We start from the raw sequence: 55,859 nt of genomic DNA, 5'->3' as shown, positions 1-55,859 counted from the left end.
GTTCCGGTTCCCGCATGAGGTGGACGTAGACAGCATTGTCGCCGAAACGAGCGTCGAGGCGACCGAGGAACCAGGATAGCCGATTGTCGGACTCGATGTGTCCAGGAGGATAGTCAAGTCTATCAACCCCCAGCCGGTTAGTTCGCGTCTCATGGCCGGACGTATAATTCTCGATATGCTTACATGCGCGCGAGAACGTCATGGAGCCGCATCGACCCGTTGAAAGGACGAACACATTGGTTTGCTGCTTATCGTTCACGCTAACTCAGCCTTGTCGCTTCCATCTGCTCGCTTCTAAGAGGTTCGCCCTAGCCTAGATCTTTTGAAGGTTCAGGTCTGTTTGACGTAGTGCCGATCACGAACCTCATTAACCAATTTTACCCTTTAAGGCTAGAAGATATTATGCGCGATCTCTTCGGAGCGCCAGAACGGCGGGACCCGGATAGCGCGGATATAAAGGACGACTTTCGTGGGCACGCCTAATACTCAGCCAGATGATGTGCTCGCCCGTGAATCTCGCTCGCTTCATAGTTCTCCTCAAGGCGAGCGGCTCCAATCAAAATTAAAACAACCCGTGGGAAGGTCAAAAAATGTTCGTTTCCTCGAAAATTGTAGTGTCCGCAGCTTAAAAATTTGTGTATTGGAGCACAACAAAACGACGAGCGGTGGCCATGTGTGAGCTGCATCTGCAGGGCGATCCCGACCAATGGGAAATTCCACTACAAGTTATAGTGCAACCCAAATTATTCTGGTAAATCTTGATTGGAAATTAGAGAAATTATGAATTACTCACATGTTCTAGGGACCAAGCTTCAGTCCCGCAATGCGACTGTCGGCATTATCGGGCTCGGATATGTCGGCCTGCCGCTAGCGGTTAGTGCGGCGTCTGTGTTTCCGACAATTGGCTTTGATCTTGATCCGCGAAAGGTTGAAGCCATCTTGTCCTGTCAGTCCTACATCAATGCGGTTTCCGACGAACGGCTACGCGGCGTTGTGGATCAAGGCTGTTTTTCTGCGACGACTGATTTGGAGCGGTTATCGGAATGTGATGTCATCGTCATCTGCGTACCGACGCCGCTCAGCTCCCATCGAGAGCCCGATCTTAGTTTTGTGATCGCGACGACTGAGATGATCGCTGCGAGCCTACGCAAAGGACAGCTCATCGTCCTTGAATCGACTACCTATCCGGGCACGACAGAAGAGGTTATGAAGCCGATTCTCCAGGCTGGCGGCCTAATGAGTAGACAGGACTTTTTCCTCGCCTTCTCACCTGAGCGCGAGGACCCCGGCAACACCGTGCACGAGACCAAGACCATTCCAAAGATAGTCGCGGGGGAAGGGCGGGATGCGAATGATCTTGCCTCCGCCTTCTACGATGCCTTTATTGATCGAGTGGTTACCGTCTCTACGCCCGCGACGGCCGAAGCAGTTAAGATTACTGAAAACGTCTTCCGCTCGGTGAACATCGCGCTCGTCAACGAGCTTAAGATGATTTACGACGCAATGGGAATCGACATCTGGGAGGTGATTGAGGCCGCCGCGACCAAACCCTTCGGATACATGCCATTCTATCCGGGGCCGGGGCTCGGGGGACACTGCATTCCGATCGATCCATTCTATCTCAGCTGGAAGGCTCGAGAATATGGCCTCTCCACACGCTTCATCGAACTTGCAGGCGAGATTAACCTTAGTATGCCGCGCTACGTCGTGCGCCGCCTCGAAGAGGTACTCGATCGCGAATTGCGGAAGTCGGTGGGTTCGTCCCGCATTCTCGTCGCGGGGATCGCCTATAAAAAGAACGTTTCGGACATGCGAGAAAGTCCTTCGACGGTGATGATGGAGATGCTGGCAGCGCGAGGCGCAAATGTTGACTACACGGATCCACACGTTCCCGTTATCCCGGAACTCCGCGATCATCCGGAGCTGCATGGACGTCGCTCGGTCAATCCGAAATCTATTGAGGACCACGTTTATGACCTCGTGCTAATCGCGACTGATCATGATGCTTTCGATTATCCTGTTTTAGCATCCAAAGCGAGGCTCGTACTCGATACTCGGAACGCGATGGCGCGGCGGAAGCTCGATCAAACCAACGTCTTCTCAGCCTAGCCGACCAAACCGGCACCCAAGCTAGGCACCTTGAAATGGCGGTGACGTGCTTCCCATTTTTCGGACCGTTTTGAACTGGAATTTTCCAATTATGATCCCGTGGACGGGAGAAGGAGAGTTCCATGAAGAAGTCGAAGTTCTCGGAAGCGCAGATCGCTTTCATCCTGCGCCAGGCGGATGAGGGAACACCGGTTGCCGAGGTTTGCCGCAAGGCGGGAATCAGCGACGCGACGTTCTACAACTGGCGCAAGCGCTATGGCGGACTGACCCCGTCCGAAGTCAAACGCATGTGAGCTGCTGCCGGTTTTTCGGACACGCAGTTAAGCTAGCATAGCTTGCTCCTCGAACTCCACTGGGCTCAGATAGCCCAGTGTCGAGTGCCTTCGCCGAGGATTGTAGAAGCGCTCGATGTAATCGAACACATCCGCCCTGGCGTCGTCCCTCGTCCTGTAGACCTTGCGGGCTGTCCGCTCAGTTTTCAGCGATGAGAAGAAGCTTTCCATTGCTGCATTATCCCAGACGTTCCCCGACCGGCTCATCGAGCATGTGATGCCATGATCGGCCATCAGGCGTTGGAACTGCTCGGATGTATACTGGCTGCCCTGGTCGCTGTGATGCATGAGGCTGTCCGGCCTGCCTCTTCGCCAGATCGCCATGATGAGGGCGTCGGTCACGAGCTGGGCCGTCATCTCCGCTTTCATCGCCCAACCCACGACACGGCGAGAGAACAGATCGACGACGGCAGCAACGTAGAGCCATCCTTCAGCGGTCCAGATGTAGGTGAAGTCGGCCACCCACTTCTGGTTCGGTGCTGATGCCTCGAAGGCACGATCGAGGATATTTTCCGACACCGTGGCTCGCTCGCCAGTGTCCTTCGGCAGCCCACGGCGGCGCGGTCGGGCGCGCAGACCGTTCTTCCGCATCAGCCTCTCGACGCGATGCAGGCCGCAGGCGAGACCTTCCGCCAGAACATCATGCCAGACGCGGCGAGCACCATAGGTGCGGTCGCTGCTCTTGAAACTCCGGTCGATCACCGCCACCAGCACCTCGTCGTGCCGGGAGCGAGCGCTGGGGCTGCGGTTGAGCCAGGCATGGAAGCCTGATCGGGATACATCCAGCGCTTCGCAAAGCCATGCCACCGGCCAGATGCCCCGGTGCTTCGCAATGAAGGCGAACCTCATAGCGCTTCCCTCGCGAAGTAGGCTGCGGCCTTTTTTAGGATGTCGCGCTCCGCCTTCAGCTTCGCGACTTCCTTGCGCAGTCGATCGATCTCCACCTGCTCGGGCTTCATCTGACCGTGGCCCGGAAACGCGTGCTGAGGGTCAGCGCTCAGCTCGCGAACCCATTTGCGCAACACGTTCTCGTGCACGTCCAGATCACGAGCAGCCTGGGCGGCTGAAACGCCCCGCTCCCTGACCAACTTTACCGCCTCAAGCTTAAACTCGCGGCTGAACTTCCGTCTCTGCATTCCAACTCTCCAGTTCCAAAAAACACCTTATCTCGGTGTCCACGAAACCGGCAGCAGCTCAACCCCCGGAAGTTCCGGCTCGGGGCGGTCCAAAGACGGGGTGCACTTCACCTAATTGGAGAATTCCAGCTCAAAACGCTCCGAAAATCGGGAGCACGTCAAGCAGTCATCACTAATCCTTGGGTCGCCGGTCCGCTAGTGGGAACTGAGTGTGGGGTCGTAACGTCCATTCTCTCCAACCCCATCATCGTCTGCAGGGAACCCGTTCTCTTCGAATGGATCAATGGAAAGATCCTGCTTATCGTATAGCTCTCTAAACACACCCCTGCCTAATAGGAGCTCGGAGGGACTACCCGATTCAGCCACTTGGCCGTCCACAATAACCACGACTTTGTCTGCTTTCATGATGGTGGAAAGGCGGTGGGCCACCACGATGGTGGTCCGGTTGTGACTGAGTTCGTCGATCGCATTCTTGATAGCTTCTTCGGAGTAGGCATCGAGCGAACTGGTTGCTTCGTCCAGGATAAGAATGCGGGACTGCCGGATGATCGCGCGCGCGATCGCAAGCCTCTGGCGCTGACCGCCGGAGAGGTTTGAACCTTTGTCATGAAGAACAGTTTCGTAGCCATTTTTCATTTCCATGATGAAGCCATGTGCGTCCGCAGCTTTGGCGGCGTTGATCACCTGTTTTCGAGTGAAATCCTGGCGCCCCGCCGTAATGTTACGTTCGACCGTGTCGGCGAACAGGAACACGTCCTGACTTACGTAGGAAACCATTGCGCGGAGTGATGCGAAACTGGCTTCTCGCAGAGGCAAGTTATCGATTAGAACATTGCCCTTGGCAGGGTCGTATAGGCGCAGGATTAGATTAATAATGGTAGATTTTCCAGAGCCAGAGGGTCCGACTATCGCGGTGAACTTTCCCGACGGGAACACCAGACTGAGATCTTTCAGTGCCGCCTTCTTTGATTTTCCGTAGGTGAAGCGGACATTCTCGAATCTAACCTCCCCGGCACCATCGAGCGCAATGTTTTTCGGCTCTTCGGCCTCCTGAATACTCAAGGGCGTATCGATCACGTCGTAAAGGCGCCTCACCATATTAAGGCGCGAGTGCAGCTGCACCCGGGAGCGCGCAATGCGACGGGCCGGCGTATAGACCAAGAGAAGCGCTGTGATAAAGCTCACGAGTTGCCCTGCGCTCGCCGTGTCGCCTAGAGAAGACCGAAGGGATACAAACATAAACACCGACGCGATTGCTACACCCGTCAATGTCTCCACTATGGGCGATGTTGCGGCTTGGAGCCGTATGAGCGAATTTTGTTTGCTCTCAACGTCGGTGACGGCATCGTGCATATCACGCCGCATTTGGTTCTCGAGTGAGAACGCCTTGACAACGTTGATGCCAGCGGCAGTCTCTTGGATCAGCTCGACTATACGCGAGTAGCCCTGCAGCTCCTCTGAACTCAACGCATCAACTCTCTTTAGAATGCGTCGAATCGCAAACACAGTGATAGGACCAAGAGCGAGAATGAGGAGGCTGACCCAAGGCAGTTGGTAGATCATTACGGCAGTCAGACCGATGACCGAGGTGAGATCGCGGATGTAAGTGGTGATCAATGTGTCGATCACCCCGCGAATGGCGTCGGTGCCTCGGGAAACGCGAGCAACTAAATCTGAGGACTTCTTCCGGTCGTAAAAGGAAACCCCCTGCGCAAGCAGCGCGTCGTAAATCCGACGTCGTTGACTGGCGACGATCGCGAAACCTGCCTTTGACATCATAAATATCTGCATGTAGCCGGCAACGCCTTTTACGATGAAAATCGCACATACTACCCCGGCAATGGTAAGCATGCGTGTCGCGTCGTCAGTTGCTTCCAGTAGATTCTTTACGATGAGAGCGGTGGCCGCCGTCATTCCGCTCACAACGAGCATTGAGATCATGGCCAAAAAATAGTTGACGCGATGCTCCTTAAAATTCTCCTTAACGAGCCGCGCGACGATCGACTGATCCGCCTTCTTGCGAAGTTCGCGTATCAGTTTGGGTATCAGTGCAATACGCATTGCAGGTTATGCTTTTCCTTTAAATCTCGTTCTCTAAAGGGCAACCCTTCTAGGTCCACAGGTGCGCTTTCCGAGGTATGTCAATCCGTACTAGGCAGTAGCGGCGCCTCTTTCCGAAACTTGCCTAATCAATGCGGCCGTCTTTTACATGTTCGAGAATGCTTCCCAGATCCTAGAGTTGCGCAGATAGTCGTTTTCACTAATAGAGCAGGATAAAATTGTCTATGGCGGCGCCGACTGCTAGATGAGACGGGTGTATCTGGAGGCACAAAATGGGGAACGATAATGATCGATGCCGTTATCACATGGGTTGATGGAAGCGATCCAACTCACTTGGAGAAGCGTGCCGTCTTCCACGATCCGAGCGCCCATCCAGAAGCAACAAAAGAGACGCGCTTTTCAAATTCGGGAGAACTCCGGTTCTGCGTTTTGTCGCTATTGTGCTTCTGCCGTTCACTTCGGCACATCCATGTTGTTACAGACGGTCAGTACCCTTGGCCGATCTCCGACATTCTATCCTCATCAAGCTATGAGGGCCAAGTCAGGATCGTCGATCATAAGGAGATTTTTGGAGAGCATGCTGACCTGCTTCCGGTTTTTTCCTCGCGTTCGATCGAAACGATGATCCACCGGATACCCGGTCTCCACTCGAAATTTATCTATCTTAATGATGACATATTTATCGGCCGGCCCGTTTCGGAAACTGATTTTTTTGAAGGCGATCACCCAATTCTCCGAGGAACCTACACACGCATTCCTTCGGGCTTCAGCCGCTGGTTGAAGTCGTTACGGAAGCCGCGGCCGGGCTATCGTCTCGCTCAATGCGAGGCCGCTCGTACAGTAGGCAATGAGGCGAGATACTTTCTTTTGGAACATCAGCCGCAGCCTATGCGGCGCGAGACGCTTTCGAAATATTTCTCGAAACAGCCTTCCGAAGTACTTCGACAACAGGCTGCACCGCGATTTCGTACCATCGACCAAATATCACCGATCGGCCTTGCCTGCCACCTTGAGCTCGCAGCCGGCGCGCCGGTATGTGTTCCGACAGATGTCGGTTATATAAAGCCAGGTCGCCCGACCGGTTCCAAACTTACGCAGACGATGTCGGAACTTTGCAGCGGCGGGTTTTTCTCCTTCTGTGCGCAGAGCTTAGACGAGATGCCGGACGCGGACCGCGAGAAAGTCCTTGCGGCCCTCAATTCCTACTACAAGCTAGAGAGTATCGTCTGACGCCAGCGCGCAGCCGCTCCGTCTAGAACGGGTTTCTGATTTTGCGTGCGAGCGTCCAGGCGCAGAAGCAGGCTGGGAGAGCAGAAGAGATCTGTCGCAACCTCCTTTGCCCTTTGCAAGAAAACCATTCGTCCGGGATCATCCGCAGCGATTTTTCCGATGAGATTACGAACCTCCTGCGGAGCGCAATAAAAGGCGAGTTCTCCGAAGGTCGCCTCGAAACGGGACGGCAGGATGACCGGCAAACCCGAAAGAATTGCCTCGATGATCGTTCGGCCAAACGCTTCGTGTCGACTAGGGGACGGAAAATTCACAAAGATGTCTAATGTACTTAAATAGTCTTGGACACTATTTAGCCCGAATGGCGCGACCGACCAAGTACACGGTATGCCGCCAAGATCTCTATCAACTGTTTCTGCTCCCCCGAGTATAGAAACTCTTATCGATGGATCGTTGTCTGGATAAACTCTTAAAAGCTCCGCGCGTTCGTCGAGCCATTTGCCGGGATGGTCACGGGCGTGACGGCCGATGACGATTGGTTCTGAGAGCTGCGAGCGTGGCGTAAATTGAAATGCTGAGGCGTCGATGACCGGGGGCCAATCGCGATCGGAAAGATCGATTTCTTCTGCCGGCATCTCGCGCAGACACTCAGCGCGAATTATCGGCCCGGTAGGACAGATTTCGACGGCGGGCCATCCGAGCGCCCCGATCCGTTCATGAAGGTCTGCCCAAGAGAAGATTGCCGAGCCGTCTTCGTTGTAGGCGGAATTGTTGATCACGAAAATTGCTCGTTCCGGACACATCTTCTTCGCCAGTCGCTCGAAGTTCCGGGTCGTCACCATACGAGGGCCTCGAATGATCGCTGTTCGGCAGCTGATCCGCCGCAGGCGATGGCCGAGATACATCAGGTCGGAGACGGCGAGATACCGCTCTGATACCCAGCCCCATTTCCATCGACTTTTCTTAATGCTGCAGTTCACGATCGCAACATCATATCCGGCGTCTCTGAAGGTCTGCGCTTCAGTGATGGTGGTCACGGCATTGCCTCCAGGAAAACCGCAATAGGTTACAATGCAGATATCGGCCTCTAAAAGGCGTTCGGTCTTCGGCTCCTGAAATTCGACTATGCCATTTTTCGGAGCTCGGGCCCTAGATGCCAAGCGTCTCCAAAACCAATCATGAAGATCATCGAGATGTTGTGCCAACCTACTCCTCATAGTGCCTAGTCGCTCTTTCAACGAAAATTTCTGATCTCTGGTTCAGCAATCTCATGCCACTCAGATATCTAGATTGCAACAGTAATACATAACTCTGAAGGTCGATATGATTTTGAAATATTACACGAAAATGAACTCCTCTGGGAAATTCGACTGCGCTACACCCCCGCAAATCGGACACTAGACGACGTGGACAAATTCGGAGCGGGAGGGCCTGAGCTTATCCGGGCTGATCGCCTGTGACGAACTGCACGACGAAGAACAGCACTGCGCAGCCGCACCAGAAGATCGCCCACGCATTAAAGGCTCGGCGGAAAATCGTTGGGTATTCGGGTTTTTGGATGAACCACACAAAGACATAGGGACACCAGAAGGTCAGGAACCCCATCACCGCCAGCCTCAGCGTCGATGCTCGTGGTGTGGCTTCATCTATGGGGATGGCTGTCACAGGAGACTTATTCCGCAAAGCGACGGCCGGCGCAATCGCGGTGCTGACAGTCGCATGGGGCGATTGACGCAGTGCGACGAGGTTGATTCAAGGCTGCCTTTTGGAGGTAGGCTTGAGCCGGGGCGATCTCACCGAAGCGGAATGGCGCATCCTCAAGGGCCTGCTGCCGATCGAGCGCAAGAACCGGGGTCGGGGCAGGCCTCCCGAACAGAACCGTTCGATCGTCAACGGCATACTCTGGCGGCTTCGGTGCGGGGCGCCGTGGCGCGACGTGCCGCCAAAATACGGGAGCTGGAACACTATCTATCGACGGTTCCGGCGATGGAGCGAGGCTGGGATCTGGGAGATCGTCGCGGTGACGCTGGCCGAGATCATGGCCGACGCCGGCCACTACAGCATCGACAGCACCACCGTCCGCGCCCATGTCTCTGCAGCGGGCGGAAAAGGGGGGCTCATCGACGCGCTCTTGGCCGCTCGCGGGGCGGGTTCACCAGTAAGCTTCACTGCATGGCCGACGCCCTTGGGCGACCGCTCGCATTCCACCTGACGGGCGGCGAGGCGGCAGATTGCAAGGCGTACGATGCCCTGATCATCCTACCCGAACGCACCCCCAATGCCTTGCTTGCCGACAAGGGCTACGATGCCGATGCGATCCGTACCGACCTTGCGAAGCGAAACATTGAGCCCGTCATCCCCAGCCGCTCCAACCGCCGGGTGAAGATCGAGTATGACCGGGCCCTCTACAAGCAGCGCAACCGCATCGAGCGCATGTTCGGCCACCTCAAGATCAACCGCGCCATCGCTACCCGCTACGACCAACTCGCCAACAGCTTCCTCGGCATGGTCCACCTCGCTACCGCCAGATACTGGCTCAAATTTGTCCACGCGGCCTAGGGTCGAGACTCGTTCAGACCCGGAACGCCATGAGTGTTGCGAGGGCGACGGCGGACAGGAAGTTGTGGGCGAGCTTGTCGTAACGGGTTGCGCGCGGCGGAAGTCCTTGAGACGGCAGAAAGCGTTCTCGATAGCGCCGTTTGTCATAGACAATCGTCCGCGTGCGGTTGAGGCGGCCAGGAATGACCGGGACGGTCCCTTGCCTGCGCAAGACACATCGCATGGCACTGGCATCATAGCCCTTGTCGGCGAGGAGGTAGTGAGGACCATTCAACTGCGACAGCAGCACCGGGGCTGCCTTCATGTCAGAGACGTTTCCGGGCGTGAGGGCAAAGGCGAAAGGTCGTCCAAGTACGTCGGTCAGCGCATGAAGCTTGCTGGTTTGACCGCCGCGTGAGGGGCCGATAGCCTGCGCTTTCGCCCACCTTTGCCGCCATGCGCCGAGCGATGCGCCTTGATATAGGTAGAATCGATGGATGTGCTTTCCGTGATCGCGACGGTGCCAGCTAAAGCCTCGACCAGTTTCGCCCATAACTGGCGACGTGACCAGCGGTTAAAGCGGTTTTAGATGGTCGTTGAAGGGCCGTATTCCGGCGGGCAGTCGCACCAGCGGTACCTAGTCTTGAGGACACGAATGATGCTCGAGATGAGGCGCCGGTCATTGACACGCCGCGCGCCGGGCTGGTTCTTCGGCAGATGCAGCTCAATCACGGCCCACTGCGTATCGCTCAACCAGAAAAGCCTACTCATCATCACCTCCCAGAAAACCGTCTGGACGCTCTGAATCTGATTTGCGACGCTCATTCAATGTGCTGATTGGGTTTGAACTCTAATGTAAGCCAAGTTTTACTGTCTACCGGTCTTCGTTGAGGAGACCAGAGATGTTGGAATGCATGCAGCATTCGCCATAGTTCAAGACGAAGGTCGCTTTGGAAGCCAGGAATGGCGGGGATACGGTGTCGGAACTTCCAAGTCGGCCCGTGTTCGAGCGCGGCGGCCGGAAACGGGCTCTTGGCACACGCAGGCCAATGCTGGAGCCTGGACTTCGTCTCGGGCGCCTTCAACGACGGTCGTCGGTTCCGCGTGCTCGTCATCGTTCATGACTTCAGCCGAGGGTGCCTTGCCCTTGTCGCCGACACGTCGCTTTCCGGACTGCGCGTGACGCGGGAACTTTCGGCGATTAAAGCCCGGCGCGACAGGCCGAGAACCGTGGTCAGCGAGAATGGGAAGGAACTGTCCGGTATGGTCATGCTCAGATAATGCCAGGAAACACGGATTGACTGGCACTACATCGCGCCGGGAGAGCCAATTCAAAACGCATTCATTGAGTCGTCGACGGCAGCTTCCGGGACGATCTGTTGAACTAAACCCTGTTCTCATCGCTGGCCAAGGCCCGCCAGAAGATCACCGCCTGGAAGGAGGTACAACCGGATCAGACCCATTCATCCCTCGGCAATCTCACGCTGCAGGAATTTGCAATAAAATCGAGACTGGTAACCAGGGCCGCATGAGGCCAGTAATCAACCGGCGGATCCTCCCAAAGGCTGGAGGAAGTCGGCGCTCAGGTCACCTCCGCTGAGGACTTTACCGCAACTCGCTCCATAGATTGGAAGCTCACGTCTCTGTCGATTGCCTCCCCTTGGAGGGGAGATCGGCATAATAGAAACAGTCGAGGCTCTAATAGTCACCGGGTGTAAACCCCGTGGTAAGGGAGCTTGCCCCCTACATTGATGGACAGCCGCATAAGATCAACACTGCAAAGTGCCACTTTTAGGCCGCAAATCAGTGATCACATCAAGAAAGATTGATCGACGCCTCGGTCTTGTATCTAACCGGGTCAGCTCTGTGTGCGATTCACCAGCCGACAACCCGGCACTATCGACCATGCAGGACTAGATATGTCGATTGTATCACGATCTCAGAGGCTTATTCAGTACGTGAAACGCATTCGCATTTTATCCTTTCGAACTGTTTGGCCCAAGAAGAGTGAAAAACCTTCATCAACCCGGTTGCATGTGGACAGCGAGTGGGATCGTTTGCTCGACTCCAGCTTGTCAAATATTAGCCCGACATCAGATCGGTCGTCCGCTGAGAAGGTGATCATTCGATCAAAGTTAAATCGGTTCTCTGATTAAAAATCAGAGATGACCGTCTCTTAAAATCGAATAGCCATTGCGGATTCCTGGACTATTTTGTCCTGCCCTTTCCGGGGCTTGGCCATATGGATCGAGTGCCCGTTGCCAAGGCGATCTGACTGATCGTCCACTTCATCTCCGACAAGTTCGACCTTCGGATAAGCGTGCATTGCATCATAGCCAAGATGTTCGAATATCGGTGGCCAAATAGCCTGTACTGCTGTGTTGAGCGTTCGTTAACCAAAAAAAGCTGGACGGAATCAAAGAATCGTGGATGGTGTGTATCGGGTTAGAGGCAGAATATCACCTCGAACCCGATAGCAGCGAAGGCACCACATGAACAGGCACATGTCGCTCAATCAAAGACCGGAAAGTCCCGAGCAGAAGATCATGCGTCATGCTGGTCTCCTGTCCGGTCAGCTTCAGTCGATCCGGGAGCGCATGTATCCGCCAGAGGCTCAGAAATCACTTCGCCGTCTCATGACGCACGAGGTGTCGAAGCTTACAACGATACCAGAGCCGACGCTTCGTCTGTTGTCCAATGAGGGTAAAGGTCCCGTTCCTGATCGGTTGGAAAACAACTACCGTGTCTACACGCTAGATCAGGTCAATGAGTTACGCCGCCTTTTTGCGGAACAGAAGCCTTCAGACGCGCTGCGCTACCTGCCGCATCGCCGAAAGGGCGAGCATCTTCAGGTCCTCGGCATCATCAATTTTAAAGGCGGTAGCGCCAAAACGACGACTGCTGCGCATTTGGCTCACTACCTGGCGCTTCATGGCTACCGGGTGCTTGCGATCGACCTCGATCCCCAAGCGTCTTTGTCGGCAATGTTTGGCGCCCAGCCTGAACTCGACGTAGGAGAGAACGAGACGATTTACGCCGCGCTTCGTTATGGAGACGAAAAGCGGCCGATGCGCGAAATCGTTCGCAAAACATATTTCCCGGGCATCGACCTCGTTCCTGGAAATATTGAGGTCATGGAGTATGAGCACGAAACCCCTCATGTTCTGGCCAACAGGAAGGTATCTCGAGACAGCATATTTTTCGAGAGCCTGAGGCTGGCGATCGGCGAAGTCGAAGACGACTACGATATCGTCGTGCTCGACACGCCGCCCTCTCTCGGCTTCCTCACACTTGGGGCAATATACGCGGCGACCGGCATCATTGTCACCGTTCACCCCGCCATGCTTGACGTCATGTCCATGAGCCAATTCCTGCTCATGATGGATGGTTTGATCGGAACCATCCAAGCGGAAGGCGGAGAGCTCGCCCAGGACTTCTTCCACTATCTTATCACCCGCCACGATCCGAACGATCAGCCACAGGCGCAAGTCGTTTCGATGTTGCGCCATCTTTTCGCAGAGGATGTTTTGGCGCCGACGGCGGTGGAAAGCACGGCGATCGAGAGCGCAGGGCTAGCGAAACGCACTCTTTACGAGCTTGAGTCCGGTAACGTGGCTCGAGATACGCTGCGGCGGGCAAGAGACTCAATCGATTCCGTCAATGACAGAATCCTCGATCTGATTTTACAGAGCTGGGGGCGGAAATGAGTAAAAAGCCCAATGCGAAATCGATCGTCGCAAATTTTGGCGCACTTTCATCTGCAACTAACGAGGCGGAAAACTCCGGAACTGTTAGTGACACAGCGCCGTCACGAGCGGTGCCGCGAGCGGGAGTCATTGGCGCTGCTCAGCGTTCTTTGGGCGAAATACGTCAAGAGCGCGACAGGCTACTTGCCGTCGTAGAGAGTGGCGGGGCAATTCAGGAAATTGACCCCGAATTGATTGACCCCTCACCGTTCGCGGATCGTCTGGCTGATGATCGCAGTGCCGAATTCGAGGGCTTTAAGCGTCGCTTCGAGGCAGAAGGGCAGCAGGTGGCCGTTCATCTGCGTCCTCATCCCGCAAAGGATGACCGTTTTCAGGTTATATTCGGCCATCGCCGTTGCAGGGCAGCTCGCGAGTTGGGCGTGGCTGTCAAAGCTGTTGTATCACCAATGAGCGATACGGAACTCGTGCTTGCCCAGGGCATAGAAAATTCTGATCGGCAGGATCTGACTTGGATCGAACGCGCATTGTTTGCCTTTCGGATGGCCGAACAAAATGTCAGGCCACGCGATATCAAAGCGGCTCTTTCGCTCGATGACACTGAACTTGCGAAAATGAGGCGCGTATACACGATTATACCTGTCGAACTGATCGAGCTGATCGGGCGAGCGCCGAAGGTCGGCCGACCGCGATGGGTTGCTCTGGCGAAGGCGATCGAGGGCGATCGCTCCTCAGTGAAGCGTATTCTAAAAACCTTGGCAGCTGCCAAGGTCTCAACGTCGGATGAGAGATTTCAGATAGCCCGGCAAACAGCGTCGGAAAAGAACGAGAACGCCGATCAAACAGGCTTGCTCTCCCTCAAAGGTCCCTCTGGAGACGTGATCGCCAAAGCGGCCATCTCATCGCGCGAGATTCGTATGAAACTGTCTGATCAATATGGCCAGGCATTTTCCGACTTCATTCAAGCAGAATTGCCGCGCCTGGTTGAACGATTCAACCAGGAGGCTGGCTCCGAGGATCGGACGGAAACCTTGGCAGCTGCCAAGGTTTCGAGTTCGACAAAGCCGGTTTCCGGCACCAACAACACGTAGAAAGGATCAATCGGCAAAAGAAAAAGGCCCCCGAAAAACATCCGGAAGCCCTTCTCACTAGTTAGCACCTAGAGAATCGCATTTCCGGGAAAATCCGTCAAGGTTCAATCGAGCCAAATGCGTCATTTCGGCGAGCTCATTTCTGCTGCCTATCGATAGGTGAAATCATGCAGACACTGATCGCAGCGACGCCCTTCGGGCGGCGGTCGATGACGCTCGGCCAATTTTCTCGCTTGAATGAAGCCGCAGACTTGCCCGGCGGCTTGACTGTCGACAAGTGGACGGTGTTTCGGTCTGTTCGGATTGCAAAAGAGGCGATCGGCGCCACCGACCGCGCTCTGGCGATACTGAACGCGCTACTGAGCTTTTATCCGGATGCAGAACTTTCGAGCAAGAACAGGCCGATCGTCTGGCCTTCCAATAAAAGCCTGACGACACGTGCCAACGGTATGCCCCCTTCGACGTTGAGACGTCATTTGTCCGTGCTTGTCCAATGCGGTTTGATTGTCCGTCGAGACAGCCCGAACGGAAAGCGCTTTGCTAGAAAGAGTGCGTCCGGCGATGTCGAGCAGGTTTATGGATTTGACCTATCACCCCTGGTGGCCAGGGCCGATGAACTCCATGCGATGGCAGAAGACGTCGAGAGCGAAAAGAGAGCATTTAAGGTTTCGCGTGAACGCTTGACGCTTTTGCGACGCGATATTGTGAAGATGATCGATCTTGGCGTTCAAGAGCGCGCGCCGGCGAATTGGTCAGAGGTCTCCAAACACTACCAGGACATCATCGGACGATTGCCCCGCACACCCTCAAAGACCGTTGTCGATGCCGTATGCAAAGAGCTTGAGGAGCTTTGGACTGAAGTTCATGAGCTATTGGAAACATTCGTGAATACGCAGAATCCGGACGGCAATGAGTCCCATAATGAGCGTCATATACAAGATTCAAGTCCAGACCCTCATATTGAAATTGAACACGGCTCCGAAAATAAGAGAAGAGAGATTGATCCGGCGATGACCAATGGCAACCTGCTGAACTTGCCGGAACGGCAATTGCCATTAGGAATCGTGTTGGATGCATGCCCCGCATTGATCGATCTTATGCCTGCCGGGGCCGTACGCAGTTGGAAGGATTTTCTTGCTACAGCCCAGACGGCACGATCGATGCTGGATATCAGCCCCAGCGCTTGGCGAGACGCCGTCGATGTGATGGGCGATGTTCAGGCGGCGATAACAGTGAGCGCAATTCTCCAGCGGTCCCACTTGATCGTGAGTGCGGGCGGCTATCTTCGTACCCTGACAGAAAAAGCACGTCTTGGACAGTTTTCGACTTGGCCGATGATCATGGCGCTCCTCCGCGCCAAGCATGACCCGAACAAGGGCGACGGGCGGCCAGCGGCCGCTTCAACTTCAGATAACCCGGCAGGTGAATCAGACATTGAATTATCGCGTGAACTGATGCGTCAGCTCACACGATCGAGACATGAACCCCGGTAGTTAGTGCCTCGGTCTCATAGTGCCATTGACGACGAAGGTTTCAGGATTTCAAGACATTCCTGTCGGCGCGAGATTGGTCTGTCGTAAGCGCATAATTCACAAATCGCTGAACGAGTGAAGCCCATCGTTGTATGCGACCTTCTGTCACACGCAATGGTTCTGTCGGGCGGCTGTCTTCTACAGTGGATCTGCGTTGTCGCACAATTTTGGATGCCGCTGCCACCGGCAGAGATGTCAGAGCCATGTCGTAGATTGCCCGGCAGGATTCATAATCCGGAACGTCTTTTTCAATCTGATCAAAGCAGTGCTGCAGCTTCGCGATGTCATCGACAGCTACCGATTGAACGCATTTCGCCAAAGCGTAGCGATATTGCCTCACTGATGCAGCCCCTCTCTAGGAATGATGTCTGATTGGTCTTGCTAATCCGCTTTCAGCAAACTAACAAAACAGAGTTATGTTATGTAAGAGACATTCTGATAATTTTGTGAATAGAAAAATGATACGTAAAAATAAGGTATTAGTGATATCGCTTCCGATTCTCGTAGCGTCAGGACTGCCTGCACAATCATATCAAATTGACTGTGCGATTCTTCTCTGTCTGGCTGATGGGTGGCCGGGGGGATCTGTGTGTGATGCGGCTCGTGCAGAATTCATTCGTCGTATTACTCCTTGGCCTATCGAACCTCCGCTGCAAATCTGGCGCTGTCCAATGGGCATTTCCTATCGGGGACCCGAAATGCCCGCGCGAAACTTGTCGATTAAAAAAGCTTCGCCGCAATCTCCTGCACGCGAGAAAGAGGAAGTGAGCAGGCCTTTGTCTGCCGTTCGGCGCGAGGCTCGCAGCGAAACGTTCGACAAATCGGCTCTTCTGCATTGGGTTCAGGATGCGAGGATCGGTAGCGCTGCCGATACCGATATCAGCGGACCAGAATTCGATTTCGTTCGGTCCATCCGCGTCTACCATGTCAAATACGCTCGTCAGCAATGGATTTCGAGCCGGCTGAACGAATACTGCCGGCGTTCGGAAAATGTCGATGTCGGCACCTATGGGACGCAAGGTAGTTTCGGCTGGAGTGCTAGCTCCGTTCACAACCTGCCGATCACCTATGGAAGCATAAGCGGGTGGAGCAAAGAAGATTGCCCGACAATCAGCCAGCGTGCCGTCTTCATCGAATGGCGGGACTATGAGGGCAATTACGGGTTCGAGAAGGTCAATTACTGACCATCGAAGCTATCCACAGAACTGTCGGTGGATGGTTTGCGGGACTCAGTGCGCTCGTCCACGGTCGATCCGGTAAGTATCAGCAAAAGCAAAGGAGAATACTGCCCAGAAATCAAAGCTGGAAAAGCAAAGCCCCCGCTAGGCGCCAACCAAAGCGAGGGCTTGGAATTTCAACCAGTCGAGAAGGACCAATCGAAACGGAAAAAGTCAACAGCTCCGTTTCTATCCCTTCCCGACCTCATAGGCAAGCGAAAAACGCAACTTTTGCGAACGGGATCGGCTTGCCTGGAGTCAGGTATGAGGAATTACGGATTATGGATGCGGAATCCTACCCGGCACTGCCCCAAGGCTGGCATCGGAGCCAGATCGAAACGCTACTCAACGAAATCGCCCCGGCCATCGGCCTTGGCTGCAACCGGCTCGCTGCGCTTCTCTACATGATAAGCCGCACGCGGCCGAGCGACTGGACTTCGCGCACAAGCGAGCCTGTCTATTACGCTTCGCAGGCCGATACCGCCCTGGCGCTCAACAAAACCACGCGCGCCCTGCGCTATGATGAGCGCGTTCTGAGCGAAGATCTCGGGATCATCGAACTTCGCATCAAGGCCAATGGCTCACGCGGTTCGCTCAGCCGTTGCGGCATCGTGTTTTCACGCCTTATCGAGATGGTTCCCGACCTGATCGAATTGCGCGATCAGCTTCGCCAGGAGCGCGAAGACATCAGGCGTCTGGTCGCGGAACGCAGCGTCTATCTTCGTCGAATGAACAAGGCGCTGGCGCGCCTCTCAGCCAACCACCCCGATCGGGCCGCACTTGCGGAAGCCCTCAATGGCTGGCCGCCAAGTCGCTCCCTGCGCCAATTGCCGATTGCCAGTCTTGAAGCTCACGTCGCGGCCGCTCGCGCGCTGTGTATAAAGGCCGATCAGATCGTCCAAATGACGTGTGATTCTTCCGGTCGAGCGGAACAAAACTTCCGCTCTTATATACAAGAGAACAAGGAAGATCAGACTTCTGAATGTACCGTGCCGGTGAACAAACGGACCTCGGGCAAGCCCTCGGACTTTGATTTAATAGAAACTGCGCCTGACGGCGCAGTTATGGGCTCTGGAATAAAGGAGGCAGCCGAACGGACAGCGTCTAAAGGGCCACTGAAGGTTCTTTTGGAACCGGATTACCTTTACCGATTGGCCGGACCCGACCTGAAACAGTTCATCGCCGCGCGTTGCAGCGACCATGGACAAATCCGCCCGCTCGATGTGATCGATGGGGCGCATGACCTTTTGCCATCTCTCGGCATCAATTATTCGGCTTGGACAGAAGCGGCAACGGTGATGGGAGATGCCGGCGCGGCGCTTTGCGTCCTGGTGCTGGACGCCAATCGCGATCATCCGATGACTCCGGTCATCAATCCGGGCGGTGCATTCCGCGCCATGACGCGAAAATTCCGGGCTGGAAAGCTCAATCTTACGGGGAGTCTGATTGGTTTGGCGCGGCGACGTGGTCTGCGAAGAGAATGAGCGACCTGCCAATGGGCCGAATATGTTACGTCGACTTGTCGTCTTTTGTCAGATCGTTTGGACCGAGGCTTCGTTGGACGATGCTCATGCCCTTATAGAGCGGGACATCAGCGCTGATGCAGCCGGTTTCATGGAGGAAACCGACCACACCCGCAAATGTCTTGAAGCTCCGGGGCTCCACCTTTTCCGATCCCTCCAGAGCAGTGCGGGCGGTCACAAGCGTATAGTCAGGACGATCGTCTGAGGTTACAGCTCGCATGATCCAGGTGCCGCGCCAGTTGCCCTGCGTCTGGTAGGCATTTTTAAGGCAGACGACCTGAATCCGGTACTCACCAAGCTGCACCAACCGGCGCAGTGGTTCCTCCAGGATTATTCTCAAGGCGGACTCAGGCATGATCGCGTTTCGGGTGCAATGACTTACCTTCTTCTACTCACCCAACGAATAATGTCCAATGGCGGTCGGCCTATACACAGTCTCTGAAATGTCATGAAAAAGGCCGGAATCTCGCGATCCCGGCCAAGGTGTATCACCTTTCACGGTCATCGGCGTCCCCGCCTGTACCGTGGCGCTAACAAAACACATTTCTGTTTTTTCGTCAAAACCATCATCTTTCCAAAAATATCCACGGGGATGCGCCTTTGGCGCTGTCGAGGGGGCAGTCAGTCCCCTAAAACAATATTGCTCTTTTGTGTGTCTGTGATAGCGTTGGCATGGACGCGCTACCCCGCGCGATCCGTCCTTCGTGGTGAAGGATGATTTGGCCCTGCTTCGCCAGGGCTTTTTTTTGACAATTCGGCGTCCGGCTGTTCACCCGGCCCGAAAGGGCCGGGGCCGGACCTTCCACCCCACACGGTCTTCGCAGTCTACCACACCGTTCAAGGACGGCGACGCGCTGGCGACGCGTCTTGCAAGCCACCCGTTCCGGGCGGTCCTGGACCTGGCGTGTCCGATCGGCGGCGACCGGGCGGGGCGTCAGCCTCGATTCTCCCGGCGCTTTGCTCTATCTTCAAAGGAGAAATGCCATGAGCGATACGAACATGACCAGTGAAGAAAAAGCGCTCTATGATGAGCGGATGCGTGCCGAAACGGCGAAGTTGCTGGCCGAGACGGGCAAGCTCATCCAGGAAAGCAGCAAATTCCTACACGAGAGCCGCAAGCTTGCCATGGAAGGCAACAAGCTCAAATGGGACGCCGTGCTCGCCCCGGCCCTGGCCGCGGCGGCGCTGATCGGCGCCACGGCCGCAGCAACAGGCGCAGCCATCAAGATCTTCGGCGCCTAAGACAGGAGCGGCCTCACGGCCGCTCTTTTGCGTTTATCGTATCGCGTAAAAACTAATGCCGCCGCCAGTCACTCCGGCGCTCGAATTCCGTCGACCAAAGACCAAGCGCGGCGCTTCGCGCCGCGCTCTCTTCATCGACATAACGAAGCGAATAGCGACGATAGGCCATCGCAAAACCCTCAGCGACCATGCGGCTATTGAGATCGAGCGAACCTACCTGGCAAATCCCGACTAGCCGCCCATAGCGATCTGTATCGCGGATTTCGCAGGAAATAGGCCGTGTCCCAATCAATTGAGCGAGGGTTTCGGTTGCCGCGTCGCCGCAGCGCCAGGCTGTTCCCGTCGCTTTCATCTTGCAGGTCTGATCCGATTCCGGCGCGTCGATGCCGAACAGCCGGATTCGCCGATCGTTTATGGCCAGTGTGTCGCCATCGATGATGCGTGCCACGCCTTCAACCGTGGTGATTTTGGATGAGGTTATGTCGAGGCCGAGCTGGTCTTTCAGGCGGTCGATCCAGATTGTGATTTGATCGCCGAAGGTCGAGACGGTCAGTTCGTCCAGGCTCCAGCGTTTTGCATCGAGCTTTTCGAAGTTCAGGTCCGACAGTTCGAAACCTTGAATATTAAGCGCATCGAGATCTGTCTGGCGCAGTAGCAAGATACCGGCCAAAGCGATCATGATGACAAGGAGACCGGGGCCGCGCCGGCGGCGTCTGCGTCGGAAAATAGGCATTCGATTCCTCTAATGAAAACCACGGTCTAAGCCAATGAAGAATGGCTTTTGACCTCTGCAAATCAGTCTCGATTTGAGATTGTGAGCCCATCCCGCATGAATGCGTGAGCGCGCCCTATTCGGTCTCTTCAAACCCTCACCGGGCCGAACGGCTCCACTCTTCCTGGGCGCCCATTGTGCTGTCGTCAGTCTCTTCCGAGCCAGCCACCATCACGGCCCCCATGGTCGTGCGGAACACGCCTGTCCCGGCCCAGTCGGGTAACGCTCGCTTGGGCGAGGCTCTGGAGATCGGCGCTTTGCGCGCGCCGATCGCTCCTTGGTGGAATTCGTGAACCGCCGGTTCCCCCGCGCCTAGGCCGTTCGTCCGGCGTCAGTCAGGGTGTCCCCGACATCGGTCCCGTTCGCCGCCATGGCGCTCCGGACTGCGTTGCCGGGTGATCCCCCTCCCCTCCTTCCCGCCGTCCTCAGACCTGGCACGGGTCCCCCTCCTGCCCTCGCCGGGAGGCAGTCCAGCAAGAGAGGCGCGCGCTTTGCGCGGCTCACTTGCCAGACCGCCCCTCATGATCGGCACCAAGACCGGCACGGGGCTTCACCACTAAGGAGGCCACAAATGGCTCAATACATATGCCTGTCCTGCGGATCGACCGAGACGCTGGATTCCATGATCCCCGATTGCTGCTCGGCTTGCGGCGGCAGCCTTGTCAACGTTTCGCGCGCAACCGCGATTGCCGAAAAGAACGATGCCTTTCGTCGCCAAAGCCTGACAGCTTCAAATGAGAGCGCCCCCATTGGCCGCGTCGTTATGACCCGTGCCGTCGCTTTCGAAAGCGAAGCGTTTCAGCTTGCCGCTATGCAGGCCGTCGCCGCGCAAACTGCCTTTGAAGACGACAACGACCCATATGGCGAACATGATTTCGGGAAGGTCACAGCCCTTGGCAAAGACCTCTTCTGGAAAATCGACCTCTACGATGCCGACTATCAATACGGCACCGAAGACGCCTTGGACGACGCCCAAACGCGGCGGCTCCTGACCATCATGTTTCCAGAAGACTACTGACCTCAGCGCGGCCAGCCCCTTGGCCGCAATTCCCCATTGATCGATCCCTTGAAGGACCAAACACCATGTCCAAGCACGAAACCATCACCGCCGAAGAAACCCGCTTTCCCCTTGAAAGCCTCTATCTGTCACCCCTCAACCCGCGCCAGAACGTCACCGATGACGAAGTGGCAGAACTGGCCGAAAGCATTCGAACCGCTGGCCTCATCCAAAATCTTGCCGGTTTGCGTGACGACAAGGGCGGCATCGGAATCGTTGCTGGTGGCCGACGCCTTCGCGCGTTGCAGCTATTGGCCAAAACCGATCACATCGCCCAACACCCCGACCTTGCCAATCCGCGCGTCCAGATCGCACCCGACAGTCTGACAGCGCAGGCTTGGGCCGTCGCTGAAAACGCTGCCCGCCGGGACCTCCATCCCGCAGACGAAATCCGTGCCTATGGAAAGATGGAAAAGGCCGGTGCGACCGTTGCCGTCATCGCCCGCGCCTTTGCCGTCTCTGAAAATCATGTCTACAAGCGGCTTGCACTCGCCAATCTGCCGACGCCGATCATCGATGCGCTGGCCCAAAACGCCATCGGCCTTGGCAGCGCCAGCGCCTTCACAATCAGCGAGGACGAACAGCGCAGTCTTGAAGTGCTGGACATCGCAAAAGCCCGCAATCTCTCCGAACACCAGATCAAGACCCTGCTGAAACCCGACCGGATCAATGCCACAGACCGGCGCGTTCGCTTCATCGGACTGGACGCCTACACAGAAGCAGGCGGCAAGGTCACGAACGACCTCTTTTCCGATGTCGTTTCGCTGGAAAATCCCGATCTGGTCGATGCCATCTTTCGCGACAAACTCTCGGAGGTCGCCGGGGCGATCCAATCGGAGGCGGGCTGGAAATGGGCCGAAACCATCGAAGAAAGCTATATCGGCTATCACACGATCGAAGACGCCAAAATGGCGCGGCTCTACCCCGAAGCGGGCGATCTAAGCGAAGCAAGATCGGAACGCTATGACGAGCTGGCCGAGCTTGCCAATGGAGACGTGCTTGATGACGACGGCCTCGATGAATTGAATGCGCTACAGGCCATCATCGACGGCGATTACTCCGACGAACAGAAAACCCATGCCGGGATCATCGCCTATGTCGATACGCAAGGCGTTTTCCAGTGCGCCAAAGGTATTGTGCGCAACGAAGACAAGGTGGCGGCCATTGAGGCAGGGCTTCTGCAGGGCTCGTCACACAGCACAGGCGAACCCGCCGCCAAACCGGCAATTTCCAATGCGCTCGCCGACGATCTGGCGCGGGTGGCGACCGGCGCTCGGCAAAATGCCGCGCTCGCCAATCCGGAACTGCTGCTGGCGCTTCTGGCCTATCAGCTTACCGGCAAGATGGGGTATCGAAACGCATTCGGTTTGAGGACGTCTGACGTTGCCAACTGGCCGACCACATCAGGCGACGGCTACGAACTCGATAGGCGCCTGACCACACCGGCAGACCGTCCAGACGATCCGTTTGGATCGGACCTTGCGAAAGGTTTTCGCGCCTTCCGGGCGCGTGGGAACGATCACGTCATGGCCGAACTGACCCGTCACCTCGCCGCGCTGGTCAGCATTGGCGATGACAAGCTTGCCGCCCTTCTCGACAAGGAGGTTGAAACCGACATTCGGGCGGTCTGGACCCCAACCGCTACGAACTTCTTTGGCCGCGTCGGCGGGGCCTATCTCAATGATCTGTGGCGCGATCTTCTGGACCTCTCCGAGAACGATGCGGCGGCCAAATCCTTCGCCAAGCTGAAAAAGAGCGAGAAGGCCGACAGGTTGGAGAAGCTGTTCAGTAGCAAGGAGACACAGGCCGTGCATGGCGTCACTGCCGAACAGGCCGAGCGGATCGCCAAATGGCTCCCCGAAGGCATGGCCTGACATTGGTGGGCGGGGCGCGCGAAGCGCCCTGCCCTATCGGCCCGCAGAAGGCTGGAACCGCTTACGTCCTTCGTGGTGAGGATGACTTGGCCCCCGCTTTCGGGCGGGGGTTTTTTAGAGTTGCAGCTCGAAACTGATAACTACAGTTGACGGTTCGAAAAGTGATAACTATAGTATTCACATGTTTCAGATTATTCAAAGCTCTGTTTTTACGAAGTGGCTGGGCGGTCTGAAAGATCGTCGGGCCAAGCAGCGGATCGCCGCTCGCTTGGTGCGGCTGGAAGACGGCAATGTTGGCGATGCCAAGTCTGTTGGCGGAGGCATTTCCGAACTGCGTATTCCCTATGGACCGGGCTATCGGGTCTATTTCACGCGGCGCGGCCATATGGTCGTGATACTGCTTTGCGGTGGCGATAAATCGAGCCAGGCCCGTGATATTCAGACTGCCCGCGAACTGGCGGAAACATGGAAAGGGTCAAGCCAATGAAAGACGTGGAATTTAGCCGTTTCGATGCGGCAGATTATATCGAAGACGAAGATGATGTCGTTGAATTCCTTCATGCGGCCATGGATGAAGGTGGTGACGATCCAGCCTATATCGCGCGCGCTCTTGGGGTGATCGCCCGTGCGCGAAACATGAGCCAGCTTTCACGCGAAACCGGCATATCGCGCGTCGGATTGAACAAGGCGCTATCGGGTGAAGGCAATCCGACACTCGACACAATCTTGAAAGTCTCCAAAGCCTTGGGTTTGCGTTTGTCGTTCGAGACTGTCGATACGAGCGAGGACGCCGAAGCCGAACATCTGGAGGGTGCCGCTTAACTGCGTCGCCTTGAAACATTCAGCGAGGGTGACGCATGAGTACGGACGAAATCGAGCTGCCGGCTGATCCAAACGATCCCGAAGATTTCGATGTCACGGCAGAGGCCATGGAACGGGGTCAGCGGGCGCGCTTTGTCAGAATGACGCGAACCGCACTCGCGCTTTCGCGGCTAGAGTTTGCCACGCGGTTTTGTGTTCCCGTTGGAACGCTCCGCGATTGGGAGCAAGCGCGCGTCACGGCTCCGGATTATGCCGTCGCCTATCTTCGCGTGATCGCGGCTGACCCGGATCTTGTCGCCAAGGCCGTTGTTTAGGCAGCCGTTTGGCGCGGCGCAGCGCGGCCTAGCTCGACCTGCGTTTGTTGTTCGAGACTGTCGAGCCCGGCGAGAACGCCAAAGCTGAACATCTGGAGGGGGCCGCCTAGTCCGCATATCGCATACTGCATATCGCAGTTCGAATATCCAATGACTTATCCCGCGTTTTGTATAAGCGCAGTTCAGTGGCCTCGTTACCCCATTGGACTAAGACGTTTGATGTGCAGCCGTCGCACCGACGCCCGCCACTGTCGCATGAAGCCATTTCCCGCAAGCCATTCATCGGCCTCCGATGAAACCGAAGACGTACCCAATCGCCCCGTGAGGCGTGTTTCGGACGCTGAACCTGGCTTGGTCCACTCTTAGCGACCGGGCAGCTCTTCAAGAGTGCCCTTCAATTAAAAAAGCGGTTTCCGCCTTGCGGACCCTCCGCTTTTTGGTTTGATCGCATCGCGTCCCAGCCTGTCCGCTTTTTACCGAAACACGCATCACAGGAGACAATCATGCGGACATTCGCAGAATTTCAGATCATCGGCCGAGTTGGAAAGATCAAGGAAGTCGGCCCGACCCTTCGCGTTTCCGTCGCCGCCGAATACGGCCGCAAGGACAACAATGGCGAGTTCCAGTCCAACCCCTTCTGGAATGAAGTGACCATCTTTAACGAACGCGCCATGAAATGGGTGCTCGACAATATCGGCTCCGGCGACCTGATCCACACTCGCGGCACGATCCGCCAGAGCGACTACGAAAAGGACGGCCAGAAGGTCTACGGCTTCACCCTTGCCGCCAATGATTTCGACCTCCTGCACAAGAAGGTTGTCGAGAGCTAAGATCGGGCGGCTTCGGCCGCCCTTTCTCCCCTTCTCCATCATCTTTCCAAAAATATCCTCGGGGGAATGCGCTAAAGGCGCATAGGGGGCAGACAGCCCCCATCCTGATGGCCGAGGAAGCCCCTACGCCCCTTCCTCGTACTCCTTTCCCACACGGCGAAACGGCCCTGCTAACCGCAGCCCCGCCCTCATGATGGCTGTTCTGTTTTGGCCACAATGAAACCATGGGTCGCAACGGCATGGTGAAAGCGACCGTGATCCAGTCTTTCAGCCTGGCTCGGTTTATTGGCGATCGACGAGTTGACCGGAGCAACGAAGCTCGGTGTTTTCAAACGATCCTGGAGAGGCCGTGCGTAATCCTATGCTGCGCACGATACGCCCCGTTCCCGCTTCAAGACCGCAACCCCGTTGGGGTTCTCCACTGCGTTGCGACCGCTTGCGCGGTGCGGTCAGCGGTCCCGCGGCGCAGTCGAGCTCCGCGATTACGCATCAACAGCCTCTCAAGGAGATACGCTATGAAAACACTAATGCACTTCTGCCGCAGAACCGGTCGCCTCATGTCCCGGATCGCCAATAAACTGATCCGCCACATGACCCACAAGGGTCAATTGCGGATCACGGTCGCTTTCACCATTCCGTTCATCGCCAAGCTCGAATTCGGCTACCGCCTTGAACTCGGCAAAACAGAACAGCCATCATGAGGGTGGCGCCCTGACTTCGGTCAGGGCGCCTTTCGCCATGCCCCGGATGCTAGGCTCCGCTTAGCCTGCGAATGTCAGCCAGCCATGGCCAACGCAGGATGCAAGGGACAAGAAGATGGCGAGTGCCATGAGAAGCCGCGCCGTTCCGTTATTCATGCAGATCGCGACCCGCTGTTTGACGCAATCGATTCCGACTTACCTTGCGCCGAACCACCACTATGAGAGCGCCCTACCCTTGCCGCTTTTCATGCCGTGGTCGACGATATGCAAGAAAGCGGCGGCGGTTTCTGGCGGCAGGTCGAATATGCCAACGCAAAGCTGCAGTTTCTTTTCGGCGTCTTCCTCGTTCTCTCCAAAGAAATGTGGAGCGATTTCACCCAACAATTCGATCGGATGAAAATCGAGCAGTTCGGCAAGATGGACCATTCGTGTCGCAGTCATCTTCGAGAACCCACGCTCATATCGCCCATACACTTGCGCTGATAGTCCCAGCAACTCGCCAAGCTCGTTGCGTGTGAGAGGGATAGCGTCTCGACGTTCCCGAATTAATTTGCCGATCGCGGCATCCATCTCGGAGAATTCCTGTATGCCGCGAAAACCCGAACGTCTATGAATCGGCTTGTCGACTTCGGGATCTGTGGTTTCGACGAGTCCCATTCGGTTTTTATAGGCTTCGTTGTCCAGTGTCCGGCTCCTTGCCATTCTCTTCAATTCCGCAAGTCAATGGCGGGTGTCTCGACACGCAGCCATTGCCCATTTCATGATAACAGTTTCCGACATCCTCGATGCGTCAACGCTCACCAGAATTTATGCCTTGCGGGATGTATCCAAGTCTGTCGATTACGGCCGCGGCAATCTGATGATGTGCCTTCATGGATAGGACGGCGTTTGTATAGTGGTACAGCGTGTCGCCTTCGCCGTCCTTCGTGGACGCGCTTTTCTGGATTGAATCGAGTCGATCGTACAGTCGCTGCGCATGATCCACTCGTCGTCTTTGGGCGCAGATCACGGCGACAGCCAAGCGCTCAAGTTGCTCTGGTGTCAATTTGGACAGAGCATTGTCCATCGCAAGCGATGGCGATGATCGAAGGCTAATCCGTTTTTTCATTGTCCGTCTCTTTCTATCCAATAGAGCAGAGTTCCGCGAGCGAGCGACGGGCTCATGACGCTCCATGCAAACGGATGCCGTGCGCGAACCGTTCCTGGGCGGGATCGCTCAGTCTGAAGGTAGATTGGCCTGGCAAACAGTGGCTCAGGGTCCAGCGTCCTTTTTTTCGCCTTTCGCCACAATCCGCAATGCGCCATCCGGCAAGGGGCGTTGCAGGTCTTTGGATTCATTCCAGTCGGCCCGCTGCCAGACCTCGCGCTCTTCGACCGTCGTCAAGATGACAGGCATAGCCCGCGGATGGACGGCCTTCACTTCCGCATTCGGCTCGCAGGTCAGGAAGCCGTAGCGATCGACGTTGACCTCGCCCTCCTTCATTTTCCAAACCGCCGTCCAATTCGTCCAGATTCCGGCGAAGAACAGAAGCGGCCGATCATCATTGGCCGCGAACCAGACCGGCACTTTCGTGCCGTCGATCGTGTCGTATTCACTGAAAGAGGTGAACGGCACCAGGCATCGATGTTCGATGCTCAACCAACGGCGCCAGTGAGGCGATTCCGTCCGCCGGACATTGGTGACGCCCGGGTCGGTCTTCTTGTTCTCCAGCGCCTTCTGCGGCGACGGCATGCCCCAACGGGCCGTGACCATCTCCAGACCATCGGCGCCGTTTCGCACGATCGGCGCTTGCGTATCAGGAAAGATGCCAGGGAGCGGCGGCAGATTGCCGGTCTTGTCCGTCATGCCCTTCACAAGGTCGCGGATCGCTGCTTGCGTGCTCGTCATGGAGTAGAGATTGCACATGAGCGGCGCTCCATCATTTTGGCGCTGGGCGATTTATATCCGGCCCTATACATGAAATTCGGTTCCTTGCGCATGGATCGTGCGCGCCGCTCGACCTGAAGTTTGGCCAGCGCCTTTGTGTCCTCCAGGCCGCGCGGGTTCGTATCCGCATCATAGGCCGCCCAGTTCCAACGATCGTCGAAATGCTTGACGACGACACCCATGGTCGCGCCGTCTCGATTCCGGACGCAGGTGCCGAAATGATCAGGATTATGGCCGTTCGGCCAGGTTCGCCGCCACTGGAAACAGCCGCGTCAAATGATCATTGGTCCTCCAGAAGCGGACGTTGGGTCATAACCATGCTTTTCATCCTAACGTTGACAGCCGAATTATCGCGCTTCTTATATGTAAAATGTTCGCTTTATGTTCTGCAAGGTCATGATCCTTCATTTCGCCCGCATCGCGGTCTCTCCGCAGCTGCTTCCCTTTGCCACGGTCAACGTCGCGGCGGGGTTTCCATCGCCCGCGGCCGACGATCTGGAAGATACGATCGATCCGATTGCCTGGATCGTTCGCCACGAGAGCGCCATCTTCTGGTGGCGCGTGTCAGGCGATAGTCTGGAGGCCGAAGGCATAATGGACGGCGATCTGATTGCCGTTGACCGCGCCGGCAAGAAACGGCTTGGACGGATCGTTCTTGCCGTGGTCGACGGAGCCGTCACGCTCAAGAAACTGGCCCGACGTGAAGGCGTGTATTTTCTCGATCCACGCTCCCATGGCGATCGCTACGCGCCGATCAAGGTCACGGAATCGACCGAGATTTGGGGCGTCGTCGCCGGCGTCGTGCGCCGCCTTCCGGTCGAATAAATCCGATGGCCGACCCCATCGCCCTGATCGACTGCAACAATTTCTACGTCAGTTGCGAGCGCGTTTTCGATCCGCGCCTTGCCGGTGTGCCGGTCATCGTCCTGTCGAACAATGATGGCTGCGCGATTGCACGCTCGGAGGAAGCCAAGGCGCTCGGCATCAAGATGGGTGCGCCAGCCTTCAAGATGCGCGATGTGATCGAACGGCACGGCATCAGGGTCTTTTCGTCCAATTACACACTCTACGGCGATATGAGCCGGCGCGTCGTTGATACGATTGGCGGCTTCTCTCCGCGTTTTGAAGTCTATTCGATCGATGAAACCTTCGTCGATCTTTCTGGCTTCGGTGAACGGATGATCGCTCAGGCGTCCGACATGCGCCAGGAAGTGCGCGAGCGAACCGGCATCCCGACTTGTGTCGGCATCGCTGCCACGAAGACGCTCGCCAAGCTTGCAAACTTCGCGGCCAAGAAGAATCCGCTTTTCGCCGGTATTTGCAATCTGACGGACGACGCCATCCGCGACTATGTTTTGGATCGCGTGCCGATCGGCGAGATCTGGGGTGTCGGCGCTGCGACCGAAGCGAAATTGCAGGCCCAGGGCATTTTGTGGGCCTCGCAGTTGCGCGCCATGCCCCTGCCCCATGCCCGAAAGATCGGAACCGTCGTACTGGAACGTCTCGTCGCCGAACTGCGTGGTGTGCCTTGCATCGGCATCGAGGAGGTCGAACCTCAGCGTAAGGGCATGGCCGTAACCCGATCTGCCGGAACGCCAATGACCAGCTTCGACGAGCTCTCGCAGGCTCTTTCGGCCCATGCGAGCCGTGCAGCGGAAAAGCTGCGCTCTCATGGCCTTGTCGCCGGCACCATCACGGCGTTTTTCCATACCAACCGGCATAAGCCAGAGCGGCCCCAGCATTCCGCATCGCGGACCACGCGTCTGACGCCCATGTCGGCCGACAGCTTCGATCTGGTCGAGGCCGCTCTGAGATGTGCTGCACGGGCATGGAAGGGTGATCGCGATCATAATGGCTATGCCTACACCAAGGCCGGTGTGATCCTTGATGACCTGGTGGTCGCCGACAAGGCCCCTCGCCTTCTGTTTCCTCCGGATCGACCGCGCGATGCTCGCCTTATGGGCGCGCTTGATGCGGTCAATGATCGTTTCGGCAAGAAGACGCTTGTCCTCGCAAGCGAAGGCTACAAACGATCATGGGCGTTGCGGGCCGACCATCGTTCGCCCCGCTACACCACTCGCCTCAGTGATCTGCCAACCGTCAACATCTGAGACTGTTGAGCCTTTTTCGCCGGCTTAGGGCGCCGCCCTCGGCGCGCTGCGAAGCGGCTTCCGCCCAGCTTCCCTCGCGCTTTGGCGCTCAGTGCAGCCGGTTCCCCGCGAAGCCGCCCACTCCGCTTGCACACCCGCTGTTCGCCACGAGGCAATCGGACAGGACGCGCGCTTTGCGCGGCTCTTGCCCGACAGTCACAATGGAGGCCACAAATGGCGAACCCGAAATTCGATGTCTACCAGCACGTTACCGATGAAATCATCGCCCAGATCGAGGCGGGCACGCCGCCATGGCAGAAGCCGTGGACGGGTGGAACCGGGTGCGTTGCCATGCCTCGCCGATTCAACGGGGAGGACTATCGCGGCATCAACATTTTGATGTTGTGGGCGAGAGCATCTGCCAAGGGTTACGGGTCGGCGCGATGGATGACCTATCGACAGGCAAGCGAACTCGGCGGGCAGGTTCGAAAGGGCGAAAAATCGGCGACGGTCGTCAAATATGGGACCGTGGAAAAGGAAACCGATGACGGAGAAGACCACCGCATTCCCTATTGCCGCGCCTACCGCGTGTTCAACGCCGATCAGATTGAGGGTTTGCCGGAAGAATTTTACAATCGACCAGAGCCGGCGCGAAACCTAGGCACCGAACTAGACAGCCGCCTTGAGCAATATTTCGCCAGCACGGGAGCCGTGATCGAAACGAGCGAGGAGCCGCGCGCTTATTACAGCCTTCGCCGGGACATCGTTCATATGCCGCCGATTGCGACGTTTCATGATGCCAACGGTTACTACGGAACGCTGGCGCATGAGGTCACGCACTGGACAGGCAGCGCCCAGCGGCTCGACCGTTTCAACCGTTTCGCTGACAAAAAGGCGTATGCCTTCGAAGAGCTGGTCGCCGAGATCGGCGCTTGTATGTTGGCGGTCAACCTTGGCGTCACGCCCCGGTTTGACCAGAGCGCCGCCTATGTCGAGGGATGGCTGGCCGCATTGAAAGACGACAAGCGGGCAATTTTCCGCGCCGCTTCGGAAGCGCAAAAAGCGGTCGATTATATCGCCGCACAGACGGGCCAGGTCGCCGGCGAATTGGCAGCGTAAATCAAATGTCCTGCCGCGAATATTCGTGGCGGGACACTCGTTCCATCCAGATCATCGCCAAAATTGAACGGGCGGGCAAGAGCAAGCGCCCTTCCCCGCCCGTTCCGGCGCTACGCGCCATGCCGCTTTGCGGCTCAGCTTGATTTGCAGGAGAAGTTCGGCGCCTTGCCTGTCTCTACTGGCAGCACGACACCATGGCCGAAATCCAGAGTCAGAGCCGAATTGCCGCGCAGTCCATCAAGGATCGCTTGCCAGGTCTCCTCCGCCGCATCGTCCTTGGCGATTGCGCCTCTATGCATTGAAGCGGTCGCGCTCGTGCCATCTTCAAACCGAATGGTGACTGGCCCGGAACGGTCATCATCTCCGCCAGCCTCTATCCGAAGATTGCTATAGGATCGGGTGAGATAGGCCATGTCCGGGTCGCAAATCAGATGAAGCGTTATTGGTCCGGATTTGACGCTGTAGACATCGAGACCGCGTTCAATCTGGTGCGTCCAGCTCGGGCTTGCCGCCAGTGCCGGTATCATCGTCAGGCCGATCGCCGGGATTGCGGCCAATTTTGCAGTCTTTCGGATCAAGGGGCTCATAGATCACATCTTCAATCGTATCGGAGAACCAGCCGTCCTGCTTCTCTCCGGTGTTCCACTGGTAGAGGTAGCCGACATGTTCACGGGTTGAGCGTTTCAGGATGCGGGCAACGGCCGCGCCGTGTGACTTCTTTTCATTCGCCATCGTCATTGGACCTTTTTCGAACCTCGCACGACCCACTTTTCCTGAATGGATCAGGGGCGGTAAGCCGCGCTTACCCCCCTGCCATGTGGCGAACATGGAAGGATGGGGGTGAAGCCAAATCGTTCGGAGTGGTGCGGCCGCAGCGCAGCGAGGCACGGTTCGACCGATTTGGCTTCAGGGGGAAGGAAGCCAAAACTCCTTCCCCCTTTCAAGGCAGGAATGAGGTCCTAAGGTGGCGGTATTGAAATCTTTTCCCGACGAAAGTGCTATTTTTACCGCAACATTTATTTGAAAATATATATTATATATTGTATCTTTGATGTTTTCAGGTCTTATTGGCGAGCTTTTTCTTTTGATCTTCGATCAAATCGTCGAGTTTTTGCCGAAAATGTGGTTCGAATTGTCCGCGAAGCATCGCCCCGTCAGACTTGAAATCAAGCGGATCGCCCTGTCGATGTAGTTCTTCCAAAACTTCAACGGGTACCTCCTTCGATGTCCGATAGGCATCGACATATCTGGCGCGGTCATCATCGGAATAGTCGGAAAAGGCCGGCTTCGGTGCGAAGGAGGACAATGCATTTCGCCCGGCCAGGCGGATCATATCGGCGAGCGGCAGACCTTGATCGGCGAGAACCTCTAGTTCGTTGAGTTGGTCGTTCGTCGGATAGCCAATCAGGGTGACGCGGCGCACCGCCATCTTGTCGCCGGTCTCTACGGCTGTAGCGGCAGAGCGTGGCGGCTCTTGAACCCTCGCCTTCTGACGTCTGGCGGATGGCCTGGCGGGTGCTGGTGCGGGGTTGGTCTCGAGTTTGCCCGCTGCGGATTTTGTCTCGGCCGCGGGCTGGTCGTTAAAGCGGGCGTACTCGCCACCAAAGGACTGATTGGGATCGGCGTCGGAGATTTTGATCGTCGGCTTTTTCATTTTTTAGCCTCCACCTGGCTGAGAATCGTGCAAGCCTCCTGCACGGCGTCATGGAAGTGCTTAGCGTGCGTGCGTTTGAGCGGATTGGGATCGTTCTGAAGTCTGTCGGCGAGTTCAGGCAGAAGGCCGCCTTCGAGATCGACGGCTTCGTGTTGGACACGCTGCATGAAAAGCTCATCAATCACCGGGAACCGTTTAAGAGCTTCGCGTGCAACGTCGAACATTGATTTGCTGGGCTTGCTGGGCATCCTTGCAAGGACCACGCGAAACGAGGGAAGCAGTTCCGGTTCGTCGACGTGTGCGCGAAGGTCGCAATAATAGTTGAACGTGTCGGTTGCGATCTGCAAATCCGTGGCCGATGGCATCATTGGACAGACGAGGTGATCGCTTTGCCCAACCAGTAGGTCCGCCCATGAACCTGCCGCGCCCATCGTATCGATAAAGATATAATCGATCTTTCCGGAAGCTTCGGCTTCCTCGATCAGCGGTTCCAACTCGGCGGGCTTGTCGATGCTTTTGACCGCTACCTTGGGGTTCTCGTAACCGGTTCGCTCCGCCCACCGATAGAGCGCCTTTTGCGGGTCGGCATCAACCAGGACGGATCGCTTGTTCTGCGACAATGCCGCCGCTGCCAATGCTCGTATCAGCGTGGTTTTACCGCTACCACCCTTTCGCGTCAGTGCCGTGATGACCTTCATTGTCGTCGATCTCCAGGAAGGAGCGATGCTCCCATATCAGATATTGCATGGCGCATCCTACCTCTTGCATATTTCAGTTCCCTTAACACATCCGGCATTTTGAATTCCGCATATCGAACTTCACAGAACACCATCCGCAAAACGATTTTCACGTAACACATAACGAATTCTGGAAATCAAATTCTGCACAATCAATTTAACATGACACGTAACACATATTGCACCTCGATAATCACGTACCGATTGTTTCATAACGCCTAACACATAACACATTACCCGAATCACAAAACACGAAAGCCATACCGCCTATCACATAAAGCGTATCGCAAATAACGTATTCCGCTTCCCTTATCAGCGTGGCCGGTACAGCGTATCACGTATTACATAATGCATATCTCCGATGTCGACGCGTAGCGCGATGAGTTGTCGGTGAGCCGTGTTCGCCTCACCGAGGGCGGAATACACACCTTCACTTCTCATGACGGGATCAGCCCGGTCTTGAGGCATAGAGAGAAGGTGTGTATGGGGGAGAAGTTGGCAGGAAATAAGGAGCCTATGTTCACTCCGTGAAAAAGCCCCGACTTCTCCCCCATCAACGTTTAAAGATTGTCGCGGAACGCACCAGAGGCGTGTCGCCGCAAGCCCTTGCCGATCGTTTTGGCGTCAGCGTTCGCACGATCCACTACACGGTACGGAGTGAAAAAGAGCGTCGCAGGGACAACGCTTCCCGCACGAGGCAGGTGAATGTGACGCTGACTGAAGATGAACTCGCGGCCTTCGACGCGGCTCTCAGTCGTCAGAAAGTGAGCAGTCGTTCGGAAGGATTGCGGCGCTTGATCCACGCCGCGAATGGCATGTTCGTGTCCGATCCTGCGCTTTCTGACGATCTTAACAGCTATCGGGTGGCCCTGAATCGGGTTGGCAACAATGTCAGCCAGATCGCAAAACGGATGAACGCGGCCAAGCTCCGAGGTGAGCGCCTGCCATTCAATGACGACGATTTGCTACAAATCAGGAGCCTGGCGTTGATGGTGATGACGTTTGGCGACCAGTTGCAGGGGCTCATTCAGCGGCAACGCGAAGGGCTGTCTATCGAAACAACAAAGGCGCTCAAGGAGTTTGCCGACGATGCTGAACCGCAAAACAGCGATGTCTGAGAAGAAGATGACGGCGGCCGAACCTTATCTTGCCGCTCATGCCAATGTGTGGCGGGCGATCGACCAGCTTGCGAAGGAGGCGGGTCTAACCACGTCGGGCCTGGCCGTGAGGGCGGGGCTCAACGCCACTGCCTTCAATGTCAGTAAGCGGGTTGCGAAGAACGGTCGCATGCGTTGGCCATCGACGGAGACGGTGTTCCACATCTTGGCAGCGACGAATCGTGATGCGTACGACTTCGCCGAGCTTGTTCAAAGACAAGCGCGTGGCGATGGTCATGGTGCGTAGCGATGCTGTCGCTGCCGTCGCCGGCGAACTGTTCGAGGATGGCTGGTCCAAAATCCGTGGCGCGGGGGTAAGTGCGCGTTCGCAGGGCCGTCGCCAGCAGCAGATTGCGCGTGCCGCGCGGGGGCATGCGCCGGCAGTTTTTAAGCCGGTCAGGGGAGGGGGCTGCCGTACGCGCTCGCAGCTCGGCAATCAGCTCACCTATTTGACGACAAAATCATCTCACATCATCGACAGCCGGAGCCAATATGATGGCCATAAGACGCTGAACGACAAGCAGATCAGTGACCTTGTTGAGCGTTTTGCGGGTAATTGGGACCGCGCGACACCGAAGCTCGGTCACACCACGCATATGATTATGTCGTTTCCGATCGGCACGCGAGGCGAAGATGTGCGTGACATTGCCGGCGACATCTGTGAGAATTTTTTCATGCAGGAGGGACACCAGTTCGATTACATCGTGGCTGTCCATGAAGATCGGGCTCACCCTCATGCTCATGTCCTTATCAACCGGCGCTCAGCCGAAGGTGAGCTGTTTTATTTTGGCCCGGACCATCACTTCAACTACGATGATTTCCGCATGGCGATGGTCGAGACGGCCGAGCGGTACGGCGTTCGCCTCGAGGCAACGCGGCGGCTCGACCGCGGTGTTCATACCTACAAGCCAGCCGACAAAGAGGTCTACAAATCCAAGCGTGAACAGCGCGGTGTGCAGGAGCGAGATCGACGCGGGTCGGATCATGCACGCGCTGTTGCGGATATTGCCCGAACGAGCAGCCTTTATCGCGCCCTTGCTGCCGAAGCGTCGGCCGAAAATCGCGGCGATGTCGCCAAGGCCCTGAAGCAAGCGGCCGAATTGCTCGAACGCGGTGGCCAACTGAAATCCGATGGAGAAATCTACATGGCTGAGGGACAATCCTTTGAGGATATGACGGGACGTTTTTCCGAGCTGGCCATTCGCGCCCAGGAGATGGTGGAACAGGCCGAGCCGAACCGGCGCGCGGCGCTGGAGCGGGAATTGAACGACATTTACGCCGGAGTCGCGCATATGCAGCCGCTTGGTCCAAATTCCGATCGCTTACGCGAGGAACCGACCGAAACGGGCGTCTATTCGGAAATCAACATCAGGCGCGGCAATATCGGGCGGCTATCGGGTTCGGACGTTCGGGGGCGGATCGAAGCGGCGGTGCAGGGCACATCCATCTCGGCCGACGATGTTGTGTCCCGGCTTGAGGTCGGCGCAAACAATGCCGCGCTGGAACGTCAATGGATGAGCGACGATCTGCAAAAGATCGCGCAAGGGGAGGGCCTTGACCTAGACCGGCGCGACCATCTGGAACGAGCGATCGAGCGGCTGGACAGCATTCACGTCAGCTTGGGCCAGGCGCTCAAGGATGCGGACATCGTCCGCGACGCTGGCGTTGCCGAGGACCGGGAGGAGCTGACCGAGATCGGCGACCGGGCAGGCGTGACGGCAAATGTTCTGTCGGCGATGCGGCGAGACAGCGCAATCGACCCCTTCGGAGATGCCACTGAGCGGCAAGCCTTTAGGGACGAGATCGAGGACCGTCTGAGCGCCGAAGAGCTTGAGGATCTTCGCGCCGGCAAAGAGAATGTCCTAGGCGATCTTTCCGATAACAGGCTCGACCGGCTTTATGCCGTGAAAGCCTATCTGCAATCGGATGAGACGACGGCCAACAGTCCGGCAGTGAACGAAATTGTACGCGAGATCGCCGATACGGAGATCGACACCATGCGCGAGCGCCTGGCCGAAACCGACGGCGAGAAGGGTGAAACCCATGGGTAAGAGCCGGTTCGTTACGGCCGCGCTTTGCCTGACGGCGATCGGCGCGGCGATGGGTTATGTCATCGCCGACGCCTTTCTGTTCTACCGGACCTACGGCTTCCAGAACGACATCGATTTCCTATGGCTCGCGAGAAATTATTTCGCGTTGCAGTCAAGCCGGCCCACGGACTTCATGACCGCCAATCTCGTCATTGGCGGTTTTGCGGTTGCGGGTCTGCTGCTCAGTTCGATGCTTGCCGGCGAAGCTTTGACACGGTTCGGTCAGACCCATTGGCAAAGCCGGCGCGAGATGAAGCGAAATGGCTTCTTCGGCGCACTCGGCACGGGGTTTGTCCTGGGCAAACTCGGATCGCCGAAAAGCGGGGCGCCGCTCATCACATCAAAGGTTTTTCCGCATGCGCTCGTCGTGGCCCCGACAGGGCGCGGCAAGACAGTCGGTTTCGTCATTCCGAACCTTCTGTCGTTCAAGGGCAGCGCCGTTGTCCTCGATGTCAAAGGCGAATGCTTTGACGAGACCGCCCGCCACCGCCGCAATCAGGGCGATAAGGTGTTTCGGTTCGCTCCGACCGATTGGCAGAACAACCGGACGCATCGCTACAATCCGTTGCTGCGCATCTATGAGCTGGACAATCCGCATCGCCAGCAAATGGAGTTACAATTGCTGGCAACGCTGTTCCTGCAATCGGATAATGACCGGGTTCAGGGCCTATTGAAGGGCGGTATCGATCTCTTCGTTGCCGCTGGGCTGCTGGCCTTCGAACGGAACAAGCCGACCCTTGGTGAGATTTACCGGATTACGGCTTCAGGCGGCGACAAGCAGAAGGAATATCGGCAGCGTCGCCATGAGGTCCAGAACCAAGCGGCCCGGCTAATTTTCGAGCGGATGGCCTCGACCAATAACGACACACTGACCTCTTATGTGTCGCTCTTGATGACATCGGGCCTGGACCAATGGTCGAATCCCGCGATCGATGATGCGACATCGCAGTCGGATTTCGACTTCCGGACGATCCGCAAACGGCCGTTCACGGTCTACCTTGTGGTCGAACCGTTGATGGTGAAGCCCCTGGCGGCGCTGATCCGGCTGTTCTTTTCCGATTTGCTCGCCGCAATGCAGGAAAAGCAGCCGGGGGCGGATGAACCCTGGCCGGTCATGATCCTGCTGGACGAGTTCAACCGTCTCGGCAAGATGCCCATTGTAGTCGACAGTATCGAAACGCTGCGTTCTTATCGCGGCCATCTTGCGATCGTCACACAGACGATTCCGGCGCTGGACGAGATCTATGGCGAAAACACGCGGCGGTCATTGCAAGGCAATGCCGGCGTGAAGCTTTATCTCACACCCTCTGACGAAAAAACGGTCGAAGAGCTGAGTGGCGCGGTCGGTAAGACGACGAAGCGGGTTGTGACGCGCTCACGGTCTATCGGCCGCAATCCGTTTGAGGGACGCAGCACATCGGAGCGCACCGAAGAAAGCTCTCTGCTTCCGGAGGATGAGGCGCGGCGCATGCCGCTTGATGATGTCGTGCTGGTGATTGATGCACAGATGCCGATCCGCGCCAAGCGCATCAAATATTTCGAGGACAGGACGTTTCAAAAAATTCATGCGGCGCAGACGGGCGAGTTGCCGTTGCCCGAACCGGCGGCGGCCGAGAAAGCACCAGAAGATACGCTCGGCGAGCCTCTGGCGGATGGCCGCAGCGCCGATCAGCGCGTTGCCGAGACGCCGGCGGCGCGTGAGCCAGCTCATGAGTCAATCGAGGACGCAGTTCAAACGGCGGGCGTTGGCCCCATCGTGGCGAGTGCTCGCAAGCGTCGTTCACGCATCATTGCCGATGAACAGACATCGTTTGATTTGGCGACGCAGACCGAAATGAAATTCGATGTTAGCGCCGTCGAGGACACGGCGGAAAATCGAGACGCGTTGGAGATGGCCTCTAATAGTTTGTCCGCGTTGCTGGCGCGAGAAGAAGCGCAGGGTCAGACAGTGTCGAGCAGCGCTGCTGAGTAAGCTGAAACGATCTAGTTGGCGGCCTTTTTTGTCTGTTGTCCTACAGATGCTTTGATCCGCGATTTGACGGGTTTGCCGTTGTGCAGCGGGATTCGGGCAGTCGTTCCATCGGGGAAATCGGCGACAATCTTCAGTTCGCCACCCATGCCGCCGACGTAGCGTTCAAGCGTCTTGAGCTTCATCGCCGCAAGGTCCGCTTTTTCGACACGGGATATGTCGCCTTGGGCGATGCCCGTTTTTTCGGAAAGCTCTGCCTGAGTGATTGAGAGCACCTTGCGGATTTCCCTCAGGTGCATCTCCTGGGCCATGGCGTTCGCATCGTCCATGATGCGAGAGCGGCGCTCCTCTGGCAGACGGGCTATACGTTCGCCGGCGTTCTCGAAGTCGGATCTCTTCAGTTTTGACATGATGTCTACCTCAATCGTTGTCGGCCATCAGCCAGTCATCAAATCTCTGGTCGGCAGTCGCGATGAGCTGCTTATAGAACCGCCTCTGGTTTCGTCCTTCCTTATTGCCTCCCACGAGGACGATGGCATTGCGTTCAGGATCAAACGCAAAGGCAAAGCGCCACACGCCATCCAGTTTGAAACGCAACTCCTTCATATTGGCATGGGCTGAGGCGTTGAGCCTATCGACTCCCGGACGTCCGAGATTTGGCCCGAACCGTTCGACAAGCAGGATCATCGCATCCAGTTTGTCGGAGACCGGATCAGGCAATTCTTTGCGCTCTTTAGCGAACGCCGGGTGTTCCAGAACTGTCCACGACATGCCGGAATATAAGCTATGATCTATATAGCGTCAAACAGATATTATTTGCTCTGTTTCGAAAGACGCTGATTGCGGGCCATCATGCGTTGCATGGCCTGGCCCGCCGATCGGGTAGTTGCACCAACGATCTCGGCGTTCGATCGCATACCGCGACTGTAGCGTTCCTGCGATCCCTTCGTATTCAAGAGACCTGCGCCGAAGTACCGACTTTGTTGAATGGTGGGCATGCCGAGCGGGACCATGGCGGGCATGACCACATTGCCGGAAATGCTCCGGACGATGAAGGGTGTGGCAAGGATGAAGCCCTTGGCCATCAGGATCATCATGAAGAAGGGCAGGAGCGCGCCAATATTGGTCGATGCGGTCGGAGCTCCGAGGCTTGTTATCAGGCTACGTGATACGCCTATGATAGTGGCGAAAATGCCGGCAACCACCACTGGATAGAGCGCGAAAGAGATCGTGGCGCTCAGCCAACGGAGGAAGTAGTCCTTGGTCGCTTCGAACAGCGTCAGAAAGATCATCAGCGGGGCCAGCGCGATCATCAGGGTGACGACGAGGCGGGCAAAGACGAGGATGAACGCCGCCAGACCGCCAAGAAGGCCGATCAGCAGCAAGCCAAGCGCATCGATCAGCGCGCCCGTCATCCAGTTCAAATTTTCGCCGACAGCGTTGAGATATTCCGTCATCGTTTCAAGAAGGCGGTCAAACTCTTCGGCAAACGTCCCTGACGCGCCCGTTTCACCGCCGCCCACCGATGAGACCAGCGCTCCGGAGACGGAATCGATGCCGTCGAGGACCGCCGACGAGAAGGTGTCGAATTGCGCCCAGCTCTGCGCGAAGATCGCGACCAAGACCATCTTGACGCAAAGCCAGAAGGCTTGCCGCCCGTCCATTGATCGAACCTGGAGCGCCATATTCACGAAAACGAGCACGACGACGAGCGAGCAGGCGACTGTTCCGAGGTTGCCAATGGTAGCGGCGAGTGCCCCGAACTGAGACTCGGCGGCATCGTCCAGAAAGCCGTCCGCCGTTTCGACCAGGTAAGTGACGAAACCCATGCCCGAACTCCTTTTCGCCTACCAGAGGCCGCCTCTGTCGCAAATCGCCTTAGCCTGGCCTCGCAGAGCTTTCGCTCGCGCTCGGATTTTGTCTTCAACTTCGAACCCGTCGCGATAGGTCAGTTCAGAAAAATTCTCTGTGTAGACCTGCATTGCCCGGTTCCACTTCGGAAAGCGAACTTCACACGAGCAGTCATCGTTTTGGATGACAGCCTCGTAGCTTTGAATTTCGTAAATCTTCTGGAGAAGAATGCCTTTCCATGCAGCCTTGATGTTCTGGTTGCCTTCCCACTTTGGTTCTTTCGGACGATCCGGGCAGACACGATAAGTCCGCTCCATCGTGATCGTAAAATCCATGAAATCGTCGCGTGCTGCGGCGGCATTCGGGGCAGCGATCAAAACGGCTAACGTCAGGATAAGCGGCTTCATTGGGCGGCCTCATCAGGCAGAGGACGCTTGAAAAAGAAGTGACCATCGATTGAGCTTAGATTGCAGGCGACAGTGACCAGCTCCCAACCGGCCGCACCAAACTGGTCCAAAAGCGCTTCGGCTTTTTCCGGCTCCCGTGCGTCGTTTTTGACGACCCTGTATTCAAACCGCATCGCGCATGTCCTCCTTGGCCTGGCCGGGCAGATAGAACTCGGTGATACCGCGCTTGCCATCGGCGCGGCCCGTCTGGATCACCACGTCGATCGAGCTTTCGATGTAATGGATCATGTCAGCATAGGTCATGGGCAGGTCCGCCTTGAGCGCGGCGATCGCGAGACGCTGAACGGCCAGTTGCGGCGTCTCCGCATGGAGCGTCGTCATCGAGCCACCGTGGCCGGTGTTGATCGCTTCCAGAAACGTCATTGCTTCGCTGCCGCGAACCTCACCAAGAACGATCCGATCCGGGCGCATGCGCAGCGTCGCCGTCAAAAGCGCGTCTGACGACAAATGCGGCACATCGCGATTGGAAATCAGCGTGACGGCGTTCGGCTGCGTCGGCAGCAGTTCCGCCGCCTCTTCGATCGTGACGATGCGCTCATCATCGGCGACATAGGAGAGGATTTTGCGGGCAGCGACCGTCTTGCCGGTCGAAGTGCCGCCAGCAACGATCATGTTCAGCTTGTGCTCGACACAGAAGCTGACACTTTCCTCAATATCGCCGGACTGGACCACTTGCCGTAGTTCCTGATTGCGATCCTGGCGCTGCTGTTCCAGGCTCCGTTCCTTGCCGTAGAGGAATAGCAATTCGATGTCGTCGAGCGACAGGCGCGAGAAGAAGCGCAGGGAGATCGACGCGGCCGTTTTGACGACGGGATCGACCATGACCTGAGCGCGGATCGGCCGATCGCGGTAGATGATGCTGACCGATACGATGGGTTTTTCCGGGCCGATCTTCGTATTGGCGGCCGAGGCGATATGCCCGGCCAGATCGCGGAGCTGGTGCGGCTGCATTCTGGTCTCTAGCGGCCGCATGAAATGATCGCCCTGGAACTCACCCCAAAGCCAGCCATCAGGGTTCAGACAAATCTCGATAACGTCATCGCGCCGCGCTTCCGGAATCTGATCGAGCGCTTTTTCCAGATAGCCCGTTCGCATCAGAATATCTCAAGGTCGCGATCGACCATGACCGTGACCGTCGCCCCTTGATCGACGTGGATGGTCGGGCCGATCGACAGATATTCGCCAACGACATTATCGGTCGCATTTTCGGCATTGCCGCTTACGTCATCGAGCGCATCGGATGCATCGTCGTTTTCGAGCGAGGCTGTCGCATAGGCTGATCCCGCACCGATGAGCGAAATCAAAGCCGCCGAGCCAAACCGTTTGGCGAAGTGCGTATCGACAAAGCCGGTGACGCCCGAGCGGCCAAGTTCGTCACCGCCAAAAGCGCTGATTTCGACCGTCTGATTGGTCGGCATGATGATGCGGTCCCAAGCAACCGTAATGCGTTCCTGCGCCAGCTCCACTCCGGATTGATAGCGGCCGAGAAGGCGCGAACCGCGCGGGATGAGAATGCGGGTGCCATCGTGAGAATGAACATCTTCGGATACGATAGCGCGGACATCGCCGGGCAGGGTGCTGTCGATCGCCGTTTCGAGGGCGGCCTGTATCATCGTTCCTTGCGGAACGGTATTGGCCGGATCGCCGCTCGCCGCTTGCGTCACTTCGGCCCGGGCCGCACCGTTGCGCACGAAGTTGGTTGCCGAATCCAGCAGGTTTTCGGCAGCTTCGGCGGCAGCGGACGTTGCTCCGCTCGTGCCGCCATATGCGATGCTGTCGCTATCGACACGCGCCTTGAAGAACTCTTCGGCCTCGCGCCGCCTCCGTTCCAGTTCGGCCAGGCGCGCATCTTCGGCACTGGTATGGATCGGAGCCGTTGGCCGATTGTTGAGCTTTGCCAAATCGAGATCGGCTTGAAGCTGGCGCATCTGCCGATCACGTTCGGCAAGCTGACGCTGAAACTCCGCCTGTGCGTCCTGATTGGCCGCCTGCAATTGCAGCAGCTCATTCGTCAGCCGGGTGATGGCTGCGTCCTGGGCGCTGTTGTCAGGTGCGGGCGCTGGTGTGTTGCGTAGACGTTCAATCTCTTCCTGCAAAGATTCGATGCGCGCCAGCAGCTCGTCATTGGGGTCTGGTGCGACCTCCTGGACCACGACTTGCGGAGCCGGAGCAGGTTCCGGCTTTGGAAATGGCTCAATTTCTCCGAAGCCTTCGCCTTCGGCCTGAAACTCTGATGGCTGACTGGTGGCAAATTGCGTTTCGTCATCGTCCTGCAGAAAGAGGAAGGCGAGAAAGCCGAAAAGAGCAATCAGTGCGATGACCGCAATAGCAGCCAGCGGCGACATGCGCGAAGCGCTGCGCTTTCGATCACTATCGTTCTCAAGCGCTTTCAGCCGCTCGTTAAGATCGTCGCTCTCGCTCATTGAATCACCCCACCCTGAATGCAAACTTCCTGATCGCCAAGGCGCAGCACCCAACGGTCATTGATGCCGGAAACCCGGATCACATCGTTTTCGGTCGCCATGGCGTTGACGGATCGCTCATTGCCTTTCGACCAGCGGAAAATCGCCGGAACCGGCGCGTTGGGCGCGAACTGGAAATAGGTGAAGGTGCCGTCATCCCATATCGCGGCGGGCGTGATTTCGACGTCGCCACTGGAGCCATAGGCATAGTTCGGTGAGAGCTTTGCGATGGCGTGTTTGTCGTCGGCCTTCTTCGTCTCCGGATAGGTGAAGCGGATGACGTAATGGGTCGGCGCTTCGGCCTCCGTCACGCTGAAATAATAGCTGCGCTGATTGGTATAGACCGTGATGTTCGTACTGACGCCGACAGCGGCGGGCTTGATGGCGAAGGCCCTTCCGCCCGGAACACCGTCGAGCTGGAACCCTTCGGTGTCGCCGGCGACAATCGAGCGGATGGTTTCGCCTTTCCCGAACTCAATCGTCGTGACATGCGTCAGCGACACGCGAACGCGATAGACCTCGCCATCACGATAGGTCGCATTGCGGACGCGGGCATCATAGGGGCCTTTGCGGGGGTTGTATTCCGCATGAGCGCTGAACGCACAGAGCGTCAGGCCGAGCGAGACGGCCGCCATCACGAACTTACGCATCGTCTTATTCCAGCTTGTCGGAAGTCACGGCGTATTCGACGACCGTGAAACCGAAGGGGTTACGCCACACTTCATCGATCTTGCGGCTGCGCTCGGGGCGAAATTCGAACATGAGCGTTGCCGTGAACGAGCCGGTCTGCGTGCCTCGCTGTGACGCGAGACGCTTGCGAAACCGTACCTGGGCACGGTTGTTGGTTATCAGATTGATTGAGCCAACCTGCACATCGAGGCGGGCGTCATTGCCGTATTTGTTCGGCGGATAGTTTTCATGACCGCTCGTCCAGAGCTGGCGAAGAGATCCTTCGGCCGCGCCAGCGGACATCGCCAGAACCCGACGGACCCGCACGTCATTGTCGAGCTGGTTATAGGTCTCGCGCAAGCTGACATAGCGGTAGACTTCCGACTGGATAATGGCCGGATTTTGCGCAAGCGAGACCGCTTCGACTCTGGCGTTCGGCAAGGCGACGCCGGTTTCGCTGTCGAACGGAACGACGACGGGCGGCGGATCGACATCGAGGATCGAAACGGCAGCAGCGGCCAGGCAGCCCGTGACACCAAAGAGCGCGCCAGCCAGCCCCAGCCCCTTCCAAAGCCTTTCACGGCGCCGGGCGCCATAAACCAGCTCTTCCTCGATAAATTCTTCTTTGGTGACGGCGGCGGTCATGCGTTCATTCCAGATCGGGGAGGGTGAAATCCATGTATTTCTGCTCTTCGGCGATCGTCGCCGCATCGATCACGCCGCCCTGGCCGATACCGGCTGTCTGCGTGGCGATAAGCCGTTGGATCGAAATGAGCTGGATAACGGCTTCGGCCGTCACGCGCGTATTGTGATCCACGCTTTCCTTGAGCGTCGTCATGTCGGACGTCATGCCGACCAGATCTTCGATCCGCTCCATGCCCTGCCCTGCCTCGTCATGGCTGGTCTGCGCAGCCGCGGCCATCACCGCGCCGGATGAAGCGCGCGTGGCAACGTTCTTGGCACCGGCATTGCCGCTGGACGCCATTTGGCTGAGCGTGTCGGAATCGAAGCCGGCTTCTTCCAGCACCTTTGTCATCCGGCCTTTCATCTCGCCGGACGCATCACCAATCAGACCCGTGAAATCGCCAGTCTGGACCTTCTGAATGAGGTCCAGAACATCGCTGAACTCCTGATCGAGAAGACCGTTCAGCCCGTCGCCGTCCATCAGCGCCTGAACAATGTCGGTCGAGCCGGTTAGAGCGGCATAAGTCTCCTTGAGCTGGTCGATCTGCTCTTGCAGCTTTTCGATCTGCTCAACCAGCTTGTCGAGCTGGTCGGTCTGGATGCCGTAGTCCTCAAGCATCTGCTGGAGCTGCTTGATCTCCTGCGCAATGTTCGTCGCGTCGATTGTCGGCACGCCTTGCGCGAGCGCCATCGTTGGCGCGGCAGCGAGGCTCGCGGCAAGTAGACTTCCGTATGCGAGGTCGCGAATGGTTCGCAGGGCCATGGTCACAAATCCTCCAGGGTAAAATCCATGTATCGACGTTCGGCCGCCATGGCGGCGGCCGTCGCGATCTGTTCGGCGGAGAGCGGTTGAATGTTGACCGATTGCAGCCGCGCCCACATGGCGATCGCGCGGCCCAATTCAGCCCGGGCGAGCGTATTGAGTGAAAGCGCCTCATGGACGTCGCTTGTCGTTTCGATCCGCTCGATGATCGAGATGGTGCGCTCCGCCATCGCTTTGAGCGAGGCGAGGGCATTATTGGCGTAATAGGACGCGCCGGCTCCGGTCAGACTGACATTGGAGTTGGCCAGAAGACCGGGCTCGATCGTGCCGAGCGCATCGATCCCACCGACCGTTGCCAGATAATGATTGTAGCGTTCGGGAATCACCTGAACGTAGTGCTGGGTTTCCTTGAACGGCGGCACCCCGCCATATTTCTGCACATTGCCGGGACCGGCATTATAGCCGGCGAGGGCATGGATGACGTTGCCGCCGAACATGTTCAGCATTTTCGCCAGATAGCGAGCGCCGCCCGTCACCTGCAAATAGGGGCTATCGTAATAGCCCGGAAAAATGCCGAGGTCTGATGCAGTGCCTGGCATGATCTGCGTCAGGCCGAACGCACCGACGGGGGATTTCGCGCCGATGGAAAAGCGCGATTCCTGCCAGATGAGCGCTTGTAGAAGGCAGCGCCATTGAACCACCGACAAGCCGGCCTTACCAACGCCGGCGAGGCCATGAGTTTCCTTGGCGACTTTGATAATCAGCTCTTCGACCGTGCCGGAGGCATCGCCGAACATCTGCGGCGCGCCGGGGTTGCTGTCTTCGGTCGCATAGAGCGTTTCAGCGGCAGTCTCTTCGCTCGTGCCCGCTTCTATGGCGTCAATCGTGCCGGCAACGTTGGTGTCGCCGAGCGTCAAGGCGCTATGGATCGACTTCAGCTCGTCAAGCTGCTCCTGCTGGATTTCCAGCAGGCGCTGCGCTTTCAGAAACTTGTCCTTCTGAATCGTGAGATCGGCGTCGGCCTGGCCGATGATCGCTTCACGCTGAATATGCTGCTGCGTGTCGGTGACAGGCACGCCCTGGCCGAACGCTGCCACCGGCAGCGCCAGAGCGATGCATGACAGGAAGAAGGTTGCGGCCCTATTCATTGTCGAGCCTTTCGAAGGCCGAAACCGGGACGGGCTCATTTGCGACCGGTTCGAACGTGCAGGGTCCGTCCGTCTCGGCGAAGCCGAAGCATTTCGCGGTGGAGGGCCGATGGCCACAGCCGGCAACGAGGCTCAGCATCAGAAGCGACAAAAGTGCCGGTTTGGTCATGACAGTCTCCAGAAATCGGGTCGGTCGCGATAGTCAGAGCCGACGAGCTGTTCGCCCTTTTCCATGCCACCGAGAATAGTCAGCAGGGGGCCGAGCGCGCCAAGGTCGGCATCGACCACGACCGATCCGCGATCGTCGCGGACCAGACCCATGCGCGAATTGCTGCCGGAGTTCAGAAGCACGTCCAGTTCTTTGCTGTGCAGATTGAGCATCTGATAATCGTCGGCTTTGGCCCGGATGTTCGGCAAAAGAACCTGCGTCGGCACCGCCTCAACGATGGTCTTTCCGGTGCGGGTTCGCTCAAGCTGGCTTGCATATTGGGTCATCATCACGACAACGGCGTTCTGCTTTCTGGCCGTGACCAGCCAATTGTTCAGCCGTTCAGCGAAATAGCTATTGTCGAGAGCCTTCCATGCCTCATCGATGAAGATAATGGTTGGACGCCGGTCCTCGATTTCCCTTTCGACACGGCGAAAGAGATAGGAGAGGACCGCCATGCGTTCCTTCTCGCTTTCGCTGTCGAGAATGCCGGTCAGATCAAAGCCGACGAGATCGCCTTCCAGAGAAAAGGTGTCCTCGTGGCTCTGCCCGAAAATCCAGCCATAACGGCCGTCTTCAGTCCATTCGCGCAGCCGGTCGAAGACGTCGCCGCCATCATCGGCCGACGCAAACAGCGTCGCGAGGTCCGACCAGTTGCGTAGATCCTCGTGGGCCTCTGCATTCTGGCGCACCGCTTCCTGAATCCGGTTGATCTGTATCGGAGCTAATGGCTTGTCGGTGCGATGGATAAGCGCCGCCAGCCAGTCGGCAAGCCAGGCTTGGCCCCGCAGGTCGGTTTCGGTGCGCAGGGGGTTAAGGCCGGTGGTTTCGCCCGCCCTGATCGCTGCATAGCGCCCGTCATTTGCGCGCACGGCCATTTCCATGCCGCGCCGGTAGTCGAAGACGAACATGCGCGCGCCTGTTCGCCGTGCCTGTGTCATCAAGAAAGCTGCCAGAACCGACTTGCCCGAACCGGGGCGGCCCATAATGAGGGTGTGACCACTCGTCGGCTCGGCGTCCGGCGAGCCTTCTTCGTGGAAGTTGAACCAGAAACCGCCCCGATCGATGGTCGGGAACATTGTGATCGGCGTTCCCCATGGAACGCGATCGCCCTTCTTGCCCTTTTGCGGACGGTGAAACGCTGCAAAATCGGCGAAGTTCTGGTTTGTGACGGCGGCCTTCCTGCTGCGCTTCAATCCATTGCCCGGATGCTGCGCAAAGAAGTGCGTCTTGGCCGCGAAACTCTCATTGACGAGAGTCATGCCTTCCATCGTCGCGATGTTGCGGATTTCCGCGCCAACGCTTTCGAGCTGGCTTTCGCTTTCGGCAAAGACACTGACGGTCATGTGGTGATGGCCAAAAGCGAGCCGGCCCGTTTCCAGATCGTCCAGTGCATGCGGCATCTCTTCCAGAAGTGATGCGGCGCCATCATCGCCCGCGCGCCGCAAACGCATCTCGCGCTTGATCCGACCCGCCATGACGTTCGAGTTCATCGTCGTGAACGAATGGGTGATGACCATATCGATTGGCAGGTTCAGCTCATCGAACATGGTGCATTCGGAGCGGGCCGGATAACTCTTGACGGCAAAGGTCGTGCCGACACGGTTTTGCCCGGCTCCTTCCGAAAGATAAAAATTCGCGCCTTTGAATGTGACGCGGGTATTGGCGACGTCCTGGGCCAGATAGCCATAGGCCGAACCGCGATAGAGCGGCGTTTCGTGTCCTGTGTTGAGCGCCGCCAGGAAGCCGAGCAGTTCGCCCGCATCGGCTGACAAAAGACGCGGGTTCATGTCCGAAAAGGTCGAGCGCAGGAAGTTCGTCACTTCGCGCAGTTTGCGAAGCGCCTTGTCTGTTTCGCCGCGCAGCGCCGCGATCGACTTCATTCGTCGGAGTGGAACCTTCTGGCCGAGCGCCGGTCGCTTCATGACCGTCAAAGTCAGGGTCTTTTCGCGCAGCTCTCCATTGTCGAGATAGGCCCGCCAGCGCCGATCGACCACCGCCGCGAAATCATCGCCATCGACCGGTGTCAGGCCGTGTTCGACAGGCCGGGAGACCTTGTGGACATAAAAAGCGTATTCCGACCCGCTTTGCGCGACGATCCGTGCGAAGAGCGCTCGGGTCTTGTCCAGAAATTCATCATCGGTCGTATGACTATTGATACCGTCGAGGCGAATGCACTGGAACAGTTCATTGCCGCGCGTCCGCACGGTCGTATCATCGACCAGCGACACGTAGGGAAGCAGCGAAGACAGACGTTTTTCCTTGGCGATCCACGCCGGCAACAACGCCTCGTCATAGGATACGAGACTATGGCCCATAACTGTCCCCGCCATGCTTCTTGCGGTTCGCGGTAGGCGGCGTTTCCTGCAAGGTGGTCGCCACCACGTCGATGAAATGAGGGTCCCAGTCCGCCGCTATCCAAAGCAGCGGATAGGCGGCCGCCGCTATCACCGCGACGAGCCAGTTCTGAATCCAGAGAAAGAGCAGCACCGAGCCGAACAGCCAGATCATCGTGTACATGATCGGCAGCCCAAGAAGCTTGGGCGGCTTCACTAAACCAAGATAGATTCGGGACTGCTCAGCCATGAAAGTCGCTCAGCTCGACCAGATCGCCGCAACGATGGTCGGGGCGGCCGCAACGCCGGCAATGGCGATCACGGTCCACATGGCTTGGCGGAAGTCCAGCACACCGAACAGCCAGGACAGAAAGACGCCGATCAGAGCGAGCGTGCCGATGACGATGCCGAGGGGGCCGGTAATCGTATCGACGATGCCCTGCAGAAGGTTTTGTACCGGCGACAGATCGACGCTCTGTGCAAAGGCCGGCTCCACGACGAGCAGCGTCAAAGCCGCCACCGCCATTACGTAATTAAGCGCTTTCATGATGTTTCTCCTTGAAGACGCGCGACGACAGCCATGACCTTGACGACATGGTTCTGCGTTTCGGGGTAGGGCGGGATGCCCTTATGATCTGAGACCGCACCGGGGCCGGCATTGTAGGCCGCGAGCGCCAGTTGCGGATTGCGAAACCGGCTCAGCATCAAGAGCAGGTAGCGAGCCGAGCCATCGAGATTTTGCCGCCAGTCATGCGGATCGACGCCGAGCCTCGTGGCAGTGTCCGGCATGAGCTGGCCGAGACCGATCGCGCCGACATGGCTGCGCGCGGTCGGGTTATAGGCGCTCTCGATTTCGATATTGGCCTTGAACAGGCGCAACCAGTCGCGAACGGTGATACCGGCTTCGCGTAGAGCGGGATGGGCGCCATAGCGCAGAGCGGTCGCGTCGATTTCGGCCAGAATAGTCGGATGTGCTTCGGGTGCCGAAGATGCAGCCTTTATCGCCTGCAAAACGGCCGCCGGTTCCTTTTCTTTGGCCGCGTTCCGGTCGAACAGGAATAGGCTGCGGTCGCCTTGCTTGGCGTCCGCGCCATAGATGCGCGAGAACTCCGATTGTGGCGCCTGGCGTTCCAGTCGGCCCGCTTCGCCCATGACGAATACGATGCCGTCGGCTTTGGCGATGATCGGTGTGAGTGTCAGCGAGCCTGCAAGCAGCCACGCCAATCGGCGGGTCTTAATCATCACCCCTCTCCCGAACAACAGATTGCATGACCGAGCCCTTGCGTGTCGGAAGGCACACATTTTCGATCCCGAGGCCGACGAGCAAAGAGATCAGACCTGTCGCCGTCCTCAGCCGGCGAGGTTCGATGCTGCTATGAGGAAATGTCTTTAGCGCGCGGTGCGAGACCAGGGTGTAGTGTTCGCCGGTCGCCTGATCGACCGCACGCAGGCTCCACCTGCCATTCCACATCGATTGAGCCGGGCGAGCATCTTGCTCGCACACGACCCAAATTTGCATTCCATCTTGAAGAAGTTGTCGAAAGCGAACTTCGACAACCGGTCGACCCACAGCGATCTGCATGGCCCCTCAGCCCCAATATGTCAGGTTATCAAAACGCTGTTTTGAAACAGAACGATATTTCCGTTAACGGTGGAGCGAGTTGGGATCAAGAAAAATATTTCTAGCTGATGTGCTAGGCTGGGCGGAGCAAGCGACGGGACATTAACGTTTCGTTATTAGGAAATTCAAGGGGTCCGAATGCTGAAACACATCACCTATAGTATTGCAATTTATGCATTTATCTCGATTCTGCATATTGATGTTGCGATTGCGCAACAATGTGTCCCGCCTGAGAAGCCATTCGTACCGTCGGACGACCAGGCTCTGAAGCGGTATGCAGATCTCATCCAGCAATCGTTTGAAAGCTACCTCACAACAATACAAGACTATTTTATGTGTCTTGATCGAGAGCGGCAGAGAGCGTTTGAAGAAGCGGAGGAGGTGACGCGGAGCTATCAACAGTTCAGACGCCATATGGACAGCGCTTGACGCCGCCTAGCTAACCCTTCCAAGTACGCCGGCATAGCATCCGGTGCGGCCTATCGTATCTGGCCCCAAAAACCGCCTTTATCAAAGGCACCCCGGGTTCTGTCCGTCGTCAGAACATTTGGCACAACTCGCGGCGTAGATCAGCGGAGTGTGGGCCTCGTCTTGGATTTATGTTTAGGCGGCGAGCTTGCGGTGTTGCAAGCGCCGATGTTCGAGTGTCTTTCGCTTGATCCTTTCTCTTCGTTTGATGATGGCGGCAGCCCTGCCGAAGTAGGCATCGGCGGGTGTGACGTTGTCGAGGCTCTCGTGGTAGCGCTGGTGGTTGTAATGCTCGACGAAGGCCTTGATCTGCTGTTCGAGATCGCCCGGCAGGAAGTAATTCTCCAACAGCACACGGTTTTTGAGCGTCTGATGCCAGCGCTCGATCTTGCCTTGGGTCTGTGGGTGGAAGGGTGCGCCGCGCACGTGGCTCATCTTGTTGGCGTCGATGTATTCGGCCAACTCGCTCGCGATGTAGCTGGGGCCATTGTCGCTGAGCAGGCGGGGCCTGTGCAGCACATTGGCGTGGTTGCAGCCTGAGGCTGCCAGTGCCATATCGAGCGTGTCGGTGACGTCCTCGGCTCGCATGGTGGTGCAGAGCTTCCAGGCGATGATATAGCGCGAGTAATCGTCGAGCACGGTTGAGAGGTAGACCCAGCCCCATCCGATGATCTTGAAGTAGGTAAAATCGGTCTGCCACATCTCGTTGGGACGGGTGGTCTGCGTGTGGAACGCCTCGGCGGCCTTGATCACTGTGTAGGCCGGGCTGGTGATCAGATCGTGGGCCTTCAGGAGGCGATAGACCGTGGCTTCCGACACGAAGTAGCGCTTCTCGTCCGTGAAGCGCACTGCTAGCTCGCGCGGGGATAGATCGGTCTGCTCCAGCGCCATCTCGACGATCTGGTCTTGGATATCGTCTCCGATGCGGTTCCACACCCTGCTCGGCGCTGAAGGGCGGTCCTGAAGCGCCTCCGGCCCACCTTCGAGGTAGCGGTCATACCAGCGGTAGAAGGTCCGGCGAGCAACGCCGAGCTGGTCCAGCGTGCGTTTGGCGGGCAGGTGCGACTGCTCGACGATCCGGATGATCTCGAGCTTTTCGGATGCGGGATACCTCATTCGTCGTCTTCCCCATCCGCGATCATGCTTTTTTTGAGCAGCCGGTTCTCCAAAGTGAGATCGGCCACGCACTCCTTCAGATCGCGCGCTTCACGGCGCAGACCCTTCACCTCGTCCGTGGTCGCAGCACGCGCAGGATGGCGCAACCTGCCCTCGGAAAGGCTGAGCATCGGCGGAGATCCCGAGGGCCCCCTGCTGTATCAAAGTGCCGCGGCCGATGGCGTGATCCGAGCAACCCTCGGCAAGCAGGGATGACGTGAAATATCCATCGGCACGATCGCCGGCGAGATCCTGCCAACGCGACGGCCGCTCGCTCAGCGGCCGGCAAAGCCTATTCTCAACGAGGGTCGCCGCCCCGATCTCGCTTTTGCCCGCAGTGAACTGGGGAAAGGCCGCGAAGTGCTTCTTCTCTGGCCATCAGGCACGACACTGCCGGGCGGCGAGACCCCATTTCGTGTCGGCGCAGCCTTCAGGGAAAGTGACGATCCGGCTGTCTTCGGCTGGTCCTCAACAGAATCCGAACCGATAATTCGAACATTGCCGATAGACTGCCAGCTTGTGGCCGCTTCCTCCAGTCCCTGCTTTATCGCATTTTGATTGGCGAATGGGAGCCATTTTGAAGTCGATGAAGCGGACAATTCGCCGAAAGATCGGCAATTTCATCGCACTTGACAGGAAAGCCATGCCTAAACAGGCCGCGACCGGCAAACTTTCCGATGCCTGCATCGCGGCAGCTTTCCATTGAGAGTTCACCGAAACCGGACTGACCGTTTCCGGCCCCGATCTTGCCGGCCCGTCCACCATCTCGATCCGATCCATTGGGAGAGGTTGGGTGCTAAACGAGATGACGAGACCACAAAATCGATAGTTCACGCTATATCGGTAGCCGATGCTTGGATCATTGAAGGCGTCTTCGGTTGGCTGTTGGACGAAATCGGGAAGATCTCCGCCTCGTGGCGCGAAAGATTGGGTTATGAACAACTGCGAGCGGAGCCGCCTCTCTCATCAGCCTCAACGCCGGGGTGAATGGCTCTGGCGGCGCAGCACTGACATGCCAACCACCTTTCACAGTACACTCTCTTTTCAACCTTCGCGAGCGCGCGTGATCGTCAGACGACTGACGCCGTATTCTCGCGCAAGGCTTGCGATCGAACGACCATCAGCGAGCTTGTCTGCGATGGATCGCTTCTGCTCATCTGTGAGCAGCGATGGACGGCCCAATTTTCTGCCCTGCGCCCTCGCCCGGTCCAGACCAGCCTGCGTACGTTCAATGAGAAGATCGCGTTCGAACTCTGCAACGGCGTTTATGACACCCATTGTCATCCGTCCCGCCGCGCTGGTCAAATCAACACCGCCTAGAGCCAGGCAATGAACTTTGATGCCGAGTTCATCGAGTTGGTCGACCGTCTTTCTGACGTCCATCGCATTGCGGCCTAGCCGGTCGAGCTTCGTGACCACAAGGATATCGCCCTCCTCCAATCGATCGACAAGTTTTGAAAAACCTGGGCGCTCAGAAGAGGCAATCGATCCGGAGATGGTTTCCGTCACGATCCGCCGGGGCTGGACACTAAAGCCGGCTGCTCGGATTTCGTCAAGCTGGTTCTCTGTCGTCTGTTCTAACGTGGAGACACGGGCGTAGGCGAAGATGCGAGACATGAGAACTCAGATTTCTGAAAAGACTGTACCATAAACGTACGCGATTTTTATGAGCATGCGCAATAGATCGGTACGCTAGTTTCTGAGCCTGCCTTCATCTTGATGCTCAGAAACGGTCGCTTTTGCGCATGGCATCGAAAACAGAATAAGGCAACGTGCCATCTAGTGACCTTGCGGCTAGCCTTGTGGGCATTACGAAATCATGAGCATGGAAATTTTCTCAGCCATATGAAATTTATTAGGTCAATAATCAATCTGTGCCATACTTTTCTGCAATGGCTATTCATCGCTTTTTGGGGCAATTATGATCTGAGAGGATTTTTCGCCTAAACCGCACCATGACTGATGCAGACCCTTCATGAGGAGAATGGGATGAAACTCTACGAATTGCTGATGCAGGAAAATGGTCGCGTCGTATTGCCGGCAGACCTGCGTCGATCACTGGGCCTCGCAAAAGGCGACAAGGTCCTGATCGAAGCTGATGGCGATGCAATTACATTGACCACCGCAAAACTCCGCCGCAAACGCGCCCAGCTCATCGCCAAGAAATATGCACGGCCTGGCGTCAGCGTCGTCGATCAGTTTCTTGCCGAAAAGCGTCTCGAAGCCGAGCAGGAAATCGATCGAATTGAGCCTGGCGACGAGTCTGACGGAGGAGCCAATTCATGAGCGCCTGCGTCATCGATACATCGGCTATTCTTGCTTACGCATTCGCTGAACGTGGTGCCACGAAGGTCGAGCGCTGGATCGATGCCGGGGCGGCAGTATCGACCCTGACAGTGCAGGAAGCCATCTCGAAGTTCTGCCAAAGCTGGATGAGCCGATCGGAAGCAGAGGAGCTTATACTTTCTCTAGGGTTGAACGCAGTCGCGCTTGATCTCGAACTTGCTTTCGCAGCCGGAGCGATGTTTGCACTCACTAAGCCGTTTGGCCTGAGCCATGGAGATCGCGCCTGTCTTGCGCTGGGACAGAAGCTAGGTGTTCCAATCGTCACCGCTGATAAAGCCTGGTCGAAGGTCGCCGGCACCCTTGAGGTGAAAGTGGAACAGTTTCGCTGATCTAAATCGCGCCTACCGATCTCCCCACCGGAAAAGGCAGGTGAACGAACGTCTGAAACGGGGGCCGAAAGCGGTCCGGCTGGTTTACAGGGAATGGCTTGCTGAAGCCGACGTTCGGCTGTCATCCCTATCGCGGAAATTCCGCTAGCCAATAGCTTCATCCAGTTTTCCGTTTATAGGTACAGCTTCAGGCGGCAATCGTTGATGCTGCGACTCAGATTGCAGAGGAAGCATGTTGGCTCGAAGCGATTATACTTTTTGCTGCGGATCATACTACCGAAATACTGCCGAGGGGTGGGCATCAAGATGAGCGTGGCTGACGAGATCAAGAAAAACTCTTCCGAAACTTTCGGCATGAGATGGACCGTGCGAGACGGTCAGGTCGTCCCGGACGCGAGCGTCTCATGGCCGGACGTATAATTCTCGATATGCTTACATGCGCGCGAGAACGTCATGGAGCCGCATCGACCCGTTGAAAGGACGAACACATTGGTTTGCTGCTTATCGTTCACGCTAACTCAGCC

General features: G+C 57.1%; 57 protein-coding genes and 5 pseudogenes (1 of these 62 running past the window's edge). 28 read left to right on the top strand and 34 right to left on the bottom strand.

Features of this window, described 5'->3' with window-relative positions:
* Positions 1–259 carry the 5' end (the start) of a glycosyltransferase gene (locus tag D8780_RS15565; RefSeq protein ID WP_121646788.1) on the bottom strand. The gene continues 2,321 nt to the left of window position 1, outside the view, so the window shows 259 of its 2,580 coding nt (coding positions 1–259); its start codon is at positions 257–259; its stop codon lies off the left edge, out of view.
* Between the two features lie 521 nt (positions 260–780).
* On the opposite strand from D8780_RS15565, the gene D8780_RS15560 reads away from it, so the two are divergent.
* Complete coding sequence (locus D8780_RS15560; RefSeq protein WP_121646787.1) at positions 781–2,109, top strand: nucleotide sugar dehydrogenase; 1,329 nt, start codon at positions 781–783, stop codon at positions 2,107–2,109.
* A gap of 122 nt (positions 2,110–2,231) precedes the next feature.
* A pseudogene (locus D8780_RS15555) lies at positions 2,232–2,399 on the top strand (transposase); the annotation flags it as partial.
* 30 nt (positions 2,400–2,429) lie between these two features.
* On the opposite strand, the gene D8780_RS15550 reads toward D8780_RS15555, so the two are convergent.
* Both D8780_RS15550 and D8780_RS15545 read right to left on the bottom strand, forming a co-directional pair.
* A protein-coding gene (locus D8780_RS15550; protein ID WP_121646786.1) for an IS3 family transposase occupies positions 2,430–3,577 on the bottom strand; the annotation gives its coding sequence in 2 pieces (ribosomal slippage) (positions 2,430–3,328 and positions 3,328–3,577; 1,149 coding nt in all).
* 195 nt (positions 3,578–3,772) lie between these two features.
* A complete protein-coding gene (locus tag D8780_RS15545; RefSeq protein ID WP_121646785.1) occupies positions 3,773–5,638 on the bottom strand; it encodes an ABC transporter ATP-binding protein in 1,866 nt (621 codons plus the stop codon).
* 285 nt (positions 5,639–5,923) lie between these two features.
* Here D8780_RS15545 and D8780_RS15540 point away from each other — a divergent pair, with 285 nt between their 5' ends.
* On the top strand, positions 5,924–6,868 hold the full coding sequence (locus D8780_RS15540) for a Stealth CR1 domain-containing protein (protein WP_121646784.1): 945 nt from the start codon (positions 5,924–5,926) through the stop codon (positions 6,866–6,868).
* On the opposite strand, the gene D8780_RS15535 is transcribed toward D8780_RS15540, so the two are convergent.
* Positions 6,844–8,073 (bottom strand): glycosyltransferase family protein, encoded by a 1,230-nt coding sequence (locus D8780_RS15535; RefSeq protein WP_121646783.1) that lies wholly within the window; start codon positions 8,071–8,073, stop codon positions 6,844–6,846. The genes D8780_RS15540 and D8780_RS15535 overlap by 25 nt on opposite strands.
* A gap of 232 nt (positions 8,074–8,305) precedes the next feature.
* Positions 8,306–8,533: a hypothetical protein gene (locus D8780_RS15710; protein WP_147440347.1), complete on the bottom strand. Its 228-nt coding sequence runs from the start codon at positions 8,531–8,533 to the stop codon at positions 8,306–8,308.
* A 112-nt stretch (positions 8,534–8,645) separates the two neighbouring features.
* On the opposite strand from D8780_RS15710, the pseudogene D8780_RS15530 reads away from it, so the two are divergent.
* Positions 8,646–9,427, top strand: a pseudogene (locus D8780_RS15530) (IS5 family transposase).
* A gap of 13 nt (positions 9,428–9,440) precedes the next feature.
* On the opposite strand, the pseudogene D8780_RS15525 reads toward D8780_RS15530, so the two are convergent.
* A pseudogene (locus D8780_RS15525) lies at positions 9,441–10,177 on the bottom strand (IS5 family transposase).
* A 230-nt stretch (positions 10,178–10,407) separates the two neighbouring features.
* On the opposite strand from D8780_RS15525, the pseudogene D8780_RS15520 reads away from it, so the two are divergent.
* The 6 genes and pseudogenes from D8780_RS15520 to repC (D8780_RS15490) all read left to right on the top strand — a co-directional run.
* Positions 10,408–10,905, top strand: a pseudogene (locus tag D8780_RS15520) (integrase core domain-containing protein); the annotation flags it as partial.
* A gap of 1,005 nt (positions 10,906–11,910) precedes the next feature.
* Positions 11,911–13,113, top strand: coding sequence for a plasmid partitioning protein RepA (gene repA / locus D8780_RS15510; RefSeq protein ID WP_121646781.1), 1,203 nt, complete (start codon positions 11,911–11,913; stop codon positions 13,111–13,113).
* Entirely contained in the window at positions 13,110–14,201 is a 1,092-nt protein-coding gene (gene repB / locus D8780_RS15505) for a plasmid partitioning protein RepB (RefSeq protein ID WP_121646780.1), read from the top strand. Before repA ends, repB begins: the two co-directional genes overlap by 4 nt.
* Positions 14,202–14,368: 167 nt before the next feature.
* Complete coding sequence (gene repC / locus D8780_RS15500; RefSeq protein ID WP_121646779.1) at positions 14,369–15,694, top strand: plasmid replication protein RepC; 1,326 nt, start codon at positions 14,369–14,371, stop codon at positions 15,692–15,694.
* 803 nt (positions 15,695–16,497) lie between these two features.
* The gene (locus tag D8780_RS15975) at positions 16,498–16,917 is read left to right on the top strand and encodes a hypothetical protein (protein WP_245412436.1); all 420 of its coding nucleotides are present in this window, start codon (positions 16,498–16,500) and stop codon (positions 16,915–16,917) included.
* 314 nt (positions 16,918–17,231) lie between these two features.
* Positions 17,232–18,434 carry a replication initiation protein RepC gene (gene repC / locus D8780_RS15490; RefSeq protein WP_121646777.1) on the top strand — a complete coding sequence of 401 codons (1,203 nt, stop codon included), beginning with the start codon at positions 17,232–17,234 and terminating at the stop codon, positions 18,432–18,434.
* 25 nt (positions 18,435–18,459) lie between these two features.
* Here repC (D8780_RS15490) and D8780_RS15485 read toward each other — a convergent pair whose 3' ends face one another.
* A complete protein-coding gene (locus D8780_RS15485) occupies positions 18,460–18,828 on the bottom strand; it encodes a hypothetical protein (protein WP_147440345.1) in 369 nt (122 codons plus the stop codon).
* A gap of 629 nt (positions 18,829–19,457) precedes the next feature.
* Here D8780_RS15485 and D8780_RS15480 point away from each other — a divergent pair.
* Entirely contained in the window at positions 19,458–19,715 is a 258-nt protein-coding gene (locus D8780_RS15480) for a hypothetical protein (protein WP_199699670.1), read from the top strand.
* A gap of 52 nt (positions 19,716–19,767) precedes the next feature.
* Here the strand turns inward: D8780_RS15480 and D8780_RS15475 are convergent, their stop codons facing one another.
* Positions 19,768–20,448: a thermonuclease family protein gene (locus D8780_RS15475; protein WP_199699669.1), complete on the bottom strand. Its 681-nt coding sequence runs from the start codon at positions 20,446–20,448 to the stop codon at positions 19,768–19,770.
* Between the two features lie 610 nt (positions 20,449–21,058).
* Here D8780_RS15475 and D8780_RS15470 point away from each other — a divergent pair.
* From D8780_RS15470 to D8780_RS15705, 7 genes are all read left to right on the top strand, one after another.
* On the top strand, positions 21,059–21,505 hold the full coding sequence (locus D8780_RS15470; protein WP_158598538.1) for a DUF3768 domain-containing protein: 447 nt from the start codon (positions 21,059–21,061) through the stop codon (positions 21,503–21,505).
* A 65-nt stretch (positions 21,506–21,570) separates the two neighbouring features.
* Positions 21,571–23,418, top strand: a complete 1,848-nt coding sequence (locus D8780_RS15465; RefSeq protein WP_121646774.1) for a ParB/RepB/Spo0J family partition protein — start codon at positions 21,571–21,573, stop codon at positions 23,416–23,418.
* Between the two features lie 181 nt (positions 23,419–23,599).
* Positions 23,600–23,905: a type II toxin-antitoxin system RelE/ParE family toxin gene (locus D8780_RS15460; RefSeq protein ID WP_121646773.1), complete on the top strand. Its 306-nt coding sequence runs from the start codon at positions 23,600–23,602 to the stop codon at positions 23,903–23,905.
* The gene (locus tag D8780_RS15455) at positions 23,902–24,240 is read left to right on the top strand and encodes an addiction module antidote protein (RefSeq protein ID WP_121646772.1); all 339 of its coding nucleotides are present in this window, start codon (positions 23,902–23,904) and stop codon (positions 24,238–24,240) included. The genes D8780_RS15460 and D8780_RS15455 overlap by 4 nt, the downstream gene beginning before the upstream one ends.
* A gap of 35 nt (positions 24,241–24,275) precedes the next feature.
* Positions 24,276–24,554 carry a helix-turn-helix domain-containing protein gene (locus tag D8780_RS15450; protein ID WP_121646771.1) on the top strand — a complete coding sequence of 93 codons (279 nt, stop codon included), beginning with the start codon at positions 24,276–24,278 and terminating at the stop codon, positions 24,552–24,554.
* A gap of 503 nt (positions 24,555–25,057) precedes the next feature.
* Positions 25,058–25,384, top strand: coding sequence for a single-stranded DNA-binding protein (locus D8780_RS15445; protein ID WP_121646770.1), 327 nt, complete (start codon positions 25,058–25,060; stop codon positions 25,382–25,384).
* Positions 25,385–25,899: 515 nt separating this feature from the next.
* Positions 25,900–26,085: a trans-acting factor B gene (locus tag D8780_RS15705; protein ID WP_147440343.1), complete on the top strand. Its 186-nt coding sequence runs from the start codon at positions 25,900–25,902 to the stop codon at positions 26,083–26,085.
* Between the two features lie 216 nt (positions 26,086–26,301).
* Here the strand turns inward: D8780_RS15705 and D8780_RS15440 are convergent, their stop codons facing one another.
* The 4 genes from D8780_RS15440 to D8780_RS15425 all read right to left on the bottom strand — a co-directional run bounded on the left by D8780_RS15440 (position 26,302) and on the right by D8780_RS15425 (position 28,194).
* Positions 26,302–26,655, bottom strand: coding sequence for a helix-turn-helix domain-containing protein (locus tag D8780_RS15440; RefSeq protein WP_158598537.1), 354 nt, complete (start codon positions 26,653–26,655; stop codon positions 26,302–26,304).
* A gap of 220 nt (positions 26,656–26,875) precedes the next feature.
* Positions 26,876–27,193: a transcriptional repressor TraM gene (locus D8780_RS15435; protein WP_158598536.1), complete on the bottom strand. Its 318-nt coding sequence runs from the start codon at positions 27,191–27,193 to the stop codon at positions 26,876–26,878.
* 144 nt (positions 27,194–27,337) lie between these two features.
* Entirely contained in the window at positions 27,338–27,991 is a 654-nt protein-coding gene (locus D8780_RS15430; protein WP_121646767.1) for an SOS response-associated peptidase, read from the bottom strand.
* Positions 27,970–28,194 carry a hypothetical protein gene (locus D8780_RS15425; protein ID WP_121646766.1) on the bottom strand — a complete coding sequence of 75 codons (225 nt, stop codon included), beginning with the start codon at positions 28,192–28,194 and terminating at the stop codon, positions 27,970–27,972. Before D8780_RS15425 ends, D8780_RS15430 begins: the two co-directional genes overlap by 22 nt.
* 214 nt (positions 28,195–28,408) lie before the next feature.
* Here D8780_RS15425 and D8780_RS15420 point away from each other — a divergent pair, with 214 nt between their 5' ends.
* From D8780_RS15420 to D8780_RS15410, 3 genes are all read left to right on the top strand, one after another.
* Positions 28,409–28,837 (top strand): LexA family protein, encoded by a 429-nt coding sequence (locus D8780_RS15420; RefSeq protein ID WP_121646795.1) that lies wholly within the window; start codon positions 28,409–28,411, stop codon positions 28,835–28,837.
* Positions 28,838–28,842: 5 nt separating this feature from the next.
* Positions 28,843–30,123, top strand: a complete 1,281-nt coding sequence (locus D8780_RS15415; RefSeq protein WP_121646765.1) for a Y-family DNA polymerase — start codon at positions 28,843–28,845, stop codon at positions 30,121–30,123.
* A gap of 213 nt (positions 30,124–30,336) precedes the next feature.
* Entirely contained in the window at positions 30,337–31,221 is an 885-nt protein-coding gene (locus D8780_RS15410; protein ID WP_121646764.1) for an ArdC family protein, read from the top strand.
* A gap of 134 nt (positions 31,222–31,355) precedes the next feature.
* Here the strand turns inward: D8780_RS15410 and D8780_RS15405 are convergent, their stop codons facing one another.
* The 4 genes from D8780_RS15405 to D8780_RS15390 all read right to left on the bottom strand — a co-directional run bounded on the left by D8780_RS15405 (position 31,356) and on the right by D8780_RS15390 (position 33,573).
* On the bottom strand, positions 31,356–31,748 hold the full coding sequence (locus tag D8780_RS15405; RefSeq protein WP_121646763.1) for a hypothetical protein: 393 nt from the start codon (positions 31,746–31,748) through the stop codon (positions 31,356–31,358).
* The gene (locus tag D8780_RS15400; RefSeq protein ID WP_121646762.1) at positions 31,702–31,959 is read right to left on the bottom strand and encodes a hypothetical protein; all 258 of its coding nucleotides are present in this window, start codon (positions 31,957–31,959) and stop codon (positions 31,702–31,704) included. Before D8780_RS15400 ends, D8780_RS15405 begins: the two co-directional genes overlap by 47 nt.
* A 319-nt stretch (positions 31,960–32,278) precedes the next feature.
* Entirely contained in the window at positions 32,279–32,875 is a 597-nt protein-coding gene (locus D8780_RS15395; RefSeq protein ID WP_121646761.1) for a hypothetical protein, read from the bottom strand.
* On the bottom strand, positions 32,872–33,573 hold the full coding sequence (locus tag D8780_RS15390; protein ID WP_121646760.1) for an AAA family ATPase: 702 nt from the start codon (positions 33,571–33,573) through the stop codon (positions 32,872–32,874). The genes D8780_RS15395 and D8780_RS15390 overlap by 4 nt, the downstream gene beginning before the upstream one ends.
* Before the next feature lie 566 nt (positions 33,574–34,139).
* Between D8780_RS15390 and D8780_RS15385 the strand changes: the two genes are divergently transcribed.
* The 4 genes from D8780_RS15385 to D8780_RS15370 are packed head-to-tail and all read left to right on the top strand — an operon-like array spanning position 34,140 to position 38,831.
* The gene (locus D8780_RS15385; RefSeq protein ID WP_147440342.1) at positions 34,140–34,730 is read left to right on the top strand and encodes a helix-turn-helix domain-containing protein; all 591 of its coding nucleotides are present in this window, start codon (positions 34,140–34,142) and stop codon (positions 34,728–34,730) included.
* The gene (locus tag D8780_RS15380; protein WP_147440341.1) at positions 34,702–35,016 is read left to right on the top strand and encodes a hypothetical protein; all 315 of its coding nucleotides are present in this window, start codon (positions 34,702–34,704) and stop codon (positions 35,014–35,016) included. The genes D8780_RS15385 and D8780_RS15380 overlap by 29 nt, the downstream gene beginning before the upstream one ends.
* The gene (locus D8780_RS15375) at positions 34,955–36,820 is read left to right on the top strand and encodes a relaxase/mobilization nuclease domain-containing protein (RefSeq protein WP_199699668.1); all 1,866 of its coding nucleotides are present in this window, start codon (positions 34,955–34,957) and stop codon (positions 36,818–36,820) included. Before D8780_RS15380 ends, D8780_RS15375 begins: the two co-directional genes overlap by 62 nt.
* Positions 36,813–38,831, top strand: a complete 2,019-nt coding sequence (locus D8780_RS15370; protein ID WP_121646757.1) for a type IV secretory system conjugative DNA transfer family protein — start codon at positions 36,813–36,815, stop codon at positions 38,829–38,831. The genes D8780_RS15375 and D8780_RS15370 overlap by 8 nt, the downstream gene beginning before the upstream one ends.
* Before the next feature lie 11 nt (positions 38,832–38,842).
* On the opposite strand, the gene D8780_RS15365 is transcribed toward D8780_RS15370, so the two are convergent.
* The 15 genes from D8780_RS15365 to D8780_RS15300 all read right to left on the bottom strand — a co-directional run bounded on the left by D8780_RS15365 (position 38,843) and on the right by D8780_RS15300 (position 50,658).
* Positions 38,843–39,238, bottom strand: coding sequence for an XRE family transcriptional regulator (locus tag D8780_RS15365; protein ID WP_121646756.1), 396 nt, complete (start codon positions 39,236–39,238; stop codon positions 38,843–38,845).
* 10 nt (positions 39,239–39,248) lie between these two features.
* A complete protein-coding gene (locus tag D8780_RS15360) occupies positions 39,249–39,548 on the bottom strand; it encodes a type II toxin-antitoxin system RelE/ParE family toxin (RefSeq protein ID WP_425373658.1) in 300 nt (99 codons plus the stop codon).
* 92 nt (positions 39,549–39,640) lie between these two features.
* Positions 39,641–40,657 (bottom strand): TrbL/VirB6 family protein, encoded by a 1,017-nt coding sequence (locus tag D8780_RS15355; RefSeq protein WP_121646754.1) that lies wholly within the window; start codon positions 40,655–40,657, stop codon positions 39,641–39,643.
* Positions 40,658–40,675: 18 nt separating this feature from the next.
* The gene (locus tag D8780_RS15350) at positions 40,676–41,086 is read right to left on the bottom strand and encodes a hypothetical protein (protein ID WP_121646753.1); all 411 of its coding nucleotides are present in this window, start codon (positions 41,084–41,086) and stop codon (positions 40,676–40,678) included.
* Between the two features lie 162 nt (positions 41,087–41,248).
* The gene (locus D8780_RS15345; RefSeq protein ID WP_121646752.1) at positions 41,249–42,241 is read right to left on the bottom strand and encodes an ATPase, T2SS/T4P/T4SS family; all 993 of its coding nucleotides are present in this window, start codon (positions 42,239–42,241) and stop codon (positions 41,249–41,251) included.
* Entirely contained in the window at positions 42,241–43,569 is a 1,329-nt protein-coding gene (locus D8780_RS15340; RefSeq protein ID WP_121646751.1) for a TraB/TrbI/VirB10 family type IV secretion system protein, read from the bottom strand. Before D8780_RS15340 ends, D8780_RS15345 begins: the two co-directional genes overlap by 1 nt.
* Positions 43,566–44,258, bottom strand: a complete 693-nt coding sequence (locus tag D8780_RS15335; RefSeq protein ID WP_199699667.1) for a TrbG/VirB9 family P-type conjugative transfer protein — start codon at positions 44,256–44,258, stop codon at positions 43,566–43,568. The genes D8780_RS15340 and D8780_RS15335 overlap by 4 nt, the downstream gene beginning before the upstream one ends.
* A gap of 4 nt (positions 44,259–44,262) precedes the next feature.
* Entirely contained in the window at positions 44,263–44,922 is a 660-nt protein-coding gene (locus tag D8780_RS15330) for a VirB8 family type IV secretion system protein (protein ID WP_121646750.1), read from the bottom strand.
* 4 nt (positions 44,923–44,926) lie between these two features.
* Entirely contained in the window at positions 44,927–45,724 is a 798-nt protein-coding gene (locus D8780_RS15325; protein ID WP_121646749.1) for a type IV secretion system protein, read from the bottom strand.
* Positions 45,725–45,726: 2 nt separating this feature from the next.
* Entirely contained in the window at positions 45,727–46,872 is a 1,146-nt protein-coding gene (locus D8780_RS15320; protein WP_121646748.1) for a lytic transglycosylase domain-containing protein, read from the bottom strand.
* On the bottom strand, positions 46,865–47,041 hold the full coding sequence (locus tag D8780_RS15790; protein WP_158598533.1) for a hypothetical protein: 177 nt from the start codon (positions 47,039–47,041) through the stop codon (positions 46,865–46,867). Before D8780_RS15790 ends, D8780_RS15320 begins: the two co-directional genes overlap by 8 nt.
* Positions 47,038–49,413 (bottom strand): VirB4 family type IV secretion/conjugal transfer ATPase, encoded by a 2,376-nt coding sequence (locus D8780_RS15315; RefSeq protein ID WP_199699666.1) that lies wholly within the window; start codon positions 49,411–49,413, stop codon positions 47,038–47,040. The genes D8780_RS15790 and D8780_RS15315 overlap by 4 nt, the downstream gene beginning before the upstream one ends.
* Entirely contained in the window at positions 49,388–49,666 is a 279-nt protein-coding gene (locus tag D8780_RS15310) for a VirB3 family type IV secretion system protein (RefSeq protein WP_121646746.1), read from the bottom strand. The genes D8780_RS15315 and D8780_RS15310 overlap by 26 nt, the downstream gene beginning before the upstream one ends.
* A gap of 9 nt (positions 49,667–49,675) precedes the next feature.
* Positions 49,676–49,963, bottom strand: coding sequence for a TrbC/VirB2 family protein (locus tag D8780_RS15305; RefSeq protein ID WP_121646745.1), 288 nt, complete (start codon positions 49,961–49,963; stop codon positions 49,676–49,678).
* Positions 49,960–50,658 (bottom strand): lytic transglycosylase domain-containing protein, encoded by a 699-nt coding sequence (locus D8780_RS15300; RefSeq protein WP_245412435.1) that lies wholly within the window; start codon positions 50,656–50,658, stop codon positions 49,960–49,962. The genes D8780_RS15305 and D8780_RS15300 overlap by 4 nt, the downstream gene beginning before the upstream one ends.
* A gap of 517 nt (positions 50,659–51,175) precedes the next feature.
* Here D8780_RS15300 and D8780_RS15290 point away from each other — a divergent pair.
* Positions 51,176–51,466, top strand: coding sequence for a hypothetical protein (locus tag D8780_RS15290; protein ID WP_199699672.1), 291 nt, complete (start codon positions 51,176–51,178; stop codon positions 51,464–51,466).
* A gap of 174 nt (positions 51,467–51,640) precedes the next feature.
* On the opposite strand, the pseudogene D8780_RS15285 reads toward D8780_RS15290, so the two are convergent.
* From D8780_RS15285 to D8780_RS15280, 3 genes and pseudogenes are all read right to left on the bottom strand, one after another.
* Positions 51,641–52,755 (bottom strand): annotated as a pseudogene (locus D8780_RS15285) (IS3 family transposase); the annotation flags it as partial.
* 373 nt (positions 52,756–53,128) lie between these two features.
* Entirely contained in the window at positions 53,129–53,425 is a 297-nt protein-coding gene (locus tag D8780_RS15700; RefSeq protein ID WP_158598532.1) for a hypothetical protein, read from the bottom strand.
* Positions 53,426–53,704: 279 nt separating this feature from the next.
* On the bottom strand, positions 53,705–54,277 hold the full coding sequence (locus D8780_RS15280) for a recombinase family protein (RefSeq protein WP_121646743.1): 573 nt from the start codon (positions 54,275–54,277) through the stop codon (positions 53,705–53,707).
* A gap of 372 nt (positions 54,278–54,649) precedes the next feature.
* On the opposite strand from D8780_RS15280, the gene D8780_RS15275 reads away from it, so the two are divergent.
* Together D8780_RS15275 and D8780_RS15270 are read left to right on the top strand one after the other, a co-directional pair.
* A complete protein-coding gene (locus tag D8780_RS15275) occupies positions 54,650–54,946 on the top strand; it encodes an AbrB/MazE/SpoVT family DNA-binding domain-containing protein (protein WP_158598531.1) in 297 nt (98 codons plus the stop codon).
* Positions 54,943–55,335 (top strand): type II toxin-antitoxin system VapC family toxin, encoded by a 393-nt coding sequence (locus D8780_RS15270; RefSeq protein ID WP_121646741.1) that lies wholly within the window; start codon positions 54,943–54,945, stop codon positions 55,333–55,335. Before D8780_RS15275 ends, D8780_RS15270 begins: the two co-directional genes overlap by 4 nt.
* Positions 55,336–55,859: the final 524 nt, after the last annotated feature.

The organism is Notoacmeibacter ruber (assembly GCF_003668555.1).
Classification (GTDB): domain Bacteria; phylum Pseudomonadota; class Alphaproteobacteria; order Rhizobiales; family Rhizobiaceae; genus Notoacmeibacter; species Notoacmeibacter ruber.
Note: the sequence above shows the minus strand (reverse complement) of the source record. Positions and strands in the feature narration are given on the sequence as shown.

Excerpts from the sequence above, each read along its gene's own strand:
- D8780_RS15380 (WP_147440341.1), top strand. The coding sequence starts at position 34,702 with ATGCTGAACCGCAAAACAGCGATGTCTGAGAAGAAGATGACGGCGGCC.
- D8780_RS15425 (WP_121646766.1), bottom strand. The coding sequence starts at position 28,194 with ATGGGTGTCGTCGTCAAGCATTTCGACGATCGTTGGAACTGGGCGGCC.
- repA (WP_121646781.1), top strand. The coding sequence starts at position 11,911 with ATGTCGCTCAATCAAAGACCGGAAAGTCCCGAGCAGAAGATCATGCGT.
- D8780_RS15450 (WP_121646771.1), top strand. The coding sequence starts at position 24,276 with ATGAGTACGGACGAAATCGAGCTGCCGGCTGATCCAAACGATCCCGAA.
- D8780_RS15365 (WP_121646756.1), bottom strand. The coding sequence starts at position 39,238 with ATGTCAAAACTGAAGAGATCCGACTTCGAGAACGCCGGCGAACGTATA.
- D8780_RS15320 (WP_121646748.1), bottom strand. The coding sequence starts at position 46,872 with ATGAATAGGGCCGCAACCTTCTTCCTGTCATGCATCGCTCTGGCGCTG.
- D8780_RS15330 (WP_121646750.1), bottom strand. The coding sequence starts at position 44,922 with ATGACCGCCGCCGTCACCAAAGAAGAATTTATCGAGGAAGAGCTGGTT.
- D8780_RS15310 (WP_121646746.1), bottom strand. The coding sequence starts at position 49,666 with ATGGCTGAGCAGTCCCGAATCTATCTTGGTTTAGTGAAGCCGCCCAAG.
- D8780_RS15790 (WP_158598533.1), bottom strand. The coding sequence starts at position 47,041 with ATGACCAAACCGGCACTTTTGTCGCTTCTGATGCTGAGCCTCGTTGCC.
- D8780_RS15700 (WP_158598532.1), bottom strand. The coding sequence starts at position 53,425 with ATGGTGGACGGGCCGGCAAGATCGGGGCCGGAAACGGTCAGTCCGGTT.
- D8780_RS15350 (WP_121646753.1), bottom strand. The coding sequence starts at position 41,086 with ATGAAGCCGCTTATCCTGACGTTAGCCGTTTTGATCGCTGCCCCGAAT.
- D8780_RS15545 (WP_121646785.1), bottom strand. The coding sequence starts at position 5,638 with ATGCGTATTGCACTGATACCCAAACTGATACGCGAACTTCGCAAGAAG.
- repC (WP_121646777.1), top strand. The coding sequence starts at position 17,232 with ATGGATGCGGAATCCTACCCGGCACTGCCCCAAGGCTGGCATCGGAGC.
- D8780_RS15445 (WP_121646770.1), top strand. The coding sequence starts at position 25,058 with ATGCGGACATTCGCAGAATTTCAGATCATCGGCCGAGTTGGAAAGATC.
- D8780_RS15460 (WP_121646773.1), top strand. The coding sequence starts at position 23,600 with ATGTTTCAGATTATTCAAAGCTCTGTTTTTACGAAGTGGCTGGGCGGT.
- D8780_RS15485 (WP_147440345.1), bottom strand. The coding sequence starts at position 18,828 with ATGCCTGAGTCCGCCTTGAGAATAATCCTGGAGGAACCACTGCGCCGG.
- D8780_RS15465 (WP_121646774.1), top strand. The coding sequence starts at position 21,571 with ATGTCCAAGCACGAAACCATCACCGCCGAAGAAACCCGCTTTCCCCTT.
- D8780_RS15420 (WP_121646795.1), top strand. The coding sequence starts at position 28,409 with ATGATCCTTCATTTCGCCCGCATCGCGGTCTCTCCGCAGCTGCTTCCC.
- D8780_RS15280 (WP_121646743.1), bottom strand. The coding sequence starts at position 54,277 with ATGTCTCGCATCTTCGCCTACGCCCGTGTCTCCACGTTAGAACAGACG.
- D8780_RS15275 (WP_158598531.1), top strand. The coding sequence starts at position 54,650 with ATGAAACTCTACGAATTGCTGATGCAGGAAAATGGTCGCGTCGTATTG.
- repC (WP_121646779.1), top strand. The coding sequence starts at position 14,369 with ATGCAGACACTGATCGCAGCGACGCCCTTCGGGCGGCGGTCGATGACG.
- D8780_RS15375 (WP_199699668.1), top strand. The coding sequence starts at position 34,955 with ATGCGTACGACTTCGCCGAGCTTGTTCAAAGACAAGCGCGTGGCGATG.
- D8780_RS15300 (WP_245412435.1), bottom strand. The coding sequence starts at position 50,658 with ATGATTAAGACCCGCCGATTGGCGTGGCTGCTTGCAGGCTCGCTGACA.
- D8780_RS15435 (WP_158598536.1), bottom strand. The coding sequence starts at position 27,193 with ATGAAAAAACGGATTAGCCTTCGATCATCGCCATCGCTTGCGATGGAC.
- D8780_RS15430 (WP_121646767.1), bottom strand. The coding sequence starts at position 27,991 with ATGTGCAATCTCTACTCCATGACGAGCACGCAAGCAGCGATCCGCGAC.
- D8780_RS15560 (WP_121646787.1), top strand. The coding sequence starts at position 781 with ATGAATTACTCACATGTTCTAGGGACCAAGCTTCAGTCCCGCAATGCG.
- D8780_RS15400 (WP_121646762.1), bottom strand. The coding sequence starts at position 31,959 with ATGACGATGGCGAATGAAAAGAAGTCACACGGCGCGGCCGTTGCCCGC.
- D8780_RS15335 (WP_199699667.1), bottom strand. The coding sequence starts at position 44,258 with ATGCGTAAGTTCGTGATGGCGGCCGTCTCGCTCGGCCTGACGCTCTGT.
- D8780_RS15410 (WP_121646764.1), top strand. The coding sequence starts at position 30,337 with ATGGCGAACCCGAAATTCGATGTCTACCAGCACGTTACCGATGAAATC.
- D8780_RS15390 (WP_121646760.1), bottom strand. The coding sequence starts at position 33,573 with ATGAAGGTCATCACGGCACTGACGCGAAAGGGTGGTAGCGGTAAAACC.
- D8780_RS15315 (WP_199699666.1), bottom strand. The coding sequence starts at position 49,413 with ATGGCGGGGACAGTTATGGGCCATAGTCTCGTATCCTATGACGAGGCG.
- D8780_RS15405 (WP_121646763.1), bottom strand. The coding sequence starts at position 31,748 with ATGATACCGGCACTGGCGGCAAGCCCGAGCTGGACGCACCAGATTGAA.
- D8780_RS15415 (WP_121646765.1), top strand. The coding sequence starts at position 28,843 with ATGGCCGACCCCATCGCCCTGATCGACTGCAACAATTTCTACGTCAGT.
- D8780_RS15270 (WP_121646741.1), top strand. The coding sequence starts at position 54,943 with ATGAGCGCCTGCGTCATCGATACATCGGCTATTCTTGCTTACGCATTC.
- D8780_RS15480 (WP_199699670.1), top strand. The coding sequence starts at position 19,458 with ATGAGCGATACGAACATGACCAGTGAAGAAAAAGCGCTCTATGATGAG.
- D8780_RS15395 (WP_121646761.1), bottom strand. The coding sequence starts at position 32,875 with ATGAAAAAGCCGACGATCAAAATCTCCGACGCCGATCCCAATCAGTCC.
- repB (WP_121646780.1), top strand. The coding sequence starts at position 13,110 with ATGAGTAAAAAGCCCAATGCGAAATCGATCGTCGCAAATTTTGGCGCA.
- D8780_RS15470 (WP_158598538.1), top strand. The coding sequence starts at position 21,059 with ATGGCTCAATACATATGCCTGTCCTGCGGATCGACCGAGACGCTGGAT.
- D8780_RS15705 (WP_147440343.1), top strand. The coding sequence starts at position 25,900 with ATGAAAACACTAATGCACTTCTGCCGCAGAACCGGTCGCCTCATGTCC.
- D8780_RS15305 (WP_121646745.1), bottom strand. The coding sequence starts at position 49,963 with ATGAAAGCGCTTAATTACGTAATGGCGGTGGCGGCTTTGACGCTGCTC.
- D8780_RS15325 (WP_121646749.1), bottom strand. The coding sequence starts at position 45,724 with ATGGCCCTGCGAACCATTCGCGACCTCGCATACGGAAGTCTACTTGCC.
- D8780_RS15475 (WP_199699669.1), bottom strand. The coding sequence starts at position 20,448 with ATGCCTATTTTCCGACGCAGACGCCGCCGGCGCGGCCCCGGTCTCCTT.
- D8780_RS15440 (WP_158598537.1), bottom strand. The coding sequence starts at position 26,655 with ATGGATGCCGCGATCGGCAAATTAATTCGGGAACGTCGAGACGCTATC.
- D8780_RS15370 (WP_121646757.1), top strand. The coding sequence starts at position 36,813 with ATGGGTAAGAGCCGGTTCGTTACGGCCGCGCTTTGCCTGACGGCGATC.
- D8780_RS15355 (WP_121646754.1), bottom strand. The coding sequence starts at position 40,657 with ATGGGTTTCGTCACTTACCTGGTCGAAACGGCGGACGGCTTTCTGGAC.
- D8780_RS15455 (WP_121646772.1), top strand. The coding sequence starts at position 23,902 with ATGAAAGACGTGGAATTTAGCCGTTTCGATGCGGCAGATTATATCGAA.
- D8780_RS15345 (WP_121646752.1), bottom strand. The coding sequence starts at position 42,241 with ATGCGAACGGGCTATCTGGAAAAAGCGCTCGATCAGATTCCGGAAGCG.
- D8780_RS15340 (WP_121646751.1), bottom strand. The coding sequence starts at position 43,569 with ATGAGCGAGAGCGACGATCTTAACGAGCGGCTGAAAGCGCTTGAGAAC.
- D8780_RS15540 (WP_121646784.1), top strand. The coding sequence starts at position 5,924 with ATGATCGATGCCGTTATCACATGGGTTGATGGAAGCGATCCAACTCAC.
- D8780_RS15290 (WP_199699672.1), top strand. The coding sequence starts at position 51,176 with ATGCTGAAACACATCACCTATAGTATTGCAATTTATGCATTTATCTCG.